The 54681-nt window shown below is 72.0% G+C and carries 59 protein-coding genes (2 of these 59 only partly in view); 23 read left to right on the forward strand and 36 right to left on the reverse strand.

Annotation, left to right across the window (positions count from 1 at the left end):
- Window positions 1-115 carry the 5' portion of a helix-turn-helix transcriptional regulator gene (locus tag OE229_RS01965; RefSeq protein ID WP_262139493.1) on the reverse strand. Its footprint begins 842 nt before the window's first position, so the window shows 115 of its 957 coding nt (coding positions 1-115); its start codon is at window positions 113-115; its stop codon lies off the left edge, out of view.
- A 62-nt stretch (window positions 116-177) separates the two neighbouring features.
- Here OE229_RS01965 and OE229_RS01970 point away from each other — a divergent pair, with 62 nt between their 5' ends.
- Both OE229_RS01970 and OE229_RS01975 read left to right on the forward strand, forming a co-directional pair.
- On the forward strand, window positions 178-597 hold the full coding sequence (locus OE229_RS01970; RefSeq protein WP_209134893.1) for a VOC family protein: 420 nt from the start codon (window positions 178-180) through the stop codon (window positions 595-597).
- Between the two features lie 91 nt (window positions 598-688).
- Window positions 689-1222, forward strand: a complete 534-nt coding sequence (locus tag OE229_RS01975) for a hypothetical protein (RefSeq protein WP_262139496.1) — start codon at window positions 689-691, stop codon at window positions 1220-1222.
- Window positions 1223-1235: 13 nt separating this feature from the next.
- On the opposite strand, the gene OE229_RS01980 is transcribed toward OE229_RS01975, so the two are convergent.
- Entirely contained in the window at window positions 1236-2102 is an 867-nt protein-coding gene (locus OE229_RS01980) for a putative RNA methyltransferase (RefSeq protein WP_262139497.1), read from the reverse strand.
- Between the two features lie 34 nt (window positions 2103-2136).
- Here OE229_RS01980 and OE229_RS01985 point away from each other — a divergent pair, with 34 nt between their 5' ends.
- Genes OE229_RS01985 through OE229_RS02000 form a run of 4 tightly spaced genes read left to right on the forward strand, consistent with a single transcriptional unit; the run spans window position 2137 to window position 5117 of the window.
- Entirely contained in the window at window positions 2137-2892 is a 756-nt protein-coding gene (locus OE229_RS01985) for an SDR family NAD(P)-dependent oxidoreductase (protein WP_262139498.1), read from the forward strand.
- A 49-nt stretch (window positions 2893-2941) separates the two neighbouring features.
- On the forward strand, window positions 2942-3562 hold the full coding sequence (locus tag OE229_RS01990) for a CG0192-related protein (RefSeq protein ID WP_262139500.1): 621 nt from the start codon (window positions 2942-2944) through the stop codon (window positions 3560-3562).
- Between the two features lie 51 nt (window positions 3563-3613).
- A complete protein-coding gene (locus OE229_RS01995; RefSeq protein WP_111045854.1) occupies window positions 3614-4552 on the forward strand; it encodes an aldo/keto reductase in 939 nt (312 codons plus the stop codon).
- Window positions 4553-4589: 37 nt separating this feature from the next.
- Entirely contained in the window at window positions 4590-5117 is a 528-nt protein-coding gene (locus tag OE229_RS02000) for a GNAT family N-acetyltransferase (RefSeq protein WP_262139502.1), read from the forward strand.
- A 93-nt stretch (window positions 5118-5210) separates the two neighbouring features.
- Here the strand turns inward: OE229_RS02000 and OE229_RS02005 are convergent, their stop codons facing one another.
- From OE229_RS02005 to OE229_RS02025, 5 genes are all read right to left on the reverse strand, one after another.
- Window positions 5211-5423: a hypothetical protein gene (locus OE229_RS02005; protein WP_262139504.1), complete on the reverse strand. Its 213-nt coding sequence runs from the start codon at window positions 5421-5423 to the stop codon at window positions 5211-5213.
- Window positions 5424-5487: 64 nt separating this feature from the next.
- A complete protein-coding gene (locus OE229_RS02010; RefSeq protein WP_017887929.1) occupies window positions 5488-5718 on the reverse strand; it encodes a hypothetical protein in 231 nt (76 codons plus the stop codon).
- 34 nt (window positions 5719-5752) lie between these two features.
- Window positions 5753-8965, reverse strand: a complete 3213-nt coding sequence (locus tag OE229_RS02015; protein ID WP_262139506.1) for a GH92 family glycosyl hydrolase — start codon at window positions 8963-8965, stop codon at window positions 5753-5755.
- A 59-nt stretch (window positions 8966-9024) separates the two neighbouring features.
- Window positions 9025-10620 (reverse strand): serine/threonine-protein kinase, encoded by a 1596-nt coding sequence (locus OE229_RS02020; protein ID WP_262139507.1) that lies wholly within the window; start codon window positions 10618-10620, stop codon window positions 9025-9027.
- 132 nt (window positions 10621-10752) lie between these two features.
- Window positions 10753-11571, reverse strand: a complete 819-nt coding sequence (locus OE229_RS02025; protein WP_262139508.1) for a phosphatase PAP2 family protein — start codon at window positions 11569-11571, stop codon at window positions 10753-10755.
- Between the two features lie 77 nt (window positions 11572-11648).
- Here OE229_RS02025 and OE229_RS02030 point away from each other — a divergent pair, with 77 nt between their 5' ends.
- Window positions 11649-12194 (forward strand): cysteine hydrolase family protein, encoded by a 546-nt coding sequence (locus OE229_RS02030; RefSeq protein ID WP_262139509.1) that lies wholly within the window; start codon window positions 11649-11651, stop codon window positions 12192-12194.
- A 21-nt stretch (window positions 12195-12215) separates the two neighbouring features.
- On the opposite strand, the gene OE229_RS02035 is transcribed toward OE229_RS02030, so the two are convergent.
- The 8 genes from OE229_RS02035 to OE229_RS02070 all read right to left on the reverse strand — a co-directional run bounded on the left by OE229_RS02035 (window position 12216) and on the right by OE229_RS02070 (window position 20326).
- Window positions 12216-13901, reverse strand: coding sequence for a bifunctional 3'-5' exonuclease/DNA polymerase (locus OE229_RS02035; RefSeq protein WP_262139511.1), 1686 nt, complete (start codon window positions 13899-13901; stop codon window positions 12216-12218).
- A gap of 54 nt (window positions 13902-13955) precedes the next feature.
- The gene (locus OE229_RS02040) at window positions 13956-14150 is read right to left on the reverse strand and encodes a hypothetical protein (RefSeq protein WP_017887924.1); all 195 of its coding nucleotides are present in this window, start codon (window positions 14148-14150) and stop codon (window positions 13956-13958) included.
- A 34-nt stretch (window positions 14151-14184) separates the two neighbouring features.
- Window positions 14185-14958: a hypothetical protein gene (locus tag OE229_RS02045; RefSeq protein ID WP_209132401.1), complete on the reverse strand. Its 774-nt coding sequence runs from the start codon at window positions 14956-14958 to the stop codon at window positions 14185-14187.
- The gene (locus tag OE229_RS02050; RefSeq protein WP_247737303.1) at window positions 14955-15815 is read right to left on the reverse strand and encodes a carbohydrate ABC transporter permease; all 861 of its coding nucleotides are present in this window, start codon (window positions 15813-15815) and stop codon (window positions 14955-14957) included. Before OE229_RS02050 ends, OE229_RS02045 begins: the two co-directional genes overlap by 4 nt.
- Window positions 15812-16789, reverse strand: a complete 978-nt coding sequence (locus OE229_RS02055; RefSeq protein WP_111028912.1) for a carbohydrate ABC transporter permease — start codon at window positions 16787-16789, stop codon at window positions 15812-15814. Before OE229_RS02055 ends, OE229_RS02050 begins: the two co-directional genes overlap by 4 nt.
- A gap of 9 nt (window positions 16790-16798) precedes the next feature.
- Window positions 16799-18124, reverse strand: a complete 1326-nt coding sequence (locus OE229_RS02060; protein WP_182064438.1) for an ABC transporter substrate-binding protein — start codon at window positions 18122-18124, stop codon at window positions 16799-16801.
- 23 nt (window positions 18125-18147) lie between these two features.
- Entirely contained in the window at window positions 18148-19389 is a 1242-nt protein-coding gene (locus OE229_RS02065) for a Gfo/Idh/MocA family protein (protein ID WP_262139513.1), read from the reverse strand.
- Window positions 19390-19537: 148 nt separating this feature from the next.
- On the reverse strand, window positions 19538-20326 hold the full coding sequence (locus OE229_RS02070) for a DeoR/GlpR family DNA-binding transcription regulator (RefSeq protein ID WP_027466817.1): 789 nt from the start codon (window positions 20324-20326) through the stop codon (window positions 19538-19540).
- Between the two features lie 133 nt (window positions 20327-20459).
- On the opposite strand from OE229_RS02070, the gene OE229_RS02075 reads away from it, so the two are divergent.
- Genes OE229_RS02075 through OE229_RS02095 form a run of 5 tightly spaced genes read left to right on the forward strand, consistent with a single transcriptional unit; the run spans window position 20460 to window position 25201 of the window.
- The gene (locus tag OE229_RS02075; RefSeq protein WP_262139515.1) at window positions 20460-21338 is read left to right on the forward strand and encodes an SIS domain-containing protein; all 879 of its coding nucleotides are present in this window, start codon (window positions 20460-20462) and stop codon (window positions 21336-21338) included.
- Window positions 21338-22249 (forward strand): ROK family protein, encoded by a 912-nt coding sequence (locus OE229_RS02080; RefSeq protein WP_182064441.1) that lies wholly within the window; start codon window positions 21338-21340, stop codon window positions 22247-22249. The genes OE229_RS02075 and OE229_RS02080 overlap by 1 nt, the downstream gene beginning before the upstream one ends.
- Entirely contained in the window at window positions 22246-23364 is a 1119-nt protein-coding gene (gene nagA, locus OE229_RS02085; protein ID WP_262139516.1) for an N-acetylglucosamine-6-phosphate deacetylase, read from the forward strand. Before OE229_RS02080 ends, nagA begins: the two co-directional genes overlap by 4 nt.
- Window positions 23361-24368: a 1-phosphofructokinase family hexose kinase gene (locus tag OE229_RS02090; RefSeq protein ID WP_209132413.1), complete on the forward strand. Its 1008-nt coding sequence runs from the start codon at window positions 23361-23363 to the stop codon at window positions 24366-24368. Before nagA ends, OE229_RS02090 begins: the two co-directional genes overlap by 4 nt.
- A complete protein-coding gene (locus tag OE229_RS02095) occupies window positions 24365-25201 on the forward strand; it encodes a class II fructose-bisphosphate aldolase (RefSeq protein ID WP_262139518.1) in 837 nt (278 codons plus the stop codon). The genes OE229_RS02090 and OE229_RS02095 overlap by 4 nt, the downstream gene beginning before the upstream one ends.
- A gap of 61 nt (window positions 25202-25262) precedes the next feature.
- Here the strand turns inward: OE229_RS02095 and OE229_RS02100 are convergent, their stop codons facing one another.
- The 3 genes from OE229_RS02100 to OE229_RS02110 form a co-directional block, all read right to left on the reverse strand.
- The gene (locus tag OE229_RS02100; protein WP_262139520.1) at window positions 25263-26669 is read right to left on the reverse strand and encodes an L-serine ammonia-lyase; all 1407 of its coding nucleotides are present in this window, start codon (window positions 26667-26669) and stop codon (window positions 25263-25265) included.
- 57 nt (window positions 26670-26726) lie between these two features.
- Window positions 26727-26921, reverse strand: a complete 195-nt coding sequence (locus OE229_RS02105; protein ID WP_027466823.1) for a PspC domain-containing protein — start codon at window positions 26919-26921, stop codon at window positions 26727-26729.
- 98 nt (window positions 26922-27019) lie between these two features.
- Complete coding sequence (locus tag OE229_RS02110) at window positions 27020-27946, reverse strand: NADP-dependent oxidoreductase (RefSeq protein ID WP_232749124.1); 927 nt, start codon at window positions 27944-27946, stop codon at window positions 27020-27022.
- A gap of 95 nt (window positions 27947-28041) precedes the next feature.
- Here OE229_RS02110 and OE229_RS02115 point away from each other — a divergent pair, with 95 nt between their 5' ends.
- A complete protein-coding gene (locus OE229_RS02115) occupies window positions 28042-28860 on the forward strand; it encodes a shikimate 5-dehydrogenase (protein ID WP_182064446.1) in 819 nt (272 codons plus the stop codon).
- 71 nt (window positions 28861-28931) lie between these two features.
- On the opposite strand, the gene OE229_RS02120 is transcribed toward OE229_RS02115, so the two are convergent.
- From OE229_RS02120 to OE229_RS02145, 6 genes are read right to left on the reverse strand one after another with little or no spacing between them, the layout of a single operon-like run.
- Entirely contained in the window at window positions 28932-29375 is a 444-nt protein-coding gene (locus OE229_RS02120; RefSeq protein ID WP_262139523.1) for an SRPBCC family protein, read from the reverse strand.
- Window positions 29376-29380: 5 nt separating this feature from the next.
- Window positions 29381-30826 carry a phytoene desaturase family protein gene (locus tag OE229_RS02125; RefSeq protein ID WP_262139524.1) on the reverse strand — a complete coding sequence of 482 codons (1446 nt, stop codon included), beginning with the start codon at window positions 30824-30826 and terminating at the stop codon, window positions 29381-29383.
- 39 nt (window positions 30827-30865) lie between these two features.
- Window positions 30866-31534 carry a hypothetical protein gene (locus OE229_RS02130; protein ID WP_262139525.1) on the reverse strand — a complete coding sequence of 223 codons (669 nt, stop codon included), beginning with the start codon at window positions 31532-31534 and terminating at the stop codon, window positions 30866-30868.
- Window positions 31535-31588: 54 nt separating this feature from the next.
- Window positions 31589-32116, reverse strand: a complete 528-nt coding sequence (locus tag OE229_RS02135; RefSeq protein ID WP_262139526.1) for a GNAT family N-acetyltransferase — start codon at window positions 32114-32116, stop codon at window positions 31589-31591.
- Window positions 32117-32143: 27 nt separating this feature from the next.
- Window positions 32144-33421, reverse strand: a complete 1278-nt coding sequence (locus OE229_RS02140; protein ID WP_262139528.1) for an ABC transporter permease — start codon at window positions 33419-33421, stop codon at window positions 32144-32146.
- Entirely contained in the window at window positions 33418-34146 is a 729-nt protein-coding gene (locus OE229_RS02145; RefSeq protein ID WP_262139530.1) for an ABC transporter ATP-binding protein, read from the reverse strand. The genes OE229_RS02140 and OE229_RS02145 overlap by 4 nt, the downstream gene beginning before the upstream one ends.
- An 80-nt stretch (window positions 34147-34226) precedes the next feature.
- Between OE229_RS02145 and OE229_RS02150 the strand changes: the two genes are divergently transcribed.
- The gene (locus OE229_RS02150) at window positions 34227-34856 is read left to right on the forward strand and encodes a TetR/AcrR family transcriptional regulator (RefSeq protein WP_262139531.1); all 630 of its coding nucleotides are present in this window, start codon (window positions 34227-34229) and stop codon (window positions 34854-34856) included.
- A gap of 81 nt (window positions 34857-34937) precedes the next feature.
- On the opposite strand, the gene OE229_RS02155 is transcribed toward OE229_RS02150, so the two are convergent.
- The 7 genes from OE229_RS02155 to OE229_RS02185 form a co-directional block, all read right to left on the reverse strand.
- Window positions 34938-35963 carry a glycine betaine ABC transporter substrate-binding protein gene (locus OE229_RS02155; RefSeq protein WP_262139533.1) on the reverse strand — a complete coding sequence of 342 codons (1026 nt, stop codon included), beginning with the start codon at window positions 35961-35963 and terminating at the stop codon, window positions 34938-34940.
- Window positions 35960-36724, reverse strand: a complete 765-nt coding sequence (locus OE229_RS02160; protein ID WP_111023383.1) for an ABC transporter permease — start codon at window positions 36722-36724, stop codon at window positions 35960-35962. Before OE229_RS02160 ends, OE229_RS02155 begins: the two co-directional genes overlap by 4 nt.
- Window positions 36721-37992 (reverse strand): ABC transporter ATP-binding protein, encoded by a 1272-nt coding sequence (locus tag OE229_RS02165; protein WP_017887899.1) that lies wholly within the window; start codon window positions 37990-37992, stop codon window positions 36721-36723. The genes OE229_RS02160 and OE229_RS02165 overlap by 4 nt, the downstream gene beginning before the upstream one ends.
- On the reverse strand, window positions 37979-38626 hold the full coding sequence (locus OE229_RS02170; protein ID WP_182064456.1) for an ABC transporter permease: 648 nt from the start codon (window positions 38624-38626) through the stop codon (window positions 37979-37981). Before OE229_RS02170 ends, OE229_RS02165 begins: the two co-directional genes overlap by 14 nt.
- A 208-nt stretch (window positions 38627-38834) precedes the next feature.
- A complete protein-coding gene (locus tag OE229_RS02175; RefSeq protein WP_262139535.1) occupies window positions 38835-39557 on the reverse strand; it encodes a DinB family protein in 723 nt (240 codons plus the stop codon).
- Window positions 39554-40165, reverse strand: coding sequence for a DUF6197 family protein (locus OE229_RS02180; protein WP_209132432.1), 612 nt, complete (start codon window positions 40163-40165; stop codon window positions 39554-39556). Before OE229_RS02180 ends, OE229_RS02175 begins: the two co-directional genes overlap by 4 nt.
- 58 nt (window positions 40166-40223) lie before the next feature.
- Window positions 40224-41099 carry an aminoglycoside phosphotransferase family protein gene (locus OE229_RS02185; protein ID WP_182064459.1) on the reverse strand — a complete coding sequence of 292 codons (876 nt, stop codon included), beginning with the start codon at window positions 41097-41099 and terminating at the stop codon, window positions 40224-40226.
- A 326-nt stretch (window positions 41100-41425) separates the two neighbouring features.
- Here OE229_RS02185 and OE229_RS02190 point away from each other — a divergent pair, with 326 nt between their 5' ends.
- Window positions 41426-41869: a disulfide bond formation protein B gene (locus tag OE229_RS02190; RefSeq protein ID WP_182064460.1), complete on the forward strand. Its 444-nt coding sequence runs from the start codon at window positions 41426-41428 to the stop codon at window positions 41867-41869.
- A 42-nt stretch (window positions 41870-41911) separates the two neighbouring features.
- Here the strand turns inward: OE229_RS02190 and OE229_RS02195 are convergent, their stop codons facing one another.
- Together OE229_RS02195 and OE229_RS02200 are read right to left on the reverse strand one after the other, a co-directional pair.
- Window positions 41912-43069 (reverse strand): PP2C family protein-serine/threonine phosphatase, encoded by a 1158-nt coding sequence (locus OE229_RS02195; RefSeq protein ID WP_262139537.1) that lies wholly within the window; start codon window positions 43067-43069, stop codon window positions 41912-41914.
- Entirely contained in the window at window positions 43066-43842 is a 777-nt protein-coding gene (locus OE229_RS02200) for a ThuA domain-containing protein (protein WP_262139538.1), read from the reverse strand. The genes OE229_RS02195 and OE229_RS02200 overlap by 4 nt, the downstream gene beginning before the upstream one ends.
- Before the next feature lie 141 nt (window positions 43843-43983).
- Between OE229_RS02200 and OE229_RS02205 the strand changes: the two genes are divergently transcribed.
- Together OE229_RS02205 and OE229_RS02210 are read left to right on the forward strand one after the other, a co-directional pair.
- A complete protein-coding gene (locus OE229_RS02205) occupies window positions 43984-45423 on the forward strand; it encodes a DUF4832 domain-containing protein (RefSeq protein ID WP_262139540.1) in 1440 nt (479 codons plus the stop codon).
- Window positions 45424-45502: 79 nt separating this feature from the next.
- Window positions 45503-45958 carry a DUF3817 domain-containing protein gene (locus OE229_RS02210; RefSeq protein WP_182064463.1) on the forward strand — a complete coding sequence of 152 codons (456 nt, stop codon included), beginning with the start codon at window positions 45503-45505 and terminating at the stop codon, window positions 45956-45958.
- Window positions 45959-46133: 175 nt separating this feature from the next.
- On the opposite strand, the gene OE229_RS02215 is transcribed toward OE229_RS02210, so the two are convergent.
- Window positions 46134-48344 carry an NADP-dependent isocitrate dehydrogenase gene (locus OE229_RS02215; RefSeq protein WP_263344963.1) on the reverse strand — a complete coding sequence of 737 codons (2211 nt, stop codon included), beginning with the start codon at window positions 48342-48344 and terminating at the stop codon, window positions 46134-46136.
- 193 nt (window positions 48345-48537) lie between these two features.
- On the opposite strand from OE229_RS02215, the gene OE229_RS02220 reads away from it, so the two are divergent.
- Entirely contained in the window at window positions 48538-48903 is a 366-nt protein-coding gene (locus OE229_RS02220) for a hypothetical protein (RefSeq protein ID WP_262139543.1), read from the forward strand.
- A gap of 3 nt (window positions 48904-48906) precedes the next feature.
- On the opposite strand, the gene OE229_RS02225 is transcribed toward OE229_RS02220, so the two are convergent.
- Window positions 48907-49401, reverse strand: coding sequence for a hypothetical protein (locus tag OE229_RS02225; protein WP_071406257.1), 495 nt, complete (start codon window positions 49399-49401; stop codon window positions 48907-48909).
- Window positions 49402-49563: 162 nt separating this feature from the next.
- On the opposite strand from OE229_RS02225, the gene OE229_RS02230 reads away from it, so the two are divergent.
- The 3 genes from OE229_RS02230 (at window position 49564) to OE229_RS02240 (ending at window position 53450) form a co-directional block, all read left to right on the forward strand.
- On the forward strand, window positions 49564-50676 hold the full coding sequence (locus tag OE229_RS02230; RefSeq protein WP_262139544.1) for a M23 family metallopeptidase: 1113 nt from the start codon (window positions 49564-49566) through the stop codon (window positions 50674-50676).
- A gap of 160 nt (window positions 50677-50836) precedes the next feature.
- The gene (locus tag OE229_RS02235; RefSeq protein ID WP_262139546.1) at window positions 50837-52111 is read left to right on the forward strand and encodes a hemolysin family protein; all 1275 of its coding nucleotides are present in this window, start codon (window positions 50837-50839) and stop codon (window positions 52109-52111) included.
- A 427-nt stretch (window positions 52112-52538) separates the two neighbouring features.
- Window positions 52539-53450, forward strand: a complete 912-nt coding sequence (locus OE229_RS02240; protein WP_182064468.1) for a helix-turn-helix transcriptional regulator — start codon at window positions 52539-52541, stop codon at window positions 53448-53450.
- A 45-nt stretch (window positions 53451-53495) separates the two neighbouring features.
- On the opposite strand, the gene OE229_RS02245 is transcribed toward OE229_RS02240, so the two are convergent.
- A complete protein-coding gene (locus OE229_RS02245) occupies window positions 53496-53699 on the reverse strand; it encodes a hypothetical protein (RefSeq protein WP_182064469.1) in 204 nt (67 codons plus the stop codon).
- Window positions 53700-53737: 38 nt separating this feature from the next.
- Between OE229_RS02245 and OE229_RS02250 the strand changes: the two genes are divergently transcribed.
- Complete coding sequence (locus tag OE229_RS02250; protein ID WP_262139547.1) at window positions 53738-54496, forward strand: class I SAM-dependent methyltransferase; 759 nt, start codon at window positions 53738-53740, stop codon at window positions 54494-54496.
- Between the two features lie 168 nt (window positions 54497-54664).
- On the forward strand, window positions 54665-54681 hold the 5' end (the start) of the coding sequence (locus tag OE229_RS02255; RefSeq protein ID WP_262139549.1) for an FBP domain-containing protein. Its footprint extends 466 nt past the window's final position; only the first 17 of its 483 coding nucleotides appear in the window; its start codon is at window positions 54665-54667; its stop codon lies off the right edge, out of view.

Genomic DNA, 54681 nt, shown 5'->3' on the forward strand with positions numbered 1-54681 from the left:
GGCGGACGGTGCGGGGGCTGACCTCGAGCCGTCCGGCCAGCTCGTCGCCCGGCCAGTCACGGTGCACCTGCAGCAGGGAGAGCAGCGCGAGCATGCGTGCGGAGGGTCCGGCCATGTCGTCCATCTTCGTCCGAGAAGCGGACACGATCTGACCGCATTGCCCGTCATCCTCGTCCCATGAGCATCGAAACGACAACCCACCTCAACTTCGACGGCGACGCCCGCGCGGCGCTCGACTTCTACGCATCGGTCTTCGGCGGCGAGGTCACCGCCGCCACGTACGGGCAGATGGGCGCCCTGGACGACCCGGCCTGGGCCGACCGCATCGTCTTCGGCCAGGTGTCCACCGACGCCGGCTTCCGGATCATGGCCTTCGACGTCTGGCCCGGCCAGCCCTACGACCAGGGATCGAACGCCTTCTACGTGTTCGTGCACGGCGACGACACCGCCGAGATCGAGCGGTACTGGGCCGCACTGTCCGACGGCGCCGAGGTCCGGCAGCCCCTGGAGCCCTCGGCCTGGGCACCGTTGGCCGGGCAGCTGCGCGACCGGTTCGGCGTGGTCTGGCAGCTCGACGTCGCGGCGCCGACCGAGTGACGCGGCGGTGCGGTCGGGACGGCCCGGCCGCACCGACGCTCGGTTTGTGAACCGCTTCCCCACGGAAACCGGCCGCCGGTAGCGTGCTGGCATGCCCGAGTTCCGTCCGATGCCCGGCTACGAGCTCGGGGACGGATGGGCGGCCGCCCGCCGACGCCGCTCGCGGGTCGGCAGCGTGTGGCGGTGGATCGGGCCACCGGTCGCACTCATCGCCGTCGTCGCTGCCGCGCTGCTGTTCCACTGGTACGCGGGCGTGGCCGACCAGGTCGAGTGGCAGTGCGCGGTGTCCAGCTGCGGTACGAACGACCCACGGTCCTTCGCGCCGGAGGGGTGCTGGGCGCTCCTCGTGCTCGCCGGGCTCGGTACCGTCCGGATCCCCGGGCGGTGGTGGTGGACGGGCGCGCTCCTGCTCGGGTTCGCACTCGTCGCCGCGTGGTCGATCGACTGGTGGCGGATGCCCGGGATCGACCTCGGACTGTTCGTGACGCCGATCGGAGCCGGGAGCGTGGGCGCCGTCCTCCTGCTCGCTCGGACCGGGATGGCCGTCGACCGGGTGCGCGGGCGAGCCCACACCGCCCGTCGGTGGGCCGAACAGGGCAGTCCGCGGGACGTCGGCGAGCGCTGATCAGGTCGGAGGATCAGCCCGAGCGGCTCCACGTGCTGACCGTCACGGTCGCGGTCACACTCGTCGGCGCGAACACCTGCTCCGCCGCGACGTGGTGGTGGCTCGGTCCCATGTGCACCACGTCGTGGACGTCCTCCGCCGACAGGTCCATCGTCCACATCAGGTCCTCGGAGGACCGCAGCGCGAACGACGGCGTCAGGGAGTCGTGCAGCCGGCGCTCCTTCTCCGGGTCCACGCTGATCGTCGCCTCGGCGAGCTCCGCCAGGTGGCCGGTCCGCGGGGTCACCACCGCGAGCACGCCGTCGGGGTGCAGGACGCGGGCGTACTCGGTCTGGTTGCGGGGTGCGAAGACGTCCAGCACGACCGCGGCAGCGCCGTCGACGACCGGGAGGCGCTCGGTCACGTCACCGACGACGGCCCCCGCCCGCTCGTGGGCGCGTGCCGCACGCCGGATCGCGACGGCCGACAGGTCCAACGCCACCCCCAGTCGTCGAGTCGGCTGCCGGCCGACAGGTGCAAGCGCGTCCGGCGCGACCACGGGCCTCCCGTCCGCCGCGCGCAGCGCATGCGCCAGGTAGGTCCCCGGACCCGAACCGACGTCGAGCACGATGCCGGGCGCGGTGGCGTCCGCGACGATCACGGCGAGCACCCGCTCGACGGGCGCGTAGTGCCCGCGCCCCAGGAACCGCAGCCGCGCGTCGACCATCTCGGTGGTGTCCGCCGTGAGTGCCCGCCGCTTCGCGGGCAGGAGCGTCAGGTGGCCCTGCTTCGCCTCGTCGAACCGGTGACCGTTCGGGCAGCCGACCTGGCCGCCGTCGACGCGACCGAGGGGCTCGGCGCACACGGGGCAGGCGAGCATCGGCAGCAGGTCGTCACGCACCGGCCCAGCGTACGGGCCTCGGTAGCCTGACCGGATGTCGCTGCAGCAGCTCTTCGGCCTCGACGGACGCACCGCACTCGTGACGGGAGGCAGCTCCGGCATCGGCCGCGCCATCGCCACCGCGCTCGCGGACGCGGGAGCCCACGTGCTCGTCGCCGCCCGGACCAGGTCCGCCATCGACGCGACGGTCGACGACGTCCGCGCTGCTGGCGGGTCCGCCGACGGCGTCGTCGCGGACCTGTCCACGCGCGCCGGAGCACACGCACTCGCCGATGCGGCCGGCGACGTCGACGTCCTCGTGAACTCCGCCGGCATCAACCTCCGGCCACCGATGGCCGAACTCGACGAGGCCACCTGGGACGCCACGATGGCCGTCAACCTCGACGCGCCGTTCGTGCTCGGGCAGCGGCTCGCACCCGGCATGGCGGCCCGTGGGTACGGACGGATCGTGTCGATCAGTTCGCAGCAGGCCCACCGCCCCTTCGCCGCCAGCGGCGCGTACGGGGTCTCCAAGGCCGGCCTGGAGGCGCTGGCCCGGTCCCAGGCAGAGGCCTGGTCCGCGCAGGGGGTCACCTCCAACGTCCTCGTCCCCGGTTTCGTGCGCACCCCGCTCAACGAGCGGCTCGGTTCCGACCCGGCGACGGTGGCGGCCCTCGCCGCACGGACGCTGGTCGGCCGGAACGGGCTGGCGTCGGACTTCGCCGCGGCGGCGGTGTTCCTCGCCGGGCCCGGGTCGGCCTACGTCACCGGACAGTCCATCGCGGTGGACGGCGGGTTCTCCGTCCACTGAGCTCGACGTGTGCCGGCGGCGGGGTGCTTCGCGGCAGTACGGTCGGGACATGGCAGTCATCGAGCAGGCAACCCTCCGCCCCTCCAAGGCCGAGGCGCTCGCCGCCTGGCTCCCCGACCAGGCGTGGAGCGGCGTCGTCGCGGGAGCACCGCTCGAGGTCATCGGGCAGTTCCGGTTCGACGACCCCGCCGGCGAGGTCGGCGTCGAAGTGCTGCTCGTCCGCACCGAGGACGGCCGGGTCCTGCAGGCGCCACTGACCTACCGGGACGCACCGCTGCCCGGCGCCGACGCGTTCCTGGTCACCGAGATGGACCACTCCGTGCTCGGGCGACGGTGGGTGTACGACGCGGTGGGCGATCCAGTCCACGCCGACGTCCTGCGCCGAGCGATCGTCACCGGTGGGCACGAAGCGGAGCTCGAGTTGGCCAACGGTGCCGGACAGCGGCCGAAGGACGCCTGGGCCCGCGGTAGCGGCTCCGAACCCGACTCCCCCAGCGTCACCTCGGTGCGAGCGACCACCGCGGACGCCGTGACGTCGATCGCGACCGACCACGGCACCCTCGTCATCGCTCGGGCCGTCGGCACGGCCCTGCCCGAGGGCGAGACGCTGACCGGGACGTGGACGGACGGTTCCGAGGTGCTCGCCGTCCTGCTGCCAGAACGCGCCTGAGGTACTGGCAGGGCCTGCCTGTGCCGGGGACCGGCTGGCAGGATCGACGGCGTGAAGACACTGGAGTTGCCACAGACAGACCTCACCGCCTCCGACGTCGTCGTCGGACTGATGCGGATCAACGACATGAGCGACGAGGACATCCGCTCGCTCTACAGCGCCTCGCGTGATGCGGGTGTGAACATGTTCGACCACGCGGCGGTCTACGGCGAGTGGCACGGCTGCGAGGAGCGGTTCGGCGCGGCCGTCACGCTGTCGCCCGCGGAGCGCGCCGAGATCGTGCTGCAGACCAAGGTCGGCATCCGACCGACGCCGAAGGGCGCCTACTTCGACTTCTCGTACGAGCACATCCTCGAGTCCGTGCACGAGTCGCTCGAGGCACTGCAGACCGAGTACGTCGACGTCCTGCTGCTGCACCGCCCCGACGCCCTGGTCGAGCCGGAAGAGGTCGCGAAGGCCTTCGACGAGCTGCACGCCGCCGGCAAGGTGCACCACTTCGGCGTCTCGAACCACACCCCCGGCCAGGTCGACCTGCTCAAGAAGCACGTCCGCCAGCCGCTCGCGTTCAACCAGGTGCAGCTGAGCATCACCCACGCCAACGTGATCTCGCAGGGCCTGACCGCGAACATGGGCGGCCTCGAGCAGTCGGTCGACCGCGACAACGACATCCTCAACTACTCGCGCATCAACGACATCACGCTCCAGGCCTGGTCGCCGTTCCAGAAGGGCTTCTTCGACGGCGTCTTCCTGGGCGACCGTGAGCAGTACGCCGAGCTGAACGACGTGCTCGAGGAGGTCGCAGCCGCGCACGGTGTCACCCCGACCGGTATCGCGGTCGCGTGGATCACCCGCCACCCCGCGCACTTCCAGGTCGTCCTCGGCACGACGAACCCGCAGCGCGTGCGGGACTCGGCAGCCGGCTCGGACGTCGAGCTGTCGCGCGAGGAGTGGTACCGGATCTTCACCGCGGCAGGACACACCGTTCCCTGAACCAGGACCGCCCCGTCGGTTCGGGCAGGGTGGGGTCGTGCTCCACGACCTCGTCCTGCCCGTCCGTCTGGCCACACGCTCCGGCGTGGTGACGCTGCGGAACGCCACGGAAGCGGACCTCGACGCACTCATGACGCTGTTGTCCGACGACCCGATCAGCGCCGCGCGCGGAGACGTCGCTGCGCCGGAGGACCGCCCGCAGTACGCCGAGGCACTCCGATCGATCGTGGACGACTCGGCGAACGCGCTGCTCGTCGCCGAGGACACCGACGGTCGACTCGTCGGCACGCTGCAGCTCACGCGGATCCCGGGGATGGCTCGTCGTGGTGCCACCCGACTGCTCGTCGAGGCGGTGCGGGTCAGCAGTGCGCTGTGCTCCGGAGGCATCGGGAGCGCGCTGGTGCGGTGGGTCACGGACGTCGCAGCACCGGAGCTCGGAACCCCGCTCGTGCAGCTCACGTCGGACGCCGCCCGCACGGATGCGCACCGGTTCTACGAGCGCCTCGGCTTCACCGGCTCGCACGTCGGGTTCAAGTACCGCGTCCCCGGCGTCGGCGCACGCTGACGTTCCTTCCCAGAACGCGCGCGATGCAAGGCGCTTCCGGGCGTACCTGGTCGAAACTCCGGACCAGGTACGCCCGATTCGACCAGGCGCGCGCTAGTCGTCGGAGGCGGAGTCCGCAGACCGCGGTGTCGGCACGTTCACGTCGACCGGGGACACCCCGGCGGGATCGGCCGAGGCGCCACCCACGACGTCGAACGAGATCCCGAGCACGGCCGGGTCCTCGTCGAGTTCGAGCCCGTCCTGACGGACCTGGTCCTCCGGGATTGCACGGCCACCGGACGGGTCCCACGAGTTCGCGATCGACATGCGCACGAGCATGCCCGAGCCGCTTGGCAATCGCCCAAGAAACCCCGGAGGAGCCCCGGAACGGTCAGAGGTCGTCCGGGTGCAGCCGCTCGCCGGCGTGCGGACGCCGGAACACCGGGCCGCCGCCGGCCTCGTCCTCGTCGTGGTGGCTGACGGGCGAGACGCTCGGGTCGGCGGAGTCGTCGCCGACGTCCGCGCCGCGGTCCTCCTCCATCTCGAGTTCGGACTCGTCACTGCCGTCCACGGGGATGGACCGGCCCTGCTGTTCGGGATCGAACGGTGCGCTCATCGACATGGGGCGAGCATGCTCCCGCTCGGTGAACGTCGGGTCAACGCTGTCCGTCGGCCGCGATGAGCTCGAGCTGCGTCAGCGCCAGGTCGGTGCCGGCGGTGAACGTGAACGACGACCCACCGCCGAGGATCCGGAACACCCGGGTCTGGCCGGCCCACGTGAACTCGGCGCCGTCGACAGCGGTGACGGCGTCGTCGAGGCCGACCTGCCACGAGTAGGACCCCGGCGCTGCCGCCGTCACGGTGTACAACGACGCGGCCGGGCACGTCACGTCGAAGGACACGGACTCCCCCACGGCGAGCGCCGTGACGGTGCGGCCGGTGTCGTCGGTGAGCGCCGAGGCCCCGACCGGCAGGACGTCCACCGGGGCGTCCCGGTGGCCGTGCACATTGGAGGCCGAGACGGGACGGGTGTCCGACGCCCATCCCTGCGGCTCGTCGGACAGGGTGAACTCGATCCGCGACGCGGCGACGACCACGCTATGCGGGATGGTGACCGAGGTCCAGGGCGAGCCGTCGACCGTCACCGACGCCACGTACCCGCCTGCGGAGCCGGCGGCGATCTCGATGACGGTAGGCGATCCTCTCCCCACCGGCACGGCCTGCCCGCCGCTGGCGCGTCGGTCAGGAACCGGCGGCGTGGGCCCAGGCTGCCGCAGCACCGTCCTGCGGACCGACGGCGGCACGAGCACGTAGGTGCCGGTCGACGGCGCCAGCGGGTACAGGCCGATGGTCGCGAAGACGTACCAAGCGCTCATCTCGCCGTTGTCCTCGTCGCCCGGGTAGCCCTGGCCGAGGTCGGACCCGACGAACAGACGCTCGAGCGATTCGCGGACGATGCGGTGCGCGTCGTCGTGCCGCCCGGTGAACATCGGGAAGAAGGGGATGTGGTGCGCCGGCTGGTTCGACAGCCCGAGCATGCCCATCCGGACGTCGCGGGCCTCGGTCATCTCGTGGATCGGGAACCCGTACGAGCCGGACCGCGCCAGGGCGCCGGTCTCGGGGGTCGCGAAGAACGCGTCGAGGGCCGCGTCGAACCGCTCCGGCCCGCCGTGCAGGTCGACGATGCCGGCGCCGTCGTGCGGTGCCGTGAACGCGGTGCCCCACGCGTTCGTCTCCGTGTAGTCGTCGCCCCAGTCGCGCGGGTCGAACTCGGTGCCGACCCGCCACGAGCCGTCCGGGTCGCGGCCGATGAAGAACCCGCGCTCGGAGTCGAAGACGTGCCGGTACTGCAGCGACCGGCGGGCGAACCACTCGGCCTCGGCCTCGTAGCGGGACAGGTCGGCGGGCGTCCGCGCCCGTGACGCGAGCAGGCCCGCCATGACGGCCAGCCCCCAGTCGTTGATGGCCGCGTCCAGGGTCCACGACATCCCCTCGGGGGTCGCCGTGTCGACGTGGCCGCGGAAGGCGCCCGGGAGGCTCCCCTTGCGTCCGACGCGCTCGTCACGCGGCGGGACGGTCGCGTTCCGCACCGCGCTCCGGTACGCCGCGGCCAGGTCGAAGCCGCGCACGCCCTTCACCGCGAGGTCGGCGAAGACGGTGTCGCTCGTGGTGCCGGTCATGCAGTCCTCGGCGCCGGGAGCACTCCAGCGGGGCGTCCACCCGCCGTCGTGGTGGTGCTCGACGAAACCCTGCGCGAGCTCGCCCGCGGTCTCGGGGGTCAGGAGTCCGAGGAGCGGCCAGGCCGTGCGGTAGGTGTCCCAGAAGCCGTTCGTGGTGGTGAACGGGCCCTCGACGATCTCCGGCCCGGGTTCGTCCCGGATCGGGTCCGCCAGCACGGCGCCGTACGGAGAGCGGTGCCGCGGGGTGCCGGTCAGGGCGGTCTCCCCGGCGCGGTTCGGGTAGAGGAACAGCCGGTACAGGCCGGAGTACAGGCTCGTCAGCTGGTCGGGGGTCGCGCCGTCGAAGGTCAGCGTCGCGAGCTTCTCGGTCCACAGTGCCTCGGCACGGGACCGCATGGCGTCGAACGCGCCGGCGTCGTCGAGGTTCGCGCGGGCGTCCTCCATCGAGACGGTCGAGATGCCGAGCAGGACGTCGACCGGGGCGTCCGTGCCCCTGGCCTCCCCCACGGACAGCCAGCCGCGCAGCTCGTGCTCGCCGACCGTCGTGTGGTCGGCGGTGACCCCGGCGACCCGCAGGTGCACGTGGTGCGGCGGGGTGCCGGGGCGGTCGTCCAGGAGCGCCTCGACCACGGCGGTACCGTCGGTGACCGTCACGGAGACGTCGGACACCCGGCCGTGGTGGTCGAGCACGACGCTGCGGGTACCGGTGAACCGGAACCCGAGGGCGAACTCGCCCGCGGTCAGCTCGGCGGTCACACCGTGGTCGAGGGCGACCCGGTAGCGGTGTGGGCCGTCCTGCTCGTCCTCGTGGTCGAACCCGAGCGCCCGGGCGGCCCGCTCGACGTCGGGGGTGCTGAGTGGCGAGGGCATCACCTGGAACACCCCGCGATCGCCCATCCACGGCGACGGGATGTGGCTCGTCGCGAAGGCCTGGATCGCCGGGCGGAGCCGCCCCTGGTCGTCGAGCCGGTCGTGCTCCTGGTACGCGTACGGCCAGCGGTTGCTCGAGGCGTCCGTCATCGGCAGGCCGAACACCCCGCCGTGCGGGACACCGACGAGCGGGGCGTTGTTGCCGCGGGAGAACCGGGAGGAGGCCTGGGTACCACGGGTCGTCCGGACGTGGCCGAGCGGGGACGTCGGGGTCGTCCGCGCGGGACCGATCCGGACGGCGTCGAGCCAGCCACGCAGTGCGGGACGTTCGGCGTCGGTGGCCGCAGCCGGTGCGTCGGAGCCGAGCCGGGCCTCCAGGCGGTCGACGACCAGCCCCGCGAACGGCGTGAGGTCGACCGCGCGACGGTTCCACTGGTCCACCCACAGCTTGCGGGCCGCGTCCTGCGCGTGCGGGGTGACCGCGTCGCCGTACTGGTCGCGGACCCCGGCGTGGTCACGCAGCCGCGAGCCGTCGGTGAAGACGACGTCGACGGCGAAGGCCGTGGCATCCCAGAAGTGCGGCAGGTCCGCTTCCGTCGGTTCCGACGCCCCGTCGGGCAGGGTCCGCTCCGGGAACCAGACCCAGGACAGCTCGTCACCGGCGGCGATGGTGCGCGCGGCGAACCCGGGGACGATCGCCTCGGCCACGCACGCATCCGCTGGTCGTTCGACGAGCCAGGCCTCGGCGGAACCGAAGCCGACACCGTTCCGAGCGGCCACGGCCGTCGTCGGACCACCGCTCCGTTGCAGTTCTCGCACGGATCGAGCCTATTTGCTCCAGGGACTGGACGAAAACCCCGGCGTGTCCGTGCCGGTCGTCAGCCCTTGTTGTGTCCCGGGGCGCTGCCGGACTTGCCGGGAGCGGTGTCCGACGTGGTGTCGATCGCGCCGGTGTCGGCGGCGCCGGTGCCGTCCTGCGGCTCCTGCACCGGGTTCGAGGCCGGGGTGCTCGGCTCCGGGCCGACGGGCGGGTCCTGCGTGGGCTGCTCCGGCTGGGTCGGTTCGCTCGGCCCTTCGCTGGGTTCCTCGGCGGGCTGCGACGGCTGCTGCTCCTGCGACGGCTGCTGCTCGGCCGGTTCGCTCGGCTGCTGTTCCTCGCCCGGGTCCTCGGACGGCTGCTGCTCGGTCGGGGCGGTCGACGTGGTGTCCGTCGGGGCCGGGGTGCCGTCGTCGTCGCCGTTCAGGGCGAACACCGCGACCCCGATGCCGATGAGCACCAGGACGATCACGATGATCGTGGCGATGAGCGGTCCGCGCTTCTTCTTCCCCGGCTGGTCCTCCGGCTGGTCGCCCCGGACCGGGCGGGGCGTGACCGGCGGCGGGGTCGGCCCGCTCGGGCCCGATGCGCCGCGGCCGTTCGCCTGGGCGCCGAGGACGGTCGTCGAGACGTCGTCGGCGGGGTGCGGACGCTGCGTGTCGAGGACGCGGGTGGCGTCGTCGCCCGGACGCGCGCCGCCGTTCGGCAGTTCGCTCGCCGGCATCGCCTGCGTCCGGTCGTCCGCGTTCGCCGCTGCGGCAGCACCGGCGCCGACCGCGGCCCCCGCAGCGCCGGCGGCCGCAGCCGTCACCGCACCGGGTGCGCCGGGCAGCAGCTGCGTCGCGTTCGTCGGCTCGTCGCGGCCCAGCGCGCGCAGGCGCTCGGCCGCCTCGGCTGCCGTCGGTCGCTCCGCCGGGTCCTGCGCGGTCATCACGTGCAGCAGCGTGCGCCAGGCCGTGGGCAGCTGCCGGTCGATCTCGGGCGAACGGGTGAGCCGGGCGGTGGCCGACTCGACGGCGCTGCCCGGGAACGGCTGGCGGCCGGTCATGCACTCGAGCAGCACGAGCCCGAGCGAGTAGACGTCGGCCTTGCCGGTGATCTCCTTCGCCAGGACCTGCTCCGGGGCCAGGTACGCGGCCGTCCCCATCACGGTCCCCGTCCCCGTCACCCGTGAGGCGTCACGGAGCAGGGCGATCCCGAAGTCGGCGAGCTTGACGTGCCGGCCGTCGCTCTCGAGCAGGACGTTCGCGGGCTTCACGTCACGGTGGACGATCCCCTGCACGTGCACGGCGGCCAGGCCGTCGGCGACCTGCGCACCCAGGCGGGCGGCGGTCGCGGGGTCGAGCGGGCCCTCGCGCAGACGGGTCGCCAGGTCACTGCCCGGCACGAGTTCCATGACGAGGTACGAGTCGCCGTCGACGTCGTCGAGTGCGGCGTCGTAGAGCGTGACGAGCTCTGGCGCGCGCAGCGTCGCGAGGGTCTGGATCTCCGCCTCGGCGCGGGCGCGTTCACCGCGGTCGACGGGGCCGATGCGGAACACCTTGACCGCGACCTCGCGGCCGAGCTGCTCGTCGACCGCGCGGTACACGGACGCCATGCCACCGTGTCCGAGCGTGCCCGTGACGCGGTACCTGCCGCCGAAGACCCGTTCTTCCATGCCCGGCAACCTACCGGTCGCGGCTGACGGCGCTCTGCCGTTCGGGCGCGGGGCCTGGCGGGGCGGAGCGGGGCCCTGCGACTTCGTGAGCAGAAGACGTCGGGTGCGGGCGAACGACCCGACCTCTTCTGCTCACGAAGTGATTCGGTCGACGTCCGGCGCGGGCTCGGCACCGTGGTGGAGCGCCGTCAGGTACAACCGGTGCGCCGTGATCACGAGGGCGAGCCAGGCGAGTCCGAGCGCCCACGCCGCCAGGACGTCGGTCAGCCAGTGGTGCCCGAGGAACACCCGGGACGCCCCGACCGACAGCACGAACAGGGTGCCCACGACGATCGTCCACACCCGGGTGACGACGCGCGACTGCCGCAGGAGCAACAGGTACACGATGGTGCCCACGATCACCGTGGAGTTGAGCGTGTGCCCCGACGGGAACGACGGCGACGTCTCGTACGGCGGCACCGCGTCGGACAGCGGCGGACGGGCGCGACCGATCAGGTCCTTGCCCGCGATCGTCATGAGCAGCGAACCACCGCTCGCGGCGACCAGGAGCACCAGTGGCGTCCACGCACGGCGCTGGATCGTGAAGCCGACCAGGAAGCCGAGCGCGACGATCGGCATCCCGATCGTGCCGGCGATGTCGGTCCACCAGGTGACGAGCGTGTCCGCTGCGGGCGATCGGAGCGTGAGCGCCCAGTCGAGGACCGGTCGGTCGAGCACGGCGACGTCGTCGGCTTCCCGGACGGCGTCGTAGACCTCGGAGGCGATCCACGTGGCGAGGACGGCGACGCCCAGGCCCACGGCGAGGGTCAGCAGCAGGACGGGCATGGCGCCGAAGCGCTTGCCGAGCGCGGTCCACGCACCGGCGACACTGCGGCCGGCCCGCGAGCGCCAGCGTGTCAGGTCGACTTCGCCGACGGTGCGGTCGGCGGCGTCCCCGCGTTCGGTCTGCATCGGTCCACCCTGCCCGAACCCGCCGGGAGCCGTCCCGGGCAGTGCAGCACGGCGCGCCACACTGCCACAATCACGTCATGGCTTCCTCGACCGCACTCGTCGTCATCGACCTGCAGGCGGGCGTCGTGCGTGACTGCTTCGACGCCCAAAGCGTCCTCGAGCGGACCGCGGTGCTCGTTGATCGGGCACGCGCGTCGGGCATCCCGGTCATCTGGGTGCAGGACCACGACGACTTCGCGGTCGACTCACCGGAGTGGCAACTCGCCGCTCCGCTCCAACGCGTCCCCGGGGAACCGCTGGTCCGCAAGACGTACCGGGACTCGTTCGCGGACACGGATCTCGCCGACGTCCTCTCGGCGCTCCAGGTGCGGCACCTCGTCGTCGCCGGCGCCCAGAGTGACCACTGCGTGCGCACCACGACCCAGGCAGCAGCGGTACGCGGGTTCGACGTCACCCTCGTCTCCGACGCGCACACGACGACCGATGCCGAGCACGACGGCGTCGTCATTACCGGTGAGCAGATCGTCGCGCACACCAACATGTACTTCGCCGGGCTGCGCTACCCCGGCCAGCGCTTCGCGACTGCACGGCACGACCGGGTGGAGTTCGCGGCGGCGGGGTGATCGCCGCTCCAGGCACCCGCCTCAGTCCTTCGCCTCCGAGTACGCCCCCACGACCGCGACCGACAGCGGGAACGTCACCGGGAAGTCCTGGAACAACAGACGCCCGGCATCGACGGCGGCCTCCCGGATCTGCTCTGCCACCCACTCGGCGTGCTCCGCCGGGGCGTGCACCACGATCTCGTCGTGCACGAAGAACACCAGGTGCGGCCCGTCCGTCACGGCTCCGGGGAACCGCGCGAGCAGCCGCGACCGCAGGGACCCCATCCACGCGAGCGCCCACTCGGCCGCGGTCCCCTGCACCACGAAGTTCCGGGTGAACCGTCCCCAGCTCCGGGCGCGGGACTCGACCGCACGCTGCATCGCCGGTGTCCCCTCGACCGTGTACGCCTGGTTCCGCGCCTCGAACCACGAGTCCTCGGGCACCGGTGACGTCCGCCCGAGCAGCGTCGTCACGGGTTCGCCGCGTTCCCCCGCCCGCGCGGCCCGTTCCACCATGTCGAGCGCCTGCGGGAACGCTCGGACCAGGCGTGGCACGAGCCGCCCGCCCTCGCCCTGGGTCGCCCCGTACATCGCTCCGAGCATCGCCACCTTGGCCTGCTGCCGGGTCTCCACCGCACCCGAGGCCACCACGCCGTCGTACAGGTCGCGCCCGTCGCCGGCAGCGGCCATCGCCCGGTCGCCGGACATCGCGGCGAGCACCCGGGGCTCCAGCTGCGCGGCGTCCGCCACCACGAGCTTCCACCCGGGGTCGGCGATGACCGCCCCGCGGATGCCCTTCGGCAACTGCATCGCTCCCCCGCCGTCGGCCGCCCAACGCCCGGTGACGACCCCGCCGACGACGTACTTCGGGTGGAACCGTCCGTCGCGGATCCAGTCGTCGAGCCAGGTCCAGCCGTTGGCGGTGAGCAGTCGCGCCAGGCGCTTGTACTCGAGCAGGGGCTCGATGACGGGGTGGTCGATCTCCTGCAGCTCCCACTTCCGCGTGCTCGTGACCATCAGGCCGGCCCGGCGCAGCGACTTCAGGACGTCGGCGGGTGAGTCCGGGTTGAGACCGGGGTCGTCGAGGCGCTCGCGCACGACGGCGGCGATCTCCTCGAGGCGTCGCGGCCGCACCCCGTAGGGCACGCGCGGCCCGAGGGTGTCCTCGAGCAGCCGCTCGTGCACGTCGGCACGCCACGGCAGTCCGGCGTGCAGCATCTCTGCCGCCACGAGCGCACCGGCCGACTCCGCGGTGAGCAGCAGGCGGAGCGCACCCGGAGCGCTCGACCCCGCCACCGCGGCGAGCTGGGAGCGGAACTCCGCCACCGGATCGACCTCGTCGTCGGGCACGGAAGCCGTGAACAGGGCGTCGTCGAAGAGCTGGGCCTGCGTCGGCCGGACCACGCGGGTTTCCGCGACCGGGGCGTCCAGGGCGTCGGCCGGCCGAGCGGCGAGCGCCGATCCCCGCGCCGCGAGCGCGGCCCGCAGGACACGACGACCGAGGCGCAGGTCGACGCAGCGACCGACCCGACCACCCGCGGCGAGCACGGCCGGGTACCAGCGCGCGGTGTCGTCCCACACCCAGCGCACGCCCGGTGCATCGTGCGCCGCGACGAAGGCCGGGAGGCCCGGCTCGTCCAGGCTGGTCGGCTCGCCCCGGGCGGTCCCCGCGTCGGTCAGGGGCGTCGCGAGGACGCCGCCGTCGACGCGGCGGAGGACGAGGTGCACGACACGATCATGCCGTGCCCCACCGACCCCGGTGGACCAGGGCCGGAACGGGGGTCACTCGCCGGGTCGGACCGCCGCGGTGTCGGCGACGTCGATGCGGACGTCGCCGTCCTCGGCACGGGAGACCTCGACCCTCGGATCGGCGTCGTGCTCGTCGGATCCGGACATGCGGCGGAACGTGTCCTGTCGTCGTTCCTCGAACGTCATGTCGACGCCGTCGTCGAGGTGGTCGTGATCGGGCTTCGTCATGCCGTGCACGGTACGCGGCCGCGGCTGCGGGCGGTCACGTGACCGGCGCCGTGCCGGTCCGCTCGGTCCAGTGCCCACCGCTCGCCCACCGGTCGAGCACGGCCGCGCGCAACCGACCGGACGGCGCCGCGGACCGAGCGGTCGCCAGCGGCACCCCGAAGACGAACTTCGCGACGCTGGCGTCCCCCTCGGACGCATCGTGCTCCCCCGGCGGGACGAGACGGAAGCGCCGGGCGAACCGCACGAGGTTGGCGTCGGGACCGAGCGCGGCCGGCAGACCCGGATCGAGCATCCAGGAGCGGCACTGCCACCGGTCGGCAGCGAGCTGCGGTGCGAGGCCGCGCAGAACCTCGGGTGCACGGGCGAACGAGCGGTGGCAGGCCACCGGGTCGAGCGGCCCGGTCTCCGGCACGTGCACGCCCCAGGCCGGCGTGCCGTCCGCCAGGTGGTCGCCGAGTTCGAACTGGAGGCGCCCCACGGCCACCACGCGCCCGGTCACCACGGCGACGAGCCACTCGAGCCCGGTGCCGTGCAGTCCGTAGCGCGCGAGCTTGCGGTCGACGTCGGCGACGGAGGCCTCGGCGAGCGTACGAGGGAGGCCCCGCTCCGCGAGGGCGTCGGCGCTGTCCGGCACCGCGGCGCGGAGCGCCGCCACCAGCAGCGCGTCCCGCGCCGCGAGCCCCGCGTCGGCGACGGTGGCGGCCAGTGCGGCCGCCACCGTCGCGGAGTCGTCCGGTGACCCCACGGCGGCGGCGAGGACCGCGACGGACGCGGCACGGGCCTCCAGGCCGGGGGTCGCGATGGTCACTTCAGACCGGACGACGCGAGCCCGTCCATCACACGACGCTGCAGCACGACGAACATGATGAGCACCGGCGCCATCGCCATCAGACTGGCGGCCATCAACACCGGGTAGTCGATCGTGCGGTCGCTCGACAGCGTCGCGAGTCCGGCGGCGAGCGGCATGTCCTCGGCGCGGGTGGAGACCACGAGCGGCCAGAGCAGCTCGTTCCACGACCACAGCACGGTCGTGATCGCGAGCACGCTGATCGAGGGACGGGCCAGGGGCAGCATGATCCGCCAGAAGGTCTGGAACGGGTTCGCGCCGTCCATCCGCGCTGCCTCTTCGAGCTCGGGCGGCATGTTCAGGAACGCGGTCCGCATCAGGAACGTGCCGAAGGCGCTGAACAGCCCGGGCGCGACGATCCCCATCAGGGTGTCGAGCCAGCCGAGCCCCTGCACGATCTGGTACTGCGAGATCAGGTAGACCTGCGAGGGCACGAGCAGGATCGACAGCACGATCGCGAGCAGGGCCGCCCGCCCGCGGAACCGCATCCGGGCGAAGGCGTACCCGGCGAGCGTGCACAGGACGATCTGCGCGACCGTGCGGATGATCGTGACGTACACCGAGGTGCCGAGCTGGCTCAGGAACGGCAGGCGTTCGAAGACCTGCGCGTAGTTCTGCCACTGCAGCTCCCCCGGCCAGAAGACCGGTGTGACGGACTGCACCTGCGCGTTCGTCGACAGCGACATGACGATCTGCCACAGGAACGGGAAGGCCATCGCGAACCCGCCGATGCCGAGCACGACGTGGATCCACCAGTGGCTGCCGCCGCGACGGCCGGGCCGACGTGCGGCCCGGGGCGGTGTGACGGTGGCCGTCATCCCTGCACCCACTTCCGTTGGACGCGGAACTGCACGAGCGTGACGATGCCGATGAGCAGGAAGATCACCATGGCGATCGCGGCCGCGAAGCCCTTGTCGTTGTCGATGAACCCGGCGCTGTAGAAGTAGAAGACGAGCGACATCGTCTTCGGGATCACCGGGTTGGTGCTGCCGAGGATCGCGTACAGCAGGTCGAACAGTTGGAAGCTCGAGATCGTCGTGACGATCACCACGAAGAAGATGCTCGGGCTGAGCAACGGCACGGTCACCGACCGGAACTGTCGCCACCGGCTCGCGCCGTCGAGCTCCGCGGCCTCGTAGAGCTCCGGCGGGATGTCCTTGAGCCCGGCGCCGAGGATGATCATCGAGAACCCGAGGGACGACCAGAGGCCGACCAGGCTCACCGCGATGAGCGCGAAGCCGGGGGTCGAGATCCAGTACGGGCCGTCGATGCCGAAGTTCCCGAGGAACCAGTTCACGATGCCGTAGTCGCCGTTGTACATGATGCGCCAGACCAGGGCGATCGCGGCGGGCATGGCGACGTACGGCAGGAAGAAGAGCACCCGGTAGAACTGGGCGAACCGCAGTCCCGGGGTGTTCAGCAGGCTGGCGAGCCACACAGCGATCGGGATCCCGGCGAGGACGATCACGGTGTAGATCACCGTGTTGAGCAGCGACTGGTAGAGCTGCGGGTCGCCGACGAGCCGGACGTAGTTGGCGACGCCGGTGAACGTGGCGCCCCCGAAGACGCCCCAGCTGGTGAACGAGTACCAGAACGTCTGGATGATCGGCCAGATGTAGAAGGTGCCGACGCCGACGAGCAACGGGAGCACGAAGAGCCACGGCCACCAGCCGTCGGTCCGTCGTGGCGCTCGGCCGCCGTCGGCTCGCGGAGCAGGGGCACCCCGCCCGGACGAACGTGTCGTCCGGGCGGGAGCGGCTGCGGCCGGGGGCCGCTCGGTGTTGATCGTCACGCGCGGGTCCTACTTTTCCTTGGCGAGGGCGGCGTCCATCTTCTGTGCGAGGTCCTCTGCCACCTGGTCGACGGGCTTCGACCCGTCGAAGGCGCTCGGCAGCAGGGTGGTCTCGAGGGTGTTCCAGGCGGCGGTGTTCTTCGACACCGGCAGCGGCTTCGCGTAGTCCACCGCGTCGAGGAACACCTGCAGGTCGGCGTCGGGCATCGTCTTCGTGAAGGCGCTCTGCGTGCCCTCGTACGCCGGGATGACCGCGCCCATGTCGCCCTGCTGCTGCTGGGCCGTCTTGCCCGCCAGGTAGACCTGCAGCGCCTGGGCGGCGGCCTTGTCCTTGCTCGCCTCGGACACGACGTTCGAGACGCCGTGGATGACGGTCGCCTGTTCCTTGCCCTTCGGCAGCGGGTAGGCGACGACGTCCTGCTCCATCTCGGTGCCGGTCAGTGCGGAGCGGAACCAGCTGCCGCCCTGGTACATCGCGAGCTTGCCCGAGGTGAACCACTGGTCGGCCGTGGTGTCGGTGAGCTGCTTGATCGAGGGTGATGCCCCCGAGTCGATCAGGTCGGTCCAGAACTGCAGGCCGTCCTCGGAGGCCTTCGTGGCGTACTCGGACTCGGTGCCGTCCGCGTTCACGACCGATCCCCCGGCCTGCAGGATGGTGTTGTAGTACGTCGTCTGGCCGTCCATGCCGCCCGCCGCCCCGTACGCGCCCTTCGACTCGAGCTTCTCGGACAGCTCGGCGCCGGTCTGCTGGAAGTCGTCCCAGGTCCAGTCCTTGGACGGCAGGTCCATGCCGGCCTGCTCGAACAGCGACTTGTTGACCCAGACCCCGATGGTGTCGAAGTCCTTCGGCACGCCGTACTGGGTGCCGTCGTACGTGTACAGGTCGTTGAGCGCGCTCGAGTACTTCGACGCGTCGATGTCACCCGACTCGACCTCGCCGGTGATCGGCGCGAGCTTGCCGTTGGCCGCGTACAGCTGGAAGTTCGGGCCGTTCATCCAGAACAGGTCGGGCAGCGTGTTGCTCGAGCCCTGGGTCTGCAGCTTCGTCCAGTAGTTGGCGAACGGCGTGACGTCGACGCTCACCTTGATGTCCGGGTACTCCTCGTTGAAGCCCTTCAGGTTGGCCTTGATCGCCTGCACCTGGTTCTCGTCCCAGACGGCGTAGGTCAGGGACGCCTTGGTGTCCTTCGGCGCGGCTTCGTAGTCGCCGCCGGAGCCGGACGCTCCGGACGACGAGGAGCAGCCGGCCAGGAGCGCTGCCGCGCCGAGCGCGGCGACGGCGCCGAGGAGTGCGCGGCGCACGCCGGTTCCTCGGGTGGGGATGTGTGCGGTCATCGGGGTGTCCTTTCGCACGGCCGTCAGGAGCCGACGGTCTGGGCGGGATGCGGGGTGGAGGGGGTGGAGTGCGGGGCGTTCGGTGTGAAGTGCGCGACGGTCTCGGGCGGCAGGGGCGGGACGTCGATGGGGACGGACCCGTTGCGGAGCGAGCGCGTGGCCAGCGCGCCGGCGGCGACCGCGGCACGGGCCGCGATCGGGGAGAGCTCCGACGGTTCGCCGAACGCGACGGACCGCAGGAACTCGGTCATGGTGAGCAGGTCGGCATCGGCGTGACCGTCCTCGACGCCGTCGATCGGGTACTCGCGGTCCCCCGCGGTGTCCCAGCCCCGGCGGCGCGTCCAGACCTTCACGACGCCACCGCCGGTGTCGCCGATGTTCTCGAGGCGGCCCTCGGTGCCGATGACGGTGTAGTTCCGCCAGTAGTCCGGGGTGAAGTGGCACTGCTCGTAGCTGGCCTGCACCCCGTTGTCGAGCGTCATCATCACCATCGAGACGTCCTCGACGTCGACGACCGGGTTCAGCCCGGTCTGGGCGAGCGGCGGCCAGTTGTCGTGGGAGAACCAGTCCCCCATGAGCTCGCCGCTGCGGTCGCGCCGGTCGGTGACGTCGCCGTAGACCGACAGCGACCCCATGCCGACGACCCGGGCGGTGTCACCCCCGCCGAGCGCGTGGATGACGTCGAGGTCGTGGCTCGCCTTCTGCAGGAGCAGGGAGTTCACCTTGCTGCGGTCGGCGTGCCAGTCCTTGAAGTAGTAGTCACCGCCGTTGCCGACGAAGTGCCGGCACCAGACGGCCTTGACCTGGCCGATCTCGCCCCGGGCCACGATCTCGCGCATCAGGCGGACGACGGCGGCGTGTCGGAAGTTGTGCCCGACGTACAGCGGCGTCCCGGTCTCCGCCGCGGTGTTCAGGACCGCGTCGGCGTCCTCGACCGTGATGGCCAGCGGCTTCTCGAGGTAGACGGCGATGCCCGCGCGGAGCAGGTCGATCGCGATCTCGGCGTGGGTCCAGTCCGGCGTGGTGACGATGGCCGCGTCGACGTGACCGGTGAGGTCGCGGTGGTGTTCGACCACCAGGGCGTCCGGGTACTCGTCGTGCCCGCGGTCCCGGCCGGCTGCGGTGACGTCCGCGACGGCCACGACCCGCGCCTGCAGCGCCGGGTCGTCGGCGGTTGCCTCGGCCACGTGGCGGGCGATGGCGGACCGCTGGCCCATCCCGATCACCGCGACGCGGAGTCCTGCGTTGTCAGCGCCCATGCTCATCGCTCCCTTGCGTGAATGTGACGCCCATGATGCCGAGTCGATCATGAATGCACAATAGGCGCTCACGGATCGCTCACGCATCCGCGCCGGGGAGGGTTTTACACGATCGAAACGTCCGGACCCGTTCCGGGGTGGCCGCAGGGGGCGCTCAGTCGGCGACGACGAGCTCCACGCCCGCGCTGGCCAGGTCGGCGGCGAACGAGGCCGGCACCGGCTGGTCGGTGACCAGGACGTCGATGCGGTCGAGCGGGCAGATCCGGGCGAAGGTCGACCGTTCGATCTTGGTCGAGTCGGCGACCACGACGACCCGTCGCCCGACGGAGGCGAAGTGGCGGCTGACCTCGGCCTCGCCCTCGTGCATGGTGGTCGCGCCGTACTGGCCGGTGAGCCCGTCGACGCCGAGCACCACCAGGTCGAGGGCGAACTCGTCGAGGGTGTCCCGGACGAGTGGCCCGACGAGCTCGTACGACTGCCGCCGCGCCACACCACCGGTGACCACGATCTTCACGTTGGCACGGACGGACAGCTCGTACCCGACGTTCAGGGCGTTCGTCACGATCGTGATGCCGAACTCGCCGTCGGCGCGGATGAATCGCTCGCTCTTGCCGAGTTCACGCGCGACCTCGGTCGTGGTGGTCCCACCGTTGAGCCCGACGGTCTCCCCCGGCTGCACCAACCGGGCGGCCGCACGGGCGATCGCGGTCTTCGCCTCGGCCTGCCGGGCGATCTTGTACTGCAGCGGGAGCTCGTACCCGGCCCCGAGTGCTGCCGCTCCCCCGTGCGTGCGCGTGACGAGCCGCTGGTCAGCCAGGGTCGCGAGGTCCCGGCGAGCCGTCGCGGCGGAGATCCCGAGCAGTTCCCCGATCTCGGCGATCGACACGTTGCCGCGTTCGCTCACCAGTTCGAGCAGGGCGTTCAGCCGCTGTTGGGGGGTCATGACGGTCATCCTACGGCGTCATCACCGTCACGCGATGATCGAGAATGACGTTTTGCCCTTCCCTTGCGCACGATCGCTCGCTACGCTTCCTGATCATCGATCACCCGGATCGATCCGGACCCGGAAGGCTCCCATGACCGACACCTTCGTGAGCGCTGAACTGGCCTCGCAGCCGGAGACCTGGCGTGCAGCCGCCGCGCTCCTGCCGACCTTCGTCGATGTGCTCCCCCAGCCGGGTGAACGCGTGGCCGTGATCGGCTGCGGCACGAGCTGGTTCATCGCCATGAGCTACGCCGTCGCCCGTGAGCAGGCGGGCCTCGGCGTGACCGATGCCTTCGCCGGGTCCGAGTACCCCGCGTCCCGCGAGTACGACCGCGTGCTCATGATCAGCCGCTCGGGTACGACGACCGAGATCGTCGACCTGCTGCAGGCCCTGCCGTCCCAGCGGACCGTCCTGATCACGGCCGTCGCCGACAGTCCCGCCGCGGCCGTCGCCGACCAGGTGGTCGCACTGCCCTTCGCCGACGAGCGTTCGGTCGTCCAGACCCGCTTCGCCACCACGACGCTCGCACTGCTGCGGGCGTCCCTCGGTGACGACGTCGACGCACTCGCTGCCCAAGCCGAGACCGCGCTGACGGTGCCCGTCGACGACCTGCTCGACGCCGAGCAGGTCTCGTTCGTCGGTCGCGGGGCAGCCGTCGGCCTGACGTTCGAAGCCGCGCTCAAGACGCGTGAGGCCGCGCAGTTCTGGGCCGAGTCCTACCCGGCGATGGACTACCGGCACGGTCCCATCGCGATCGCCCAGCCCGGCCGGCTCGTCTGGTCGCTCGGCACGGCACCCGAGGGCCTGGCCGACGAGGTGGCCGCCACCGGCGCCCGCTTCGTCCAGCACGACCTCGACCCGATCGCCGGACTCGTCGTGGTGCACCGGTTCGCCGTCGCCCTGGCCGAGGGACGCGGGCTCGACCCGGACAACCCCCGGTCGCTCACCCGGTCGGTCATCCTCACCTGATGGGTGGCGCAGGCGCGGTGCTCGGGGTCGACGTCGGCGGCACGGGCATCAAGACCCGGCTGACGACGGCCGACGGACTCGTCCTCGACGAGACCCGGGTGCCGACGCCGCGCGACGACCCGGATGCCGGGAGCCTCGCCGCCGTCGTCGCCGAACTGGCCGCACAGGCCACGCGACGGGCGCCGCTCGGAGCGATCGGGCTGGTGACCCCCGGCGTCGTCGACGAGACCCGTGGCACCGTCGACCTGTCCGTCAACCTCGGGTGGCGCGACGTCCCGGTGCGTGACCTCGTCCGCGCCGAACTCCTGCGTCAGGGGATCGACGTCCCGCTCGCCTTCGGACACGACGTCCGTGCCGGCGCCCTGGCCGAGGTCCGGGCCGGTGACCCGGCGCTCTCGCGGGGGTCGGTCTCGTTCGTGCCGGTCGGCACCGGGCTCGCGAGCGCCCTGGTGGTCGACGGCGTCGTCGTGTCCGGCGGTGGCTGGGCGGGGGAGATCGGGCAGGTCCGCATCCGGACCGGTCCGCACGCGGGCCATCGCGTCGAGGAGATCGCGTCCGCGGGGGGAGTCGCACGTCGTTCCGGCGCGTCGTCCGCTCACGCCGCCATGCTCCTGGTCCGCCAGGGCGACCCCGCAGCCCGTGCGGTCTGGGACGACTGCGTCGCGGTCCTGGCCGATGCGCTGGCCTGGACGACCGCGGTCGCCGGGAACCACACGATCATCGTCGGCGGGGGACTCGCCGAGTCGGGCCCGCTGCTGCTCGACCCGCTGCGCGACGCCGTCGCGGAGCGCCTGCAGGGCGTCCGTGCCCCCGTCATCGTCCCCGCCCGGCACGGCGACGCCGCCGGCGCGATCGGCGCAGGGATCCTCGCACGCGCGTTGCTCGAGACCGAGACCGGGGTCCTGCTGTGACGACCCTCGTCCGAGCCCGTCGCATCGTCACGGCCCAGGCAGACCTGCACGACGGCTGGCTCGTCATCGGTGACGACGACACCGTGCTGGCGACCGGCACCGGGTCCCCGGTGCGCACGGACAGCGCCGTCACCGTCGACGGCGCGATCGTGCCCGGGTTCGTCGACCTGCACGCCCACGGGGCGCTCGGGCACGACTTCGCCGGGTGCTCCGCCGAGGACGCCCGCGCCGCCGCCGGGCACCACCGGTCACGGGGCACGACCACCCTGGTCGCATCCGTCGCCACGGGCGAGCGCGCGGACACCGTGGCGGCCCTCACCCGGCTCCGGCCGCTCGTCGCGGACGGCACGCTCGCCGGGCTGCACCTGGAGGGGCCGTGGCTCGCGCCCACCCGTCGCGGGGCGCACCGCGTCGACCTGCTGCACGCCCCGGACCCCGCCGAGGTCGACACCTACTGCGACGCCGCGGGTGGCGCCCTGCGGATCGTCACGCTCGCGCCGGAGCTTCCGGGTGCACTCGACGCCGTCGCCCGCTTCGTCGAAGCCGGGGTCGTCGTCGCCATCGGCCACACCGACGCCACCTCCGAGCAGACCCGCCGCGCGGTCGACGCCGGTGCCTCGCTCGTCACCCACCTGTTCAACGGGATGCCCCCGCTGCACCACCGTTCGCCCGGGCCGGTCGGGGTCGCGCTCTCCGACGACCGTGTGCTGCTCGAGTGCATCGTCGACGGCCACCACCTCGACCCCGTGACCGTCGCCCTCGTGCAGCGCGGCGCTCCGGGCCGGATGGTCCTGGTCTCCGACGCCATGGCCGCGACCGGCTGTCCCGACGGGGCGTACACGGTGGCCGGATCTGCGGTGACCGTCCGCGACGGGCTCGCCCTGCTCGCCGACGGTTCGTCGCTGGCGGGCAGCACGATCACGGTCGCCGACGCCGTCCGCCTCCTGCTCCACGCGGGAACCGACCTGCCCGAGGTCGTCGCGGCGTCCGCGGCGCGTGCGGCACGCCTGCTCGGGGCTCCGGCACCGCTCAGTGTGGGTGCCCCCGCCGACCTGGTCGTGCTCGACCCGGAGCGCGGCAGCGTCCGAGCCCTGCCGACGGCGGTGGTCGCGTGATCCTCGTCGTCACCCCGAACCCGGCAGTCGACGTGACCTACCGGGTTGCCGAACAGCGCATCGGTGCGACCCAGCGCGTGCTCGAGGTCCAGCGGCGCCCCGGCGGCAAGGGCCTGAACGTCGGGCGGGTCCTCGCCGCGACCGGTGTCCCGACCCACGCCGTGCTGCCCCTCGGCGGCGACGGCGGGTACTGGATCGCCCACGCCCTCGATGACCTCGGTCTCGCCCACACCGACATCGCCGTCCGGGGCGAGACCCGCACGACCGTGACGGTGGTGGACGACCTCGCGCACCCGACGATGTTCGGCGAGCCCGGCCCCGTGCTCAGCCCCGACGAGTGGGACAGGGTCTCCGCCGCTGTCGAGACACTGCTCGACGGCGATGCGACCGGCGCCCCGCCCGCAGCTGCCCTGGTCGTGTCCGGCTCCCTGCCCCGCGACACCGATCCCGCGGTCGTCGCCCGCTGGGTCACCGCCGCTCGCCGCCGCGGTGCGCTCTCGGTGGCCGACTGCTCGGGAACGGCACTGCTGGCTGCCGCGTCGGCCGGCGCGACGGTCTGCAAACCCAACCGCGAGGAACTCCTCGAGGCCACGGGCGCCGACGACGAACGCTCCGGGGCACTCCGGCTCCTCCGGCTCGGCGCGACGGTCGTCGTGGTGTCGCGCGGATCCGACGGCATCGCCGCCCACACCGCCGAGCACGTGCTCGAGGTGCCGGCGGTCCCCGGGGTCTCGGGCAACCCGACCGGCGCCGGTGACGCAGCCACCGCCGGGCTCGTCAGTGTCCTCGTCGATGTGCTCGTCGGTGCTGGTCTCCCCGCGCCCGACGGCAGCGTTCCGGCCCCCGACGACACCACCCTGCTCCGAGTCCTGCGGTCCGCCGCCGCACACGGGGCCGCCGCCGTCCTCCAGCCGGTGGCCGGCGCGGTCGACCCGGCAGACGTCCACCGCTTCCTGTCCACCCCGCCCGCTCCCGCCCACGACCGAACGAGGACCCCCGCATGATCACCGACCTCGCCCTCACCGGCCTGCTCGACACCGCCCGGACGGCCCGTCGCGGGGTCGGTGCGTTCAACGTGGTGCTGCTCGAGCACGCCGAGGCGATCGTCTCCGGCGCCGAGCTGGCCGGACTGCCGGTGATCCTGCAGATCAGCGAGAACTGCGTCCGGTACCACGGCGGCCTCGCACCGATCACGACCGCGACCCAGGCGGTTGCACGGGCCGCCGACGTCGAGGTCCTCGTGCACCTCGACCACATCGAGGACCCCGAGCTGGTCGCGGCCGGCGTCGACCTGTGCGTCGACTCGGTCATGTACGACGGTTCGCACCTGGACTTCGGCGCCAACGTGGCAGCGACCCGCGAGCTCGCCGCGCGGTGTCACGCCGCCGGTGTCGCGATCGAGGCCGAGCTCGGCGAGGTCGGCGGCAAGGACGGCGTGCACGCCCCGGGCGTCCGGACCGATCCGACCGACGCCGCGGCGTTCGTCGCCGACACCGGGGTCGATGCCCTGGCGGTCGCCGTGGGGACCTCGCACGCGATGCAGACCCGCGAGGCGTCGGTGGACCGTGACCTCGTCGAGCGTCTCCGTGCCGCGGTGCCGGTGCCGCTCGTGCTGCACGGGTCCTCGGGCCTGTCCGACGACGAACTCCGCGGCGCCGTGCAGGCCGGGATGACGAAGATCAACATCTCGACGCACCTGAACGGCCTGTTCACCCGCGCGCTCCGCACCGTGCTCGACGAGCGGCCGGACGTCGTCGACCCGCGCAAGTACGTGTCGGCGGGCCGGGATGCCATCGCCACCGAGACCGCACGACTGCTGACGCTCCTGCACGCCTGACGCGCGAGCGGAGCAGACGAAGCGGACAAGCACGCGCGAACGAGCAGCGCGTCGGCGACGCTCAGCAGAGCGGGACGTTCACCGCGAGCCCACCCATCGCGGTCTCCTTGTACTTCGACGACATGTCCGCCCCGGTCTGCCGCATCGTCTCGACGACCTGGTCGAGCGACACGTGGTGCACCCCGTCGCCACGGAGTGCCATCCGGGCGGCGTTGATCGCCTTGTTCGCAGCGATCGCGTTCCGCTCGATGCACGGGATCTGCACCAGACCACCGATCGGGTCGCACGTCAGCCCGAGGTTGTGCTCCATCGCGATCTCGGCGGCGTTCTCGACCTGCTCCGGCGTGCCCCCGAGGACCTCGGCGAGCCCCGCAGCCGCCATCGACGCCGCCGAACCGACCTCGCCCTGGCATCCGACCTCGGCGCCGGAGATCGACGCCCGTTCCTTGTAGATCGACCCGATCGCCCCGGCGGTCAGCAGGAACCGCACGACGGCGTCGTCGCGTTCGGCGGCGGGGGCGTCGGCGACCGTGGGCACGTAGGTGAGCGCGTAGTACAGCACCGCGGGGATGATGCCGGCTGCGCCGTTCGTCGGGGCGGTGACGACGCGGCCTCCGGTGGCGTTCTCCTCGTTGACCGCCATGGCGACGAGGTTCACCCACTCCATGGCGAAGAGCGGGTCGTGGTCGGGGTCCTCGCGGGTGAGCTGCTCGTGCCAGGTGGCGGCGCGGCGGCGGACGTCGAGCCCACCGGGCAGGCACCCGCCCCGGCGGACGGAACGGTCGACGCACGATTCCATCACGCCGTGGATGCCCAGCAGTCCGGACCGGATCTCGACGTCCGTCCGGGTGACGGCCTCGTTCGCCAGGGCGATGCCGCTGATCGGCAGGCCGGAACCGGCACACGCGGCGAGCAGCTCGGCGCCGCTCGAGAACGGGTACGGCACGGCGTCGTCGACCGGGATCGCGGCACCGGCGACCGCGGCCGACGCGTCCGCCGCGGGCTCGGCCGCCTCGTCCCGCGCGATGAACCCGCCACCGATCGAGTAGTAGGTCTCGTCGGCCAGGTCGGCACCGGCGGCGTCACGGGCGCGCAGCCGCATGGCATTCGGGTGTCGGGGCAGCATCGTCAGGGGGTGCAGGACGATGTCGGCGAGGCGGAACGGCACGCTCGCACCGCCGTCGAGCCGCAGGACACCGTCGCGTTCCAGGGCGTCGAGCGCGAGGACCATGGCATCGGGGTCGACGGTCTCCGGGTGGGACCCCATGAGCCCGGCGACGACGGCGCCGAGCGTGCCGTGGCCCTGCCCGGTGGACGCGAGGGACCCGTACAGGTCGACCACCACGGACGCGACGGGCAGGCCACGGACGAGGGTGGCGAACTCGGCACCGGCCCGCATCGGGCCGACGGTGTGCGAGCTCGAGGGGCCGACACCGACGCTGAACAGATCGAAGACGGAGACCGGCACGCCGCCACACTAACCCGTCCGGACGGACCGGTGCTCAGCGCCGCCGCCCGGGGCTGCTCAGCGCCGTCGACCACCCTCGGGCGGCATCACGAACCACAGCACGACGTAGGCGATCCACAGCGGCCCGGGGAAGAAGCTCAGGATGACCCAGACCACCCGGACCAGGGTGCGGGACAGGTTGAAGCGGTCGGCGAGACCGGCGCAGACGCCGGCCAGCAGACGACCGTTGCGGGGACGGGAGAGTGTGCTCATACCGACGACGCTACGCAACGCGGCCGGTCGAGGGCATCCGGGTCGCACCCCGAGCGTGGTGGGGGAAACCCCCGGACCGGCCCTGAGCAGCCCTGGGATCAGGGGATGAGGACGATCTTGCCGCGGGTGTGGCCCTGCTCGAGCTCCTCGAAGGCGTCCTGCACGCGGTCGAGCGGGTAGGTCGCGGCGACGGGCACCTCGATGGCGCCGTTCGCGACCTCGAGGGCGAGCGCCCCGAGGATCTCCGGGTCGGCGGTGTCCGCGCTGCCCGAGGCCTTCGCCCCGACCTCGGCGGCCTCGTCGAACGCGATGATCGTCTCGATGCGGTCGACCGGTACGCCGAGGGCGATGCCGAGCCGGACGTACTCGGCGCCGTGGGTGTCGATCACGGCGTCGACGCCGTTCGTCGCGAGTTCGGTGATGCGCTCCTGCAGCCCGTCGCCGTACGCGACCGGCCGTGCACGCTTGGAACGGAGCCACTCGTGGTTCGCCTCGGAGGCGACGGCGATGACGTCGATGCCCTCGTTCGCGAGCAGCTGGGTGACGAAGCCGCCGACCCCGCCGGCGGCACCGGACACCACGACGGTCTCACCCGGACGCGGGTCGACCGCACGCACGGCTGCGGCCGCGGTCGTCGCGATGACGTCGAGGCCACCCGCCACGGTCCAGTCGAGCAGGCGTGGCTTCTGGACGACCTGGACTGCCGGCACGGAGACGTACTCGGCCTGGCTGGCGCGGTCCCACGACCAGCCGATGACCTCTTCGCCCTCGTCGACGCCGTCCACCTCTGCCCCGACGGCCACGACGATGCCGGCGAAGTCGGTGCCCTGCCCGGACGGCAGGTCGCCGCCGAACGCACCCTGACGGATGGCCGACTCCCCGGGGTTGATGCCCGCGGCGCGGACGCGCACGAGCACCCGCCCGGGCGTCACCTCGGGAACGGGCACCTCGGCGACGTGCAGGACCGATCGGTCACCCCACTCGTCGAAGCGGACAGCGCGCATGGTCTCCGGGATCTCAGTCATCGGAACCGACGCTACCCCGGAGCGCGGCACCCGGTCCGTGTGGACCGCTCCATCCCAGCGAGGACGAGGAAGGGAGAGGGTGCGAGACTGGGAGCATGCCCATCCTGAACAAGGACATGCAGGTCTGCATGTCGCTGGCCGCGCGACCGAGCAACATCGGCACCCGGTTCCACAACTTCCTGTACGACGAGCTCGGCCTCAACTTCCTGTACAAGGCGTTCACCACGACCGATCTGCCCGGCGCCGTCGCCGGCATCCGTGCGCTCGGGATCCGCGGTTGCTCGGTGTCGATGCCCTTCAAGGAGGCGATCATCCCGCTGGTCGACCACATCGAGGACTCCGCCGCCGCGATCCAGTCGGTCAACACGGTCGTGAACGACGACGGCGTGCTCACCGCGTCGAACACCGATTACGAGGCGATCGCCGCACTGCTCGCATCGCACCAGGTCGACCCGGCTTCGCGTGTGCTGCTCCGGGGCTCGGGCGGCATGGCCAAGGCCGTCACGGCAGCGTTCCGCGGCGCCGGGTTCGACCGGTTGACGGTCGTCGCCCGCAACGAGCAGACCGGCCCGGCCCTCGCATCGCAGTACGGGTACGAGTGGGTGGCCGACGAGCGTGCGGCGGGGGAGACCGACCTGGTCGTCAACGTCACCCCGCTCGGCATGCGCGGCGACCAACAGGACGCGGTCGCCTTCGCGCCGGAACGGATCGAGGCGGCGCACACGGTCTTCGACGTGGTCGCGTTCCCGTCCGAGACGCCGCTCGTCCGTGCAGGGCGCGCCGCCGGCAAGCACGTCATCACCGGTGCCGAGGTCATCGCCCTGCAGGCCGCCCGCCAGTTCGAGCGGTACACGGGCGTCGCCCTGACCGACGACCAGGTGGCGCGTGCCAGCGAGTTCAGTCGGGCGCAGTAGACGCAACCGGCGACGGTCAGGAGGCCCGTGGCGGCGCCGCCACGGGCCTCCCGTCCGTCCACGGGGACGTCTCAGGCGTTCGCCGCGCGCCCCGCGGCGACCCAGCTGAGCCGGCGGATGCTCTCGCGGTTGCGGAACCAGATGCCGGGCTGCGCGATGAACCCGGGGACGAGCGATCCGGGTCCCGCGACCGGGTTCTCCCGCAGGGTGACGCGGCAGCCCCGCGGGTGCGGTTCGATCTCGACCTCGACGCGGGCCTCGCCGACGGGCCAGCCCCGGGCCTGGATGACCAGCCGGCGCGGCTCGTCGTACTCCAGGACCGTCGTCGTGTCGTTGATGACGAACGGCCAGACGCCGAACGAGTGGTGGATCCGGGTGCCCACGGCCGGCCATGCGGGGTCCTCACCACGCATCCGCGAGGCGCCGACCACCCAGGTCGGGTAGAGCCAGCCGTCGCCGAGGACGTCGAAGACGGCCTCGGGGGAGCAGTGGAAGATGCGGACGTTCTTCGCCATGGTGATCAGCCTTCCGGGGTGAGGTCGACGTCCTCCGGCAGGCCGAAGGTGTGCCGGAGTGCGCTCTTCGCCGCGTGCCACCCGGCCATGCCGTGCACCCCGGGGCCGGGCGCGGAGGACTCGGAGCACAGGTACATGCCACCGCCCATCCGCCACGGGTCGCTGGACAGGACGGGGCGCTTGACGAGCTGCCAGACGCTCGCGGCACCGGCGGCGATGTCGCCGCCGACGTAGTTCGGGTTGTACTCGCCCATCTGCACGGCGGTGCGGGAGCTCGACGACAGGATCGTGTCGCGGAACCCCGGCGCGAACCGCTCGATCTGGCGGGTGACGGCCTCGGTCGGGTCGACGTCCGACCCCGCCGGGACGTGCGCGTAGGCCCAGAAGACGTGCTTGCCCCTCGGGGCGCGGGTCGCGTCCACCACGGTCGGCTCCGCGCCGAGCACGTACGGGCGCTCGGCGTGCTGGCCGTGCGCCACGGCACGTTCAGCGGCCGCGATCTCCTGCCGGGTCCCGCCGATGTGCACGGTCCCGGCCTTCCGCAGCGACTCGTTGGTCCACGGCACCGGGTCGGACAGTGCGAAGTCGACCTTCGCCGCCGCGTTGCCGAACCGGAAGCGACGGAGTGCACCCCGCTTCGGGGTCGGGATCTGCCTGCCCGCGATCCGGAGCATGCCCGGCACGCTCGTGTCGAACAGCACCGCCTTCGCCGGGGTGAGGTCACCGAGTGACCGGACCTCCTGCCCGGTGACGATGCGGCCACCGTGCGCGACGAGGTCCGCGGCGAGCGCGTCGACGATCGCCTGGCTGCCGCCGATCGGCACCGGCCAGCCGCGGGCGTGCGCGTACGAGCCGAGTGACAGTGCCGCCGCGGCGGTGGACAGGGACGGCAGGTCCTGGATCGAGTGCGCGGCGACGCCGGACACCATCGCCGGGGCAGCCTCGCCGCGGAAGCGCACGTTCCACGCGGCCGTGCCCTGCTCGAGCGCCCGCAGGCCGAAGCGCAGGACCGTCAGAGGGTGCCGCGGCACGTGCAGCAGCGCGTCGGTCGCGAAGTCGGCGACCTGGTCGGCGTTCTCCGCCAGCGGGGCCATCAGCTGCTTGAAGGCCGGCCCGTCCACCCCGAGCTCGGCGGCGGTGCGGTCGAGGTCCTGGTAGGCGATGCCGGCACGGCCGCCGTCGAGCGGGTGCCCGTACTGCACCTCGGGCAGGCGGAGCTCGATGCGTTCCTCCATCCGGAACCGCCGGAAGAACTCGGACTGCAGGGCCATCGGGTGCACGGCGGAGCAGACGTCGTGCAGGAAGCCGGGCAGGGTGAGCTCGGCCGTCCGGGCGCCGCCGCCGATCGTGTCGTTCCGTTCGACGACCTCGACCGACAGTCCGGCGCGTGCGAGCGTCACCGCTGCCGCGAGCCCGTTCGGTCCCGCTCCGACGACCACCGCATCAACCATGCACCGAGCCTAGGGACTCGTGACTGCGTGTGGTGTCGGTCAGGTGCGCGAGGTGTCGGGATCGGCCGGGTCCGACTCGTCCTGGTCACCGTCGGCGTCGTCGGGTTCGTCGGCGTCGGCCGGGGTCGATCCGACGGGGTGTTCGGCGAGCAACTCGGCGAAGTCCTCGTCGAGCATCTGCTGCAGCCGGTCGTCGCGGCCGATCTCGTAGTCGTCCGTTGGGCGCTGGGCCCAACCGAGGCGTCCGACGACGGTGGTGCCGATGTCGTCCCAGGCCCGGGCCCGCGCGGCGAGCACGATGCCGTCGACGAAGTGCTGGTCGTCGCGGCGCTTGTCGAGCATGGTGGCGAGCTGCTCGTACGTTGCCTCACGCATCCGGAGCTTCAGGTCGTCGCCCCGCCGGTAGTCGTGCTGGTGGCGGGAACGGCCCTTCTGCTTGCTCGAGGTGGAGCGGATGTCGCGCATGCGTGCGGCGTCGCCCCGCTGTTCCTCGGCCATGCGGTGGAGTTCCTCGCGGGTGGCCTCGGCGATGAGCGCGTGGTCGAAGTACCCCTGGTCACGCAGGGCGTTCGTGATGATGCGGTTGGCCACTGCGATGGTGACGGCGGCCTTCGCGATGAGGAAGCCCTCGTCGACCGCCCGCTTCAGTTCGACCTGGCTGATGGGTCGATCGCGCACGTCGTGGTTGCGTCGTCCGAACAAGGCCATGCTCCGACGATACCGGCGACCGGTGTCGGTCCGGCTGCACGAGGGCGGCGGGCGTCAGAGCAGCAACCCGTACACCGCGACGTCGACACGCTCGGGGCCGAGCGGCAGCGCGCCACGCAGGGTGCCCTCGTGCGCGAAGCCGAGCCGCTCGGCGAGCCCCCGGCTCCGCGCGTTGTCGACCGCGGTCCGTATCTCCATCCGTGCGGACCCGCGTGCCCGGGCGACCCCGATCAGCACGGAGGCGGCCCGCCGGACCACGCCACGACCCTCCTGTCCGGCGTCCACCCAGTAGCCGAGCGACGCCTGGCCCAGGTACGGGTCGAACGTCAGCGAGGCCACCCCGACGATCCGGTCGTCCGCGCGGATGACGCAGGGCAGCGCGCGGTCCATCGCGAACTGCCCGAGCAGCCGCTCGGTGTGCAGCGCGATGGTCTCGCGGGTCTGGGCATCCCAGGCCCAGGGCTCCGCGGCCCGCAGACGATCGGTGTTCGCGTGCACGAGTGTGAGCACCGGGTCGACCGTGCTCAGGTCGCGCAGTGTCAGCGTGTAGCCGTCACCGAGGTCGCGTCCGAACGTCGTCACCGTCCCGACACTAGGCACCCCTGCCTGTCACTCGTACCGGAGTGCCTCGATCGGGTTCTGCCGTGCGGCTCGTCGTGCCGGCAAGGTGCCCGCCAGGAACGCGATGAACATCACGACGAGGATGATCGTGGCGACCGAACTCGGCGCGAACTGCATGATCTGCAGGCCCGGCAGGTCCTTGAGCACCGTGCCGGCGAGGACGTTCGAGATGCCCGTGCCGAGCAGGATCGCGACACCGGCCCCGATCGCGCTGCCGAGGAACCCGATGAACACCGCCTCGAGCGAGAACAGGGTGTACACCTTGCCGCCGCCCATGCCCATGGCCTTCATCAGGCCGATCTCGCGGGTGCGCTCCTGCACGCTCATGAGCAGCGTGTTGATGATGCCGAAGCCCGCCGCCACCAGGGCGATGACGGCGAAGGCGTTCAGGACCCCGACGATGCCGCTGATGACGGTCTGGAACTGACCGAGCTGGTCCTGGATGGTCTGCCCGAGGAACCCGTCGTCGGCCAGGGACTTCTTGACCGTGGCGACGGAGGCGTCGGAGTCGAGCGTCGCGGTGGCGCTGGCGTAGGACGTCGCGATCGAGTCGGGCTTGCCGATCTCCTGCGCGGCCTGCATGGCGTCGGTCAGTGCGGCGTTCGCTCCGGCTCCGCTGCCGAACAGCGACTCGTTCTGCACGCCCACGACGGTGGCGGTGAGCGTGTGCTCCTTGCCGTGGTAGTCATCGACGGCGATCGTGAGTTCCTTGCCGACGGCGGCGGAGGCGCTGCCGAGACCCATGTTCTTCAGGTAGTCGGTCGGCAGCATCACCTGGTTGGCGTCGGTCTCGTCGTCGAGCTGCTTCCCGCTCGCCAGGTCGGCGTCGAGCTCGCCGGCGTTGGCCGTGAGCGAGACGACGTACTTGCCGTGGTCGCCGTACTCGGCGTACTTCGGGGCGAGGGCGACCGCGGGGCGGAGGCTCGTGATGCCGTCGGTCTTCTCGATCGCGTCGACGTCGGACTGCGACAGGTACGAGAACGATGCCGGGCCGCGGTCGACGCTCTGTCCGGACGCCTCGGGGTCGTACTCCGCCGGGCCGCTGTCGGTCGAGGTGGAGTCCACGGCCTTCGTGACGACCAGGGTGCCGTCGTCACCGATCGAGGAGACCTGGCTGTCGATGTAGTTGCTGACGCCCGTGCCGATGGCCGAGGTGAGCGTGATCGTGAAGGCGCCGATGAAGATCGCGATGACCGTCAGGGTCGTGCGCAGCTTCGAGCGGAAGGTGTTCGCGACCGCGGTGCGCAGGAGGTCGAGGAAGTTCATGCGGAGTGCCTTCCGTGGGTGGCCGACGCCTCGACAGTGTCGTCGGATCCGCCGACGATCAGGCCGTCACGGACGTTGACGCTGCGGTCGCAGCGTGCGGCGAGCTCTTCGTCGTGCGTGACCACGACGAGCGTGATCCCCCGCTCGCGCTGCAGCCCGAACAGCATGTCCTCGACCACCTGTCCGGTGTTCGTGTCGAGGTTGCCCGTCGGCTCGTCGGCGAAGATCACGCTCGGCTCGCCGACCAGCGCCCGGGCGATGATCACGCGCTGCTTCTGGCCGCCGGACAGGTCGTTGGCGTCGTTCTTCGCCTTGTCGGCCAGCCCGAGCGCATCGAGCGCAGCCATCCCCCGGCGCTTCCGCTCGGCACCGGAGACACCGGCGATCTTGAGCGGGAGCACGACGTTGTCGAGCACCGAGGTCTTCGGCGTCAGGAAGAACTGCTGGAACACGAACCCGAAGGTGCTGTTCCGGGTGCGGTTGACCTGCCGCGCACCGAGTGTCGCCGCGTCGGTGCCGTCGAGCAGCACCTGTCCGGCCGACGGCTTGTCGAGCAGTGCGAGCAGGTGCATCAGCGTCGACTTGCCGGAGCCGGACTTGCCGACGATCGCCAGACTCTCGCCCTGGTGCACCGCCAGCGACACCCCCTTGAGCGCGTCGAACCGCGTCGCACCGCGGCCGTAGGTCCTGGTGAGGTCACGGGCCTCGAGCACGGGAGTGGTCATGGGTTCACCGTAGTGTCCGATGCACGACTGCAAGTTTGCGTTTGCTGTAGATCATGTGACGTTCCGGTTACAGTCGGGCCATGCCCGACTCCGCGACGCCGTCAGAACTCGGTCTCCGTGACCGCAAGCGCATCGAGACCCGCACCCGCATCGCCGAGGCGGCTCGGTCCCTGGCCCTCGAGCAGGGCGTCGACGGCACCACGATCGAGCAGATCGCCGCGCGGGCCGACGTCTCCCCGCGGACGTTCTTCAACTACTTCGAGAGCAAGGAGGACGCGGTCCTCGGGCACACCGAGCTCGACCTCGAGCCCGCGACCCTCGAGGCGCACCTGGCTGCCGTCGCGGGGGAGCCCGCGGCGCAGGCCGTCGTGGACCTGGCGTTCCTGGTGTTCGGGTCGTCGTTCGGCGACGAGCACGAGCGGCTCGAGCGCAAGGCCGTCATCGTGCGGTTCCCGCAGCTGATGCGTCGGCAGGTCGCGCGGATGACCACGGTCGCCGAGGCGATGACCGGCGCGGTGCGCACGATCCTCGAGCGCGACCCGGCCTGGGGGCCCGAGGCGGCGACCCCGCAGGCGGCCGAGATGCTCCTCGGCATGTGCATGACGGGGCTCCGCAGTGCCGCTCGGCACGAGGGGTCCGAACCGGAACAGGTGCGGGCCGCGGTGGTCGCGTCGATCCGTGAGACGGCTGCGCGCATCGCCGCGGCCTGAGGCGCGACCACGAACGGACGGGAGGCCCGTGGCGGCGTCGCCACGCGCCTCCCGTCCGTCAGGCGGGTGCGTCGAGAACGGTCAGGGCTTCGTGATGAAGCCCTCCTTGACCATCCAGTCGAAGGCGACGTCGGCCGGCTCACGCCCCTCGACGTCGACCTGGCGGTTGAGTTCCTGCAGCACGGCGTCCGTGAGCTTCGGCGAGATCTGGTCGTAGATCCCCTCGAGCTGCGGGTACTCCTCGAGCGTCTTCGAGTCGATGACGGGCGCGACGTTGTACGCCGGGAAGAACCCCTTGTCGTCATCGAGCACCGTCAGCCCGAGCGACTTGATGCGGCCGTCGGTGGTGAAGACCTCACCGAAGTTGCACTTCCCGCGGTCGGTGGCCGTGTAGACCGTGCCGGTGTCGAGGATGCTCACGTTGCTGCTCGGCACCCCGTTCGACCCCGAACCGCCGAGCTCCAGACCGTACTTCTTGAGCATCGGCTTGAAGCCGTCGGCACGTGAGTTGAACTCCGACTCCACGCAGAACGTGCGCTGGTCGACCGGCAGCTTGGTGATGTCGGAGAGCGTCTTGACGTCCCCGAGCTCCTTGACGGCCTCGTTGCGGACGGCGAAGGCGTAGGTGTTGTTCATCGGCGCCGGCTCGAGCCAGGTCAGCCCGTTGTCCGCGTCCTCCTGCTTCACCGCCGTCCACTGCTCGGTCTTGTCCGGGATCCCCTTCGCGTGGCCCATGAAGGTCAGCCAGGCGGTGCCGGTGTACTCGTACGTGAAGTCGGCCGCGTGCGAGGTCATGAGCTCACGGACCGCGACGCTGCCGGGCACGTTCGTCTCGTCGGTGACGTCGAACCCGGCGGCCTTGGCGGCGAGCACGGCGATCTTGCCGAGCACGAGCTGCTCGGTGAAGTTCTTCGACGTCACGGTGATGTGTGCGTCGGCCGGCAGGTCGTCGATGCGCTGGATGGAGCCGGCACCGGCCTCGGGCACGAACGAGGTTGCGGGCTGCAGGCCGCAGCCGGTCAGGACGAGGGCGGTGGCACCGGCGACGAACGCGGCGGCTCCGACCCGGGTGCGGGTGCGGCGGGTGCTGCGGGTGCGGCGGGTCATCGGAGTCCCTTCGGTCGTGCGACCGTCTCGACCACGCGGCCGAGCCAGTCGATGGAGAGGGCGAGCAGGGCGACGAGCAGGGCCCCGGCGACGAGCACCTTCGGCAGGAACAGCGTCACGCCCGTCGTGATGAGCAGCCCGAGTCCGCCCGCACCGACGAAGGTGGCCAGGCTCGCCGTGCCGACGAGCAGCACGAGGGCGGTCCGGATGCCCGAGAGCATCACGGGCACCGCGAGTGGCAGTTCGACGCGCATCAGCACGCTGAAGGCGCTCATGCCCATGCCGCGACCGGCCTCGACCAGTCGGTCGTCGACGCTCTGCACGCCGATCATGGTGTTCCGGAGCACCGGTAGGATCGCGTAGAGCACGAGCGCGATCACGGCGGACGAGCTGTTCAGGCCGAGCCAGGCGGCGAGCAGCACGATGAGGCCGACGGCCGGGGCCGCCTGCCCGAAGTTCGCGACGGCGAGCACGTACGGGCTCGCCCGGCGCAGCGGCCCGCGGGTGAGCACGACGCCCAGCGGGATGCCGATCACGAGCACCAGGACCGTCGACTGCAGCGTCAGCACGAGGTGCTGGCCGGTCAGGGCCAGGATGTCCGCCGGGTTGAGCGTCGTGCGCTCCGTCGGGGTCAGGTCCGCCGTCGCGAGCCACACCGCGAAGCCGGCCAGGACGACCAGGATCGCGATCGGCTGGAACAGCAGGCCCTTCCACGAGGTGCTCGCACCGGTGGCGGGACCGGCAGCGGCGACTGCGCTCACAGGTCTTCTCCGGTGGGCATGGCCGACACCGGCGACGACGGCATGGTCTCGATCGGGTTCGTGTTCGTGCCGACCGGCGTGTAGGCCTGGTCGCCGGCGGCGGTCGCGCGGGAGCGGGTGATCGCCTCCATCACGGTCTCGACGGTGATGACCCCGCGGAACGCGTCACGACGGCCGGTGACGAGGGCGGCGCCGGCGCTCGAGACGAGCATGGTGTCGAGCGCGTCGTTGAGGGTCGCTGCCTCGCCCACGACGGGCAGGCCGGGCTCGACGCCGTCGGGGATGCGGTCGAGGCGCTCGAGCTGGCGGCGGGACGGCCACCCGATCGGACGCTGGCGGTGGTCGACGACGACCGCGTGCTGGTGCCCGCCGGCCTCGTTCATGCGCTGCAGCACGGCCTTGACCTCTTCGCCGGGCGAGCACGTCACGGCCGACTCGACCTCGACGTCGCGCACGCGGTTCAGTGTGAGCTGCTTCAGCCCGGCGCCCGAGCCGATGAAGTTCTCGACGAACTCGTTCGCCGGCTCGGCCAGGATCCGCTCCGGGGTGTCGTACTGCACGATGTGCGCACCCTCGGTGAAGATGACGATCCAGTCGCCGAGCTTCACGGCCTCGTCGAAGTCGTGCGTGACGATGACGATCGTCTTGTGCAGTTCCTCCTGGATCCGCAGGAGCTCGTCCTGCAGGCGCTGGCGGGTGATCGGGTCGACCGCACCGAACGGCTCGTCCATGAGCAGGACGGGCGGGTCCGCCGCGAGCGCACGGGCCACGCCGACGCGCTGCTGCTGCCCACCGGAGAGTTCGCGGGGGAACCGGTCGCGGTAGGTGTCGGGGTCGAGCGAGACCAGGTCGAGCAGCTCGTCGACGCGCGCCGCGATCTTCTCCTTCGACCAGCCGAGCATCTTCGGCACGATCGCGATGTTCGCCGCGACCGTCATGTGCGGGAAGAGACCGCCGGCCTGGATCACGTAGCCCATGCGGCGGCGGAGTTCGTCGCCGTCGATGCCGGTGACGTCGTCGTCGCCGACGACGATCCGGCCCTGGGTGGGTTCGATCAGGCGGTTGATCATCTTGAGCGTCGTCGTCTTGCCACAGCCGGACGGGCCGACGAGCATGACGATCTTGCCGGCCGGGATCTCGAGCGTGATGCCGTCGACGGCGGGCTTCGACTGCCCGGGGTACCGCTTGGTGACCTCGTCGAGCAGGATGCTGCGCCCGGTGACGTCCCCGTCGGGCGCGGTGGTGGTGGCGGAGTCAGTGCTGGACACGGATACCTCTCGAGATGGTCAGGCGGCCGAGGCCGATGAGGAGCAGGTCGAGGACGAGGGCGAGCAGGACGACACCGACCACCCCGACCACGACGGAGAACAGGGCGTTGGCGCCGCCGAGGCGGGACAGCCCGGAGAAGATGAAGCCGCCGAGCCCGGGGCCGAGCGCGTACGCGGCGATGGCGGCGATGCCCATCACCATCTGCGCGGAGACGCGGACGCCGCTCAGGATGATCGGCCACGCCATCGGCAGTTCGATCTGCAGCAGGGTGCGGAACCGGCTCATGCCGATGCCGCGCGCCGACTCGACGACAGTGGGCGGGATCTCGGCCAGGCCGACGACCGCGTTGCGCAGGATCGGCAGCGCGGCGAAGAAGACGACCGTCACGACCGACGGCAGGACGCCGAAGCCGAGCGGGACGATGAGCAGGCCGATGACGGCGAACGACGGCAGGGTGAGACCGATGGCCGACACCCCGTTCGCGAACGCGGTCAAGCGCGGGCTGCGGTAGACGAGTGTGGCGAGCACCACGGCGATGACCGTGGCGAGCACCGTGCACTGGACGACCAGTGAGAAGTGCTGCCACGATGCGAACCAGATCTGGCTCCATCGCTCCACGACGTACTGGAACACGGGTGGGCGCTCCCCTTCCGGTCGGCTGAACTGCCCACAGATCGGGGCACGAGCTCGGCCAAAGCTACGCAGCAGCTGGACCGGTTGCACAACGCACATCGGCGCACACGGTCGTTTCCCTCACATCTGCTGGGAGAACAACCCCTGGTCAGAGCACGGACTGCACGGCAACCCTGGGAGAACGGTAACGATCGGTCTGCGGGCTCGGCTACGCGTCGAGGTCGCGCAACCCCGCTCGCTCCGCGATGTCGACGAGCTGCTCGCGCCAGCGAACCCATTCCTCCGGCGACTTGTCGGCCAGGTTGCCGTCACCGTCGCCGGCCAGGCCGTCGAGCATCTCGCGCACGATGTCGGCGTGACCCGCGTGCCGCGCGGTCTCGTACGCCATGTGCACCAGGATCCGGTGCAGGGTGACGTCCCGGTGCCCCTCCGGCCACCACAGCACGGTCCCGGCGGCGCTCAGGTCGAGCGCCTCGATCGTGGCGTCGGCGTGGGCGGCACTCCGGTGGTGGAAGGCCACGATGTCGGCCATGGTCTCGTCGAGCGAGGCGTACATGTCCTCGCCACCCTCCGACTCGAGCCAGGCGGGCTGGTCCGGCAACGGCCGCCCGAACACCTCGCCGAAGTAGCGGGCCTGCACCCCGGCGACGTGCTTCACGAGCCCGAGGACGTTCGTGCCCGTGGGCGTCACGGGCCAGCGGGCCTGCCGCTCCGCCAGCCCGTCGAGCTTGGCCAGCAGGGCCGCACGGTGCTTCTGCAGGTACCGGTGCAGCGTCCGCTTCACCGCGGTGTCGGCGGCCGCGCCGTCCGCGGCCGTCTCGCCGTCGGCGCTCCGCGAGGACCCTTCGTCCGACAGCAGGGCGTTGCCGCTCGCCGCCAGCGTGCTGGTGCTCGCCGGGTGCACCTCGGGGATCGCTTCGACGTCGCTCATGCCCCCGATCGTGCCACCCGGAGCTCCTGCAGGCGCGTCGACTCCTGCACGGCGACCCGTTCGGCCGTCAGCAGCAGCCCGGCGACCTCGGAACCGGTGCGTGTCGGTGCGTCGTTCCAGCTCGTCAGGTCGCGAACCCGCCCCATCCGGATGTCCGGGGCGGGGCACCACAGCACGGGCTCGCCCTCCTCGCGGGCGAGGGCGTGCCACACGACGTCGAGCGCGTGCTGCACCCGGGGCGCGTGGACCGCGTGCGGTCCGCCGGCGGCGGACACGACCGCGCCGACCAGGCATGCGCCGACGAGCGGCCTGCCCTGCACGTCCATCGCGGCGGCACTGGAGGCCGTGCGCTCGCGGCCGTGCTCGTCGAGGTAGGCGAACCAGGCGTGCTGGACCCACCCGCGTTCGACGACCGCGCGTGCGTCGGAGAGCAGGTGGACGAGTTCGCCGAGTTCGCGTACCCGGTCGTCGACCCGTCGCGCGCGGGCGTCGGCGCGGCGGTCCGAGATGCGGTCGAGCAGACCGCGGAGACCGTGTCGCTCGGGTCGGACGGGGGCGGGGGAGGCGTCGGTGGCGACGTCGTGCTGGACGCGGAGCTCGAGGGTCATGATGGCCCCTCCGATCGGCTGTGCACGGATGGTGCGGTCACGATAGCCCCGCGGGGACTCAGTCGTCCAGCACCGCGTCGATGCTCCGTTGCGCGACGCTCCGGAAGGCGCGTTCGTCGGCGGTCGCCAGCGCGGACGCGAGCGCGACCGCCCACCCCCGGGCGCGCAGCCAGGTGGTGTCCGAGGCTGCGACGTGTGCCCGGAACGCGTGACGTCCCGGCCGGTCCAGCGTCAGCCAGGCGGTGGCGAGGTCGACGGCGGGGTCGCCCGCGGTGACGTCCCCGAAGTCGATCACGGCCGACAGGCGGTCGACACCGTCCGACGGGTCGACGAGCAGGTTGAAGGGGTGCAGGTCGCCGTGCACCCAGACGGGAGGCCCGGCGTGCGCGGGCACGGCGGCTGCGGTCCGCCACAGCGTGGCCAGCTCTCCGGCCCGGTGCACGCCGTGCTCGTCGAGTCGCGTCAGCACGGCGTCGCTCCGCGACGCGAGCGGCACCGCACGGAACGGGTTCGCCGGGGCGTCGTCCGGGGCCGGGACGTGCAGGAGCCCGACGAACGCGGCGAGCGCCTCGGCGACGGGGACCCCGGCCACCCGTTCGCCGATCGCCGTGCCGGGCAGCCACGGCACGATGCTCCACGACCACGGGTACCCGAGGGCCGGGTGCCCGGTGCGGACGGGAGCCGGCACCGGGACGACCGATCCGACCCGGGCGGCGATGTCGGGCAACCAGCGCTGTTCGTGTTCGACGAGGCGTGCGGCCAGCTCCCGACGGGGGACCCGGACGGCCAGGTCGTCGCCCAGGCGCAGCACGACGTTGTCCCAGCCGTTCGCGACGACCTCGAGCGGGAGCCCGGCCAGGTCGGGGTGCTGGTCGCGCAACAGGGACCGGACGAGCGGGACGTCGACGTCGACCTCGGCAGCGGGTGTGGGCACGGCGTCAGGCTAGTGGGCCGCCGGACACACGCCCGCGAACTGGGGCCGGTGGCGCGACACCCTCCTCGGTAGTCTCAGAGGCGAGGTGACGTGGGTGTTTCCCTGGGGGGACCCGCGTCACTCCGGAGCGATGAGCGCGACGAGCCGCGGGATCTCCGGACGCAGCCGTTCGGTGACGAACGCGTCCAGCAGGACCGTCCAGAGTTCTCGCAGTCGAATCACCACGCGGCCGACGAGCGACGTCGCGCGTGGTCAGCGAACACCGGCGGCGGGTGCACCGGCCGCATTCGGCAGGCGTTCGGCCGGGTGCCCTACGGTCGGTCGCCATGGACGGATGGCGGAACCCTGCGCGCTGGGCACGGACGGGGCGGTGGCTGCTGCTGCCGATCGCGGTGCTGGACTGGGTCGCGCTCGCGCCGCAGACCATCGTGGTGCTGGCGTTCCTGATCGCCGTCGTGGGGCTCGCCGGCATGGCTGCGGCCCTCGTGGTGCACATGCTCCGACGGTCGCGCGGGGCGATGGCCGGCCTCGGGGTCGTGCTGCTGCTCGGTGGCCTCGTCGTGTTCGGCCTCGATCCGTTCCCGGGCTCGTTCCCGCTCATCGAGTCGTGGTGGCCGGAGTCGATCACACAGCCGCAGCACGTCGGCAGCGCGTACTGGCAGCTGGCCGGCCTGGGCATCGAGCTCGCCGGGTTCGCCTTGCTCGCCACGCTGCTCGTGGTCGCGCTGACCGGCACTCCGCGCCCGCGGCAGGACCGCTTCCGCTCCTGACCCACCCCGGGCAGCGCGCCGCACCGGTCCGACGTGTCGCGCTCAGTGCCGCGTGAGCACCACCAGCGTGACGTCGACCGCGGCGTCCGTGGGGACCGCCGTGCGCACCCGTTCGACCGCCGTGGCCCCGTCCGGGGCGGAGCGCACCAGCGCAGCGAGGTCGTCCAGGTGCCGGAGCCCGTCCGACGTCAGGACCCCCTGCGTGCAGATCGCCAGCCGGTCGCCGGGTTCCAGGTCGAGCGCGCCGGGCGACCGGGGGATCGACTCCGGCTGCAGCCCGAGCGGCAGGTCGAGCGGGTGCAGGACGCGAGCCGGTCCGTCGGCGGGGACGAGCACCGCGAGGCCGTGCCCGGCGTCGCCGAAGTCGACGTGACCCGACGTCGGGTCGAGCCGCAGGTGGAAGAGCGAGCCCACGGCGTCCGCAGCCGACAGGTCGGCGGTGACCTGCGCCTCCAGGCCGACGATCGCGTCCGACACGGCCGAACCGGTCCGTGCCGCCACGGCACCCCGGACCGTCGCGGCGAGCAGGCCAGACGCCGGTCCGGCGGCGCTCACGCGGCCGACGGTGACGTGCAGGCCGCCGTCCGGGGCGATGCGCCAGTCGGCGACGTCACCCCCGCCGTCGTCGTGCTGGGCGACCACCACGTCGAGGTCGTACCCGGGGATCTCCACCGGGTCCGGCACCAGTCCGTCGAGCACCCGGCGCACCCGCCCGCGGTCGATGGCGATGCCGAGCTCCCGCTCCGCCCACCGCGCCAGGTCCCGCAGCAGGGCGACGTCCTCGTCCGAGAACGACCGCGGAACCGCGTCCATGATGCACAGGGTGCCCACACGGGTGCCGTCGACCATGGTCAGCGGTGCACCCGCGTAGAACCGGATGCCGTGCTCCGCCACCGCCGCCGTTCCGGCGAACCGGGCGTCGAGCGACGCGTCCGGGATCACCATGGGTTCCGGGGTCAGCACCGTCGACGCGCAGAACTGCTCGCTGGCGGGGACGCTCGATCCCTGGTGCCAGCCGAAGGTCGACTGCGTGGTGACGAGGTCGTGGTGGACGAGGTTGAGGAAGGTCAACGGGACGTCGAACGCCTCGTGGGCCATGCGGGTGATGCGGTCGAAGCGCTCCTCGGGTCCTGATCCCAAGATGGCGAGCGCCTCGATCACCGCGGTGCGCTTGTCCGCACCGTCGAGATGGTTGGTCACCCGGCCTGTCTACGCCCATCGTCCGACAGGAACCAGTCCCTCGGGTGGGGGTCGGCGGTCAGGGCGCGTCGCTCGGACACCGGGGCAGCCCAGGCCGCCGCATTGGACAACACGCGCTGGATGTCGGGGTGGTGGTAGACGGGGTACTCCTGGTCGCCGGGCGAGAAGTAGAAGACCTTGCCGAGGCCCCGGCGGTACGCGACGCCGGAGCGGAAGACCTCGCCGCCCGCGAAGGTCGACAGGAAGACCTCCTCGTCGGGGCGGGGGATGTCGAAGTACTCGCCGTACATCTCCTGCCGGTCGATGACGATCGGGTGCGGCACGCCGGCCGCGATCGGGTGCTCGGGCGCGACGGTCCAGACGAGTTCGCGCTCGCCGTCGTTCCGCCACTTCAGCGAGCAGGTCGTGCCCATCAGGCGCTTGAACGGCTTGGAGTAGTGGCCGGAGTGCAACACCACCAGGCCCATGCCGGCGTGCACGGCGTCGACGACCAGGTCGACGACGGCGTCGCTCACCTCGTCGTGGGCGGCGTGCCCCCACCAGAACAGCACGTCCGTGGTGGCCAGGCGTTCGGCGGTGATGCCGTGGTCGGGTTCCTGCAGGGTGGCGGTGGAGACGTCGGCCCCGGGCTGCTGCTGCCGGAGCGCCTCGGCGATCACGGTGTGCATGCCGTCGGGGTAGTGCCCGATGACCGTCGCGTCACCGCGGATCTCGTGCACGTTCTCGTTCCAGACGACGATGTTCAGGGGACGGTTCTCGGTCGGCGCTGACATGTCGCCCACGCTACCCGTGATCGGATCGCGCAGGCTCTGGCGTTTTCTGATCGTTTGACCTACCTTCAGATCACATCCGCGCAGGGCGTCGGCGCCAGGGGGCACCGATCACCGTCCGCGCCGAGGACAGGGGCTCGTCCGATGCAGCACCGCACCATCACCACCGTCGCACTCGCGGCGGCACTCGCACTCGCCGTACCGACCACCGCGTGGGCATCGCCCTCCGGTCACCACTCGAAACGGACCGCGACCACCTCGACCGTGACCTACACGGCGAGCGACGCGGTCATCCCGAACCCCTCGCGCGGGTTCGACCACACCACCGAGACGCACTACCGCGCCGACGGCACCGGGTACACGCCGCTCGACGCCGCGACCCTCCGGGGCTACCGGGCCGAGGGCGTCACGCAGGTCGTCCGGGTGTTCTACATGGAGGCGTTCGTCCAGCAGCGGCAACTCAGCCCGGCCTGGCTCGCGCTCGTGCAGCACGACTACGACACCGCACGCGCAGCCGGCGTGGGTGTGATCACCCGGTTCGCGTACGTCCAGGGTGGCTCGTACCCGTACTCGGCGCCCTACGGTGACGCCGATCTGCCGACCGTGCTCGCGCACATCGAGCAACTCACCCCGACGCTCCGCCGCAACGCCGACGTCATCCCGACCCTGCAGGGGGGATTCATCGGGCTCTGGGGCGAGGGCTACTACACCGACCACTTCGCGAGCGACCCGGCGAACCCGGGCGTGCTGACCGAGGCCGACAAGGACGCCCGACGGCAGGTGCTCCAGGCCGAGCTCGCGGCCCTGCCGTCGAGCCGCTCGGTCCAGGTCCGGACGATGCAGATGAAGCAGGACGCGCTCCGCACCCCGTCCGGCACGGCCGGGGCACTCACCCCGGCGCAGGCGCACGACGGATCAGCAGCGTCGCGCATCGGGCACCACAACGACTGCTTCCTCGCCTCGCCGGACGACTTCGGCACGTTCCTGAGCAACCCGCTGTCGCTCGACCAGGACTACCTGGCGGCGGAGTCGCGGTACGTCCCGGTCGGTGGTGAGACCTGCGCCGTGAACGCGCCGCGGTCCGAGTACCCGTCCGCCTCGGCCGAGATGGCGAAGTACCACTACAGCTACCTCAACCTCGACTACAACAAGGACGTCCTGGCGACCTGGGGCGCGGACGGCATGACCGACGCCGCGAAGAAGCTCGGCTACCGCTTCACGATGACGTCGAGTACCGCCACCTCGGGCGCGAATCCGTCGGTGGCGGTGTCGATCCGGAACGACGGCTGGGCGGCACCGTACAACAGCCGCCCGGTGCAGCTCGTCCTGACCGACGGCGACCGCCGGGTGACCGTGCCGGTGGACGCCGACGCGTCGTCCTGGCAGCCGGGGCAGAGCGTGACCGTCCGGTCGTCGCTCGCCGACGTGCCGGACGGGCGCTGGAGCGTCGCACTCGCCCTGCCTGCGCCGGAGGCCTCGGTGGCGGCGGACCCTGCGTTCGCGATCCAGACGGCGAACACCGGCACGTGGGACGCGAGCACGGGCGTGAACCACCTCGGTCAGACGGTCGTCGTCCAGCACTGAGCGGACGTGCAGCGCGCCCCGGGTCGGACGGCCCGGGGCGTTCTGCTGTCTGTCAACCGGGTCCGCCACCATGGAGGCCATGACTCCGCGCTCCCTGTTCCGCGCCGCCGCGGTCGCCGAACTCGTGACATGGACCCTGCTCATCCTCGGGATGGTGCTCAAGTACGGCCTGGACGCCGGCGACTGGGGCGTCCGGATCGGCGGTGGGGTGCACGGCTTCGTGTTCCTGGCGTACCTGGTGGTCACGACGGTCGTCGCGGTGAACCAGCGGTGGTCGCTCGGGGCGCTCGTGCTCGGCTGGGCCAGTGCCGTCGTGCCGTACGCCACGGTGCCGTTCGAGGTCGCGGTCGCCCGCCGCGGCATGCTCGAGGGCTCCTGGCGCCGCTCGCCGGACGCCCACTCGGGCTTCTGGGACCGCCTGCTGTTCTTCGTGGTGCGTCGGCCCGCCGTGGCCGCGGGCATCGGGGTCGTGGCCGTCGCCCTCGTCTTCACCGGGCTGCTCGCCGCCGGGCCGCCCGTCCCGTCCCGCGGCTGACCCCCCGCGCGTCACCCGGGTCCCCTCGCGCCCACTTCGTGTGCAGGAATGGTCGGGTTCGTGGTGCGGACCCGACCATTCCTGCTCACCAAACGCGGCCGCGGACGCGACCACGGACGGACGGGAGGCCCGGTGCCAGCTGGCACCGGGCCTCCCGTCCGTGGGCTGGTCGCTGCTACAGCGCTGCCAGCGCCGCGTTCAACGTGGCGGACGGACGCATGACCGCGCTCGTCTTGGCGTCGTCGGGGCGGTAGTAGCCGCCGATGTCCGCCGGGTGCCCCTGCACCGAGACGAGCTCGTCGACGATGGTGTGCTCCTGCTCACCGAGCTTCGCCGCGAGGTCCGCGAACGACGCTGCGAGCTCGGTGTCCTGGGTCTGCGCCGCGAGCTCTTCAGCCCAGTACTTCGCCAGGTAGAAGTGGCTGCCGCGGTTGTCGATCGAACCGAGCTTCCGGCCCGGGGACTTGTCCTGCTCGAGGAACGTCCCGGTGGCACGGTCGAGGGTCTCGCCCAGGATCTTCGCCCGCTCGTTGCCCGTCACGTCGGCGAGGTGCTCGAGGCTGACCGCCAGTGCGAGGAACTCGCCCAGGCTGTCCCAGCGCAGGTAGTTCTGCTGCACGAGCTGCTGCACGTGCTTCGGCGCGGAACCACCGGCACCGGTCTCGAACAGGCCACCACCGCCGAGCAGCGGGACGACGGAGAGCATCTTCGCCGAGGTGCCGAGCTCCATGATCGGGAACAGGTCGGTCAGGTAGTCGCGCAGGACGTTGCCGGTGACCGAGATGGTGTCCTCGCCGCGGCGGATGCGCTCGAGCGAGAAGCGCATGGCGTCCTCGGGCGCGAGGATCTCGATCTGCAGGCCGTCGGTGTCGTGCTCGCCGAGGTACTTCCGGACGAGCCCGATGAGGTTCGCGTCGTGCGCGCGGGTCTCGTCGAGCCAGAACACGGCCGGCGTCGCGGAGGCACGGGCGCGGGTGACGGCGAGCTTCACCCAGTCACGGATGGCGACGTCCTTGGTCTGGCAGGCGCGCCAGATGTCACCGGGCTCGACGTCGTGCTCGATGACGACGTCGCCCGAGGCGGTCGTGACGCGGACGACGCCGGCGCCGGGGAGCTCGAACGTCTTGTCGTGCGAGCCGTACTCCTCGGCCTTCTGCGCCATCAGGCCGACGTTGGGCACGGAGCCCATCGTCGACGGGTCGAAGGCACCGTGGGCGCGGCAGTCGTCGAGCACGGCCTGGTAGATGCCGGCGTAGCTCGAGTCGGGGATGACGGCGAGGGTGTCGTGCTCGTCGCCGTCCGGGCCCCACATGTGGCCCGAGGTGCGGATCATCGCGGGCATCGAGGCGTCGACGATGACGTCGCTCGGCACGTGCAGGTTCGTGATGCCCTTGTCCGAGTCGACCATGGCGAGCTCGGGGCCGTCGGCGATGCCCTGCTTGAAGGCACGCTCGATCTCGGCGCCGTTCGGCAGCGCACCGAGGCCGGCGAGGATCGAGCCGAGGCCGTCGTTCGGGGTCAGGCCCGCGGCGGCCAGGTCGGCGCCGTAGCGCTCGAAGACCGACGGGAAGAACGCCTTGATGACGTGCCCGAAGATGATCGGGTCCGAGATCTTCATCATCGTGGCCTTGAGGTGCACGGAGAACAGGACGTCCTCGGCGGCGGCGCGCTCGATCTGCTCCCGCAGGAACGTCTCGAGGGCGGCCACGTGCAGCACGGTGCCGTCGACGACCTCGCCCTGCAGCACGGGGATCGACTGCTTGAGGACCTGCTCGGTGCCGTCCTCGGCCACGAAGGTGATCGTCAGGACGTCGTCGGCGGGGGCGATCCAGGACTTCTCGTTCGACCGGAAGTCGTCGACACCCATGGTGCTGACGTTCGTCTTCGAGTCACGCGACCAGGTGCCCATGCGGTGCGGGTGCTTGCGGGCGTAGTTCTTGACCGACAGGGGTGCGCGCCGGTCGGAGTTGCCCTCGCGCAGCACCGGGTTGACGGCGCTGCCCTGGACGCGGCCGTAGCGGGCGCGGACGTCGCGCTGCTCGTCGGTCGTGGCCTCGTCCGGGTAGTCGGGCAGGTCGTAGCCCTGCGCCTGCAGTTCCTTGATCGCGACCTTGAGCTGGGGGATCGACGCCGAGATGTTCGGCAGTTTGATGATGTTCGCCTCGGGGGTCTTCGCCAGGTCGCCGAGCTCGGCGAGGGCGTCGTCCAGGCGCTGCTCGTCGGTGAGCCGCTCCGGGAACTGGGCGATGATCCGGCCGGCGAGCGAGATGTCGCGGGTCTCGACGTCGACACCCGCGGTGCCGGCGAAGGCCTGGATGACCGGGAGGAAGGAGTGGGTGGCGAGGAACGGCGCCTCGTCCGTGAGGGTGTAGATGATCTTGGCCATGCTGGCGGGTACTCCCTTGTTCGACCGTCGGTACGTCCACGGTACTCGTGGCGCAGGATGTCTCGACATCAAGATACATGGCCCCCGCGTCCGCGCGGCAGATGCTCGGCCGACACCCTGGAGGCGCACTGTCGACACATAGGAACGGTGCGTGGACTGGTCTCCCGCAGCACCAGAGCGAGGGAGAGCGCGCATGACCACCACACGGCAGACCCCGGACGACTTCGGCTGGACCGCGGAGGACCTGCGGTCCGCCTACGCCTCGGACGGCAGCGGGCCCTACCGGTACGCGCCGGACGGCTCCGGCCCGTTCTCGTACGACCCGGACGGCTCCGGGCCCTGGCTCGTCGGCCCCGAACCCCGACGGAGCGCCGGGCGGTTCGCACCGCGCCAGCGTGGCAGCCGGCCGCGGCTGCGGCGGATCGGGACGGCCTGCACCGCCGGTGCGCTGGCGCTCGTGCTCGCCGTCGGCAGCGTCTCCGTCGTCGCGCACGCCGCTCCTCCACACCCGTCGGTGCAGGCGAGCGCCGTCCACGGTTCCGGACCCGACGGAGCCTGAGCCTCAGTCGCCGATCGAGACGCGGAACACCCGGACGCCGGCCGCACGGAGCCCGGCGAGCCCGAGCCGCATGCGCAGGGGCCGGAACGGCCGGCGGAACCCGGACGACGCCGACGCCGCATCGATCTGGTGCAGGACCTCGGACGTCAGGGTGCGCTCGAGCTTCGGTGCGAGCCGCGTCACCCCGGATACGGTGACGACGATGCGGACGGCGTGCGGCGCGAGCATCGGCGCGATGAGCTCGGCAGCCGCCTGCGCCCGGTGGAACGCGGGGTCGTCACCCGGACGGCGGATGGCGATGACGGCCAGCGCCGCGTCCCAGGTCTCCTCGGGGTCCGGCAGGTCGTCGACCCCGATGACCCGCATCCGCGCGGCGTCGATCCCGGCACGCACGGCCGCAGCCCGGAGCACGGGCAGGAGTTCCTGGGTACCGGCCAGCACGACGTCGGCCGACGCCAGGTCGACCGTTCCGTACCGCTCACGCGGCGATCGGGCCATGGTGCGGGTCCTTCCGTCGCTTTTCCCTGACCGTACCGATGCGCAGGGCCCAGGGGACGCCCGAGGCCGTGGTGATCAGGGGCCTCCCAGCACACTCGGTAACGAAAAGATCACGAAAGGGCCTGTACAAAGCGACAGAGTCGTGCAGAATGGTGGGCGGCCATGACGACTGCACCCGAACTCGACCAGCACCCGGAGACCCCGGTGGTGCACCTGTCCCGTCGCGCCGCCCTCGAGGCCGAGCGCGCAGCAGCCCGCGGACCGCACCGTCGCAGCAAGACCGCCCCGGTCGCGAAGGCCGTTCGGTCCGAGAAGCCGGCCAAGGCAGCGAAGGCCGTCAAGCCGGCGAAGGCCGCGAAGCCGGCCAAGATGCCGAAGGCCGCGAAGGTCACCACGCCAGTGCGAGCCGTCGTCCTCGCGTCCTCGGCCACCGAGCCGGCCGGCCGCCGCTCCGCAGCCGCACGCGCCACCACCGAGCACGTCGACGACCGCATCCAGCGCGTCGTCCGCCGCCCCGCACCCAAGGTGACCCGCGTCGCCAGCGCACCCCCGGCCTCCCGGTCGGCCCGTGCCGGACGCATCACGCTCACCAGCGCCGCGGCCGCCATCGCGATGTTCGCCGCATCGGCCATGCCCGCCCACGCGAGCGCCGGGACCTCGATGGCCACCTCGACCATCGCGCCCGTCGTGCGCACCCAGGACTACGCCGTGACCCAGGCGGTCACGGCCGCCGGGTTCGACCGTGACGGGTTCACCGTCGGCGGCGGCTCGACGGTCTCCACGAAGACCGCTGGTTCGGCCGACACCGCGGCGACCGCGGGCGGCGCCGTGTCGTTCGGCGGCGCGGTCCGCTCGCCGTTCCCCGGCCCGGTGCAGATGAGCTCCGGCTTCGGGTACCGCTCGGCACCGTGCGGCGCGTGCTCGTCGCTGCACCAGGGCCTCGACTTCACCCCGGGCATGGGCACGCCGATCGGCGCCGTCGCCGCGGGCAAGGTCCGGGTCTCTGGCACCTACTTCTCGTACGGCAACGCGGTCATCATCGACCACGTGGTCGACGGCCGTCAGGTCTCCACGCTCTACGGTCACATGATCCCCGGCTCCTCGCCGCTCAAGGTCGGCGACACCGTCGCTGCCGGTCAGTTCATCGGGCTCGTCGGGTCCTCCGGCGTCTCGACCGGTGCGCACCTGCACCTCGAGGTCCTGATGGACGGCGTCACGCCGATCGACCCGAAGGCGTGGCTCGAGGCCCGCATCGGCCGCTCGCTCACCCTGTAGCGACCGCGCGCCACAGCGTCCGAACCCGTCGCGACGCGGGATCCACAGCCGCTGTCGAGCGACAGCACGGTGATGTCCCAGTCGGCCTGTGCAGACTCACAGGCATGGACGATCCCCACAGACCGCCCGCCCGTCGTCGATCCGAGGCGGCTGCCCGCTGATGGGCGCTGACACCTGGATCGCCTTCGGGCTCGTCATCCTCTTCGTGCTCGTCGGCGGGGTCTTCGCGGCCGCCGAGATCGCACTCGTCTCCCTCCGCGAATCCCAGCTGCAGCAGCTCGAACGCCGCGGCCCCCGCGGGATGCGGGTCGCCGAGCTCGGCCGTGACCCGAACCGCTTCCTGTCCGCCGTGCAGATCGGCGTGACCGTCGCCGGGTTCTTCTCCGCCGCGTACGGTGCGTCCTCGATCGCACCCGACGTCGCGCCGCTGTTCCAGGGGCTCGGCCTCGAGCAGGGCACGGCCGAAGCCGTCGCGCTCGTGCTGATGACCCTCGTCATCGCGTACCTGTCGCTCGTGTTCGGCGAGCTCGTGCCGAAGCGCCTCGCCCTGCAGCGTGCCGAGGGCTTCTCGATGGCCGTCGCCCCGACACTGGAGCGCTTCGCCGTGCTGATGCGGCCGGTGATCTGGCTGCTCTCGAAGTCCACCGACACCGTCGTGCGACTGCTCGGTGGTGACCCGGACGCCCGCAGCGAGTCGATGAGCACCGAGGAGCTCCGCGGGCTGGTCGACGAGCACACCGGCGTCGACGAGCAGGGACGCCGGATCGCCCGCAGCGCCCTGGACGCCGGTGACCGCATCCTGCGCGAGTCGATGCGCCCCTGGTACGACGTCTCGACGCTGGACGCCGGCCTCTCCGTCGCCGAGGCCACCGACCGGGCCATCGCGGCGGGGCACACCCGGTACCTCGTGACCTCCGGCGGGCGCGACGAGGTCGAGGGCTTCGTGCACCTCCGTGACCTGCTGCGTCCGGTCGACCCCGCGGCCCCGGTCGCCACGCTCGTCCGGCCGGTGCTCGCCCTGCCCGAGACGAAGTCGCTGTCGAGTGCGATCGCGGACATGCGCACCGACGGCCACCAGATCGCCCTCGTGGTCGACGAGTACGGCGGCAGCGCCGGCATGGTCACGCTCGAGGCGCTGCTCGAGGACCTCGTCGGCCGCATCCGCGACGAGTGGGACTCCACCGAGTACGACGAGTCGGTGCTCGCGCACGACGGCGTCGACGGAGCCACGGTGCTCGAGGACCTGGCTGCGGACGGCGGCCCGGTCCTGCCGGACGGCGACTACGAGACCGTGGGAGGGCTCGTGCAGGTGCAGCTGGACCGCGTCCCCGAGGTCGGTGACGTCGTCCTGGCTGGCGGCCACCGCCTCGAGGTGACCGCCATGGACGGTCACCGCGTCGCGCGGGTGCGCATCGGGTCCGACGCCGCGCCCTGACCGCGCCCCCCAGCGGAGGAAGCCCGTGGCGGCAGGCGGTCGCAACACCCCGCGGGACGCCGGCGAGCGGTCACAGGCCGTCGTCTGCGGCGCCACCAGCCGACAGGTCGCGACCAGACGGCGGGCGGCACGCGACGTGTCGCGACCGGTCGGGCACGGCCGGTCACGCAACGGAACGCGACCAGACGGCGTACGGGAGGCGCGTGGCGGGGCCGCCCCGCGCCTCCCGTCCGCTCCGGGCGGTCGCAACACGCCGCCAGACGCCGACGCGCGGTCACAGGCCGTCGCCTGCGGCGCCACCAGCCGACAGGTTGCGACGGGACGGCGCACGGCACGCGACGTGTCGTGACCAGTCAGAGACGGCCGGCGGCCCCGCCGCGGCCCTCCCGCCTGCCGGATGCACGGCACGGGCACGTACGCTCGTCGCATGGGTATCGACGTGCGCAACGAGATCCGCGACTTCCTGTCCTCCAGGCGGGCGCGGCTCACCCCCGAGCAGGTCGGCATGCCGTCGTTCGGCGGCGGGGTCCGACGCGTGCCCGGGCTGCGTCGGCACGAGGTCGCCATGCTCGCCGGCGTCAGCGTCGACTACTACACGCGGCTCGAACGCGGCTCGCTCAAGGGCGTCTCGGACAGCGTCCTCGAGGGCCTGGCGAGCGCCCTGCAGCTCGACGAGGACGAGCGTGCGCACCTGTGGGACCTCACGCGCCTGGCGAACTCCGGCGCGAAGGTCATGCACCGGAACGTGCCGACCCGCGTGCGCCCGGGAGTGCAGCGACTGCTCGACGCGATCACCGGTGCGCCGGCCTGGGTGCGGAACGAGCGCGGGGACGTCGTCGCGACGAACGAGCTCGGCCGTGCGCTCTACGCACCGATGTTCGCCGGCCCCGGACGCCCGGTGAACACCGCACGCTTCACGTTCCTCGACCCGGCCGCCCGCGACTTCTTCCCGGACTGGGCGCAGACCGCGAAGGACGCCGTGGCCGTGCTCCGGACCGCCGCGGTGTCGAACCCCTGCGAGCCGGGGCTCATCACGCTCGTCGGCGAGCTCTCCACCCGGAGCGAGGAGTTCCGCGGCTGGTGGGCCGCCCACGACGTCAGGATGCAGCGCACCGGCAAGAAGCGCATCGACCACCCGATCGTGGGGGAGCTGCGGCTGTCCTACGAGGCGCTCGACCTGGTCGCCGACCCCGGCCTGACGCTGTTCTCGTACTCGGCCGAACCGGGCAGCGAGTCCGAGCGATCGCTCGCGCTGCTCGGCAGCTGGGCCGCGACGGAGCGCGCCGAGCAGTACGCGGCCCTGCGCGAGTCGGCGTCCGAGTCCGAGTCGGTCGACTGACCCGGCCGGCGGACGGGCGCGAGCGCCAGCGCCGCGGTCGGACCGTCAGGCCTGAGGTGGGACGTCGTCGTCGAACCGCTCCGGCGAGCGCATCCGTTCGATGCGCAGCTGACGCTCCGTCGCCGACAAGCGCAGCACGCGGATCGCGGCGAACACGAGCACGATGAGGGCGACGGCCAGCACGGCGAGCGCCAGCACGAACAGGGCGTAGAGGACGACGACGAATCCGAGACCACTGTCTGCGAGCATCCGTCGAACACAGCAGCGCGGGTTCGTAGGGTGGGGACGTGACGAGGACGACGGACGGCTCAGCGGGGGATGCGGACCACCGGCAGCACCGTCGGCCCGAACCGGCGTTCGCCCGTGCGGTCGCGAAGGCGCTCGGTGACGCCCGGACGGTGCTGGACATCGGTGCCGGTGCCGTTCCGTACACGCCGACCGACCGTGACGTGCGGACCGTGGAGCCCGGCGCGGACCTGCCCTTCGCAGACGACACCTTCGACGCCGCGATGACGACCTTCTCGCTGCACGAGTGGGACCACCTCGAGCGCGGGCTCGCCGAGGTGCGTCGAGTGACCCGGGGCCCGATCGTGGTCCTGACGTTCGACCCCGACCGCATCGAGCGCTCCTGGCTCGCCGAGTACGCCCCCGAGGTGCTGGCGGCCGATGCCCGTCGCCACCCGGCGCTGCCACGGATCGCCGACGCACTGGTCGGCGACACCGTGACCAGCACCCCGTTGCCGATCCCGTTCACGTGCGTCGACGGGTTCGCCGAGGCGTACTACGCCCGCCCCGAGCGACTGCTCGACCCCGGCGTGCGCCAGGCGGACCCGGCGTGGGGCCTGGTCGACGAGTTCACCGTGCGGCGGTCGGTGGCCGCGCTCCGGACCGCGCTGGAGTCGGGGGAGTGGGACCGGCGGCACGGGTCGCTCCGGATCCGCCCGACGTACGAGGGCTCGGTCGTCCTGGTCGCGGCGACGCCGAACCGACCTCGCCCGGCCGATCACGGCTGCACCGACCGGCGCGGGCTTGACACCCGGTCGTAGGCTGGTCGGGTGAGCTTCCAGGAGGTGGTCGGCGCCCGTATCGCCGGCATCAGGGCGTGAGGCCCCCGGTCGCGCCCTCGGGTGCGGCCGCCCTCGTCGAACCCTGACCTCCTCCGCCCGGTGCGGTGTGCGTCCGCACGCCCCGGGTCCGTACGAAAGCGATCACCCATGCTCCCCATCGTGGA

The sequence above is a fragment of the Curtobacterium poinsettiae genome, from assembly GCF_025677645.1.
Taxonomy (GTDB): Bacteria; Actinomycetota; Actinomycetes; order Actinomycetales; family Microbacteriaceae; genus Curtobacterium; species Curtobacterium poinsettiae_A.

Excerpts from the sequence above, each read along its gene's own strand:
- OE229_RS01970 (WP_209134893.1), top strand. The coding sequence starts at position 178 with ATGAGCATCGAAACGACAACCCACCTCAACTTCGACGGCGACGCCCGC.
- OE229_RS01975 (WP_262139496.1), top strand. The coding sequence starts at position 689 with ATGCCCGAGTTCCGTCCGATGCCCGGCTACGAGCTCGGGGACGGATGG.
- OE229_RS01985 (WP_262139498.1), top strand. The coding sequence starts at position 2,137 with ATGTCGCTGCAGCAGCTCTTCGGCCTCGACGGACGCACCGCACTCGTG.
- OE229_RS01990 (WP_262139500.1), top strand. The coding sequence starts at position 2,942 with ATGGCAGTCATCGAGCAGGCAACCCTCCGCCCCTCCAAGGCCGAGGCG.
- OE229_RS02005 (WP_262139504.1), bottom strand. The coding sequence starts at position 5,423 with ATGTCGATCGCGAACTCGTGGGACCCGTCCGGTGGCCGTGCAATCCCG.
- OE229_RS02010 (WP_017887929.1), bottom strand. The coding sequence starts at position 5,718 with ATGTCGATGAGCGCACCGTTCGATCCCGAACAGCAGGGCCGGTCCATC.
- OE229_RS02020 (WP_262139507.1), bottom strand. The coding sequence starts at position 10,620 with ATGGAAGAACGGGTCTTCGGCGGCAGGTACCGCGTCACGGGCACGCTC.
- OE229_RS02025 (WP_262139508.1), bottom strand. The coding sequence starts at position 11,571 with ATGCAGACCGAACGCGGGGACGCCGCCGACCGCACCGTCGGCGAAGTC.
- OE229_RS02030 (WP_262139509.1), top strand. The coding sequence starts at position 11,649 with ATGGCTTCCTCGACCGCACTCGTCGTCATCGACCTGCAGGCGGGCGTC.
- OE229_RS02040 (WP_017887924.1), bottom strand. The coding sequence starts at position 14,150 with ATGACGAAGCCCGATCACGACCACCTCGACGACGGCGTCGACATGACG.
- OE229_RS02050 (WP_247737303.1), bottom strand. The coding sequence starts at position 15,815 with ATGACGGCCACCGTCACACCGCCCCGGGCCGCACGTCGGCCCGGCCGT.
- OE229_RS02060 (WP_182064438.1), bottom strand. The coding sequence starts at position 18,124 with ATGACCGCACACATCCCCACCCGAGGAACCGGCGTGCGCCGCGCACTC.
- OE229_RS02065 (WP_262139513.1), bottom strand. The coding sequence starts at position 19,389 with ATGAGCATGGGCGCTGACAACGCAGGACTCCGCGTCGCGGTGATCGGG.
- OE229_RS02070 (WP_027466817.1), bottom strand. The coding sequence starts at position 20,326 with ATGACCCCCCAACAGCGGCTGAACGCCCTGCTCGAACTGGTGAGCGAA.
- OE229_RS02075 (WP_262139515.1), top strand. The coding sequence starts at position 20,460 with ATGACCGACACCTTCGTGAGCGCTGAACTGGCCTCGCAGCCGGAGACC.
- OE229_RS02080 (WP_182064441.1), top strand. The coding sequence starts at position 21,338 with ATGGGTGGCGCAGGCGCGGTGCTCGGGGTCGACGTCGGCGGCACGGGC.
- OE229_RS02095 (WP_262139518.1), top strand. The coding sequence starts at position 24,365 with ATGATCACCGACCTCGCCCTCACCGGCCTGCTCGACACCGCCCGGACG.
- OE229_RS02105 (WP_027466823.1), bottom strand. The coding sequence starts at position 26,921 with ATGAGCACACTCTCCCGTCCCCGCAACGGTCGTCTGCTGGCCGGCGTC.
- OE229_RS02110 (WP_232749124.1), bottom strand. The coding sequence starts at position 27,946 with ATGACTGAGATCCCGGAGACCATGCGCGCTGTCCGCTTCGACGAGTGG.
- OE229_RS02115 (WP_182064446.1), top strand. The coding sequence starts at position 28,042 with ATGCCCATCCTGAACAAGGACATGCAGGTCTGCATGTCGCTGGCCGCG.
- OE229_RS02120 (WP_262139523.1), bottom strand. The coding sequence starts at position 29,375 with ATGGCGAAGAACGTCCGCATCTTCCACTGCTCCCCCGAGGCCGTCTTC.
- OE229_RS02125 (WP_262139524.1), bottom strand. The coding sequence starts at position 30,826 with ATGGTTGATGCGGTGGTCGTCGGAGCGGGACCGAACGGGCTCGCGGCA.
- OE229_RS02130 (WP_262139525.1), bottom strand. The coding sequence starts at position 31,534 with ATGGCCTTGTTCGGACGACGCAACCACGACGTGCGCGATCGACCCATC.
- OE229_RS02140 (WP_262139528.1), bottom strand. The coding sequence starts at position 33,421 with ATGAACTTCCTCGACCTCCTGCGCACCGCGGTCGCGAACACCTTCCGC.
- OE229_RS02145 (WP_262139530.1), bottom strand. The coding sequence starts at position 34,146 with ATGACCACTCCCGTGCTCGAGGCCCGTGACCTCACCAGGACCTACGGC.
- OE229_RS02150 (WP_262139531.1), top strand. The coding sequence starts at position 34,227 with ATGCCCGACTCCGCGACGCCGTCAGAACTCGGTCTCCGTGACCGCAAG.
- OE229_RS02155 (WP_262139533.1), bottom strand. The coding sequence starts at position 35,963 with ATGACCCGCCGCACCCGCAGCACCCGCCGCACCCGCACCCGGGTCGGA.
- OE229_RS02175 (WP_262139535.1), bottom strand. The coding sequence starts at position 39,557 with ATGAGCGACGTCGAAGCGATCCCCGAGGTGCACCCGGCGAGCACCAGC.
- OE229_RS02180 (WP_209132432.1), bottom strand. The coding sequence starts at position 40,165 with ATGACCCTCGAGCTCCGCGTCCAGCACGACGTCGCCACCGACGCCTCC.
- OE229_RS02190 (WP_182064460.1), top strand. The coding sequence starts at position 41,426 with ATGGACGGATGGCGGAACCCTGCGCGCTGGGCACGGACGGGGCGGTGG.
- OE229_RS02200 (WP_262139538.1), bottom strand. The coding sequence starts at position 43,842 with ATGTCAGCGCCGACCGAGAACCGTCCCCTGAACATCGTCGTCTGGAAC.
- OE229_RS02205 (WP_262139540.1), top strand. The coding sequence starts at position 43,984 with ATGCAGCACCGCACCATCACCACCGTCGCACTCGCGGCGGCACTCGCA.
- OE229_RS02210 (WP_182064463.1), top strand. The coding sequence starts at position 45,503 with ATGACTCCGCGCTCCCTGTTCCGCGCCGCCGCGGTCGCCGAACTCGTG.
- OE229_RS02215 (WP_263344963.1), bottom strand. The coding sequence starts at position 48,344 with ATGGCCAAGATCATCTACACCCTCACGGACGAGGCGCCGTTCCTCGCC.
- OE229_RS02220 (WP_262139543.1), top strand. The coding sequence starts at position 48,538 with ATGACCACCACACGGCAGACCCCGGACGACTTCGGCTGGACCGCGGAG.
- OE229_RS02225 (WP_071406257.1), bottom strand. The coding sequence starts at position 49,401 with ATGGCCCGATCGCCGCGTGAGCGGTACGGAACGGTCGACCTGGCGTCG.
- OE229_RS02230 (WP_262139544.1), top strand. The coding sequence starts at position 49,564 with ATGACGACTGCACCCGAACTCGACCAGCACCCGGAGACCCCGGTGGTG.
- OE229_RS02235 (WP_262139546.1), top strand. The coding sequence starts at position 50,837 with ATGGGCGCTGACACCTGGATCGCCTTCGGGCTCGTCATCCTCTTCGTG.
- OE229_RS02240 (WP_182064468.1), top strand. The coding sequence starts at position 52,539 with ATGGGTATCGACGTGCGCAACGAGATCCGCGACTTCCTGTCCTCCAGG.
- OE229_RS02245 (WP_182064469.1), bottom strand. The coding sequence starts at position 53,699 with ATGCTCGCAGACAGTGGTCTCGGATTCGTCGTCGTCCTCTACGCCCTG.